We start from the raw sequence: 54,826 nt of genomic DNA, 5'->3' as shown, positions 1-54,826 counted from the left end.
AGCTCACCACGCTGATCGAGCGGGACGGCCGCGACTTCGTGGTGCGGTGGTCGCCGGAGACCGCCGAGAGCGAGCCGGACTACCGCGAGCTCGGCCGGTTTCCGACCCGGGAGCAGGCGCTCGCGTTTCTCAGCGCCGACGGCTACTGAGACCGCACTCCGCCGTCCGGCATCCCGCCGGGAGACGATCAGATCCGCCGCTTGGTGGTGTTCTGCCGCATATTGGCGCGGTCGCCCTGCTCGTCGATATTCTGCTTTTCGTCGTCGCGATGGCCCTTGGTGGTGTCGAGCTCGACCTCGGGCGTGCTGCCCGGTCCCTTCGGGCTGCGGTTCTCTTCCGGAACGGGCGGAGTTTTCTTGGTCATTGTTAGCCTCCTCGGTGGACCGCAGGAAGTCTGAGTGCCGGCAATCTAGTTCGTCGCGGCGGGCCTGGCAATCGCGCGCATACAAACGCCTTCCGATTTGGTATTCCTGCGCCTGCGCCGATTCCACCAACCAGTGCGCGGGAGAACGTCATGGCCAAGGGTCAGATGAAGAGCAACAAGGAAAAGAAGAAGCCGAAAGCCGACAAGAACCTGAAGAAGGGCGGCGTCGCCAACGTCAACCCGTTCGCCGCCTCCAAGACCCCTGCCGGCCAGGCGCCGAACAAGAAGTAGGCCGCTTGTCCGACATCGGGCTGCGCTGGACCGCGTCCGAGCTGGCGTTGGCGGCGTTGATCGTTGCTTCGCCGGGGATCGTCGCCGGCCTAGTGCTCGGCGCCGTGGCGTGACGGAGCCATCGCGCGCGGCACCGCCCTCGGCGGATTCGCCGGCGGCGCGTTGACGCTGGCGCTAGTGGCGATCTGTTTCGGCTCGCCGATCGCGCAGGCCGATGGATTGTCCGGCGCAGCCTGCAAGGCATTGACGATCTGCTGGCCCGGCCTCGCGCTCGGCGCCGCGTTGGCCGCATCGCAATTCCGCGACCGCGGAATTGTGGCGGCATGGTGCGGCGCGCCAGTCGGCGCCGTGGCCTGGCTTGGCGCCGGCTTCGTCCCCGCGTTCAAGGGCGCGCTGGGCACGCCGGCCGGCGGCTGCACGCTGACGGTGCGGATCGAGCCGGGCATCGCCAATCCGCTGCCAGCGAAATTCGCGGCGATCACCGGCGACAAGGAAGTGCCGTCGTCGAACTCGCTGATGCGCCGCGCCCGCCCGCAGGTCAGCGAATGGACCCAGAACTATCAATGATCCGCGCGGATCGACGCCGCGGCAGAATTTTCCGCCGACGCGATTGAACATTTTGCCGGTCGGCACGACCAATACCAAGGCCGTCGGGCAGATTGGCTCCGGCCGTGGTTGAGCGACCGTGCGCGGGGTGGGCCGATGAAGATTGCGCTGCTGGTGCTGCTGGGGCTGTTGCTGGGCGCGCTCGGCGGCGCCGCCACGGGCATCGGCGCCGGGATCGCGTGGTCGGAGCTGATCGAAACCGCCGGCCCACAGGATTCCAGCGGTGCGCTGGCGTTCTTCACCTTCATGCCGATCGGCGCCATGATCGGAGCGCTCAGCGGCGCGGTGCTGTTCGGCGTGATCGCGGCACGCGATGTCGAAATCCAGATCGAGCGGCAACCGGCCAGCGGCTGCGAGTAAGTACGGCGGGCGGTTCTCTGCCACAGCTTCGCCACAAATCCCCCAGTGCGAGCAGGATTTGCAATTGTGCAATGCACAAATAGTACTTGAAATTTTCTAAAATACGCTTAGTTAGCAACAAATAGCAGTTGCAGCGTTTCGGCACGGCGTCGTTTCGACGCCCTTCAGGGCCGAGTGCTGATTGGAATCCCAAATTCAGAGATCGAGACAGCATGACAGAGCACAGCCTCTGGCGTTTTTCACGTGCGTTGCATCGCGCGTTGAACGAACGCCAACTCGAAGACTTCGCGGCGCTGATCGATGATGATGTCGATTGGGCGATCTATGGGCCGATCGACATGTTCCCGTTTTTGGGCGCGCGCCGCGGCAAGGCCGAAGTACTCGAAGTCTGTGCCCAGATCTCCAACAATGTGCGCGTTCACCGCTTCGAGCGCGAATCGATCATGCTGGGCGTGGATTCGGCGGCCTCGATGATGCGCTATTCGTTGACCGCGCTCGACTCCAACAAGCCGATCAGCCTGCGGCTCGCGCTGTTCGCGCAATTCAAGGATCAGCGGCTGACCAACATGCGCATCCTGCTTGATACCTTCGATCTGGTCGAGCAGGCGCTCGGCAATCCGATCGACCTGCCGAGGCTGGCCCGCATGAAAATGGCCCCGCTCGCGCAGGGCCATTGATAGCAAGGCTGCGCTCGGTCTACCCCATGCGGTGACGGCGATAGCCGTGGTGACGCTCCATGCGATGCTGGGGATGCATCTCGCGCCGGATCATCCGGTTCATACTGTGCCGGGGCATCCGGTGCTCGCGATGAACCGCACCGTCGCGATGCATGCCGCTATCGCGGTGCATGCCGTCTCGCGCCGACGCCGGAGCGACGGCCAGGATCGCGGCGGCGGCGGCGATCGCCAAAGCTAGTTTTCTCATCATGGTCTCCTGGAAAGTTTTACGATCGCACGTCATGTGCGGACGACAATGCGCTCGCGGTCCCGACGTTCCGTCCGCCATGTCCCGCGGGCGGCGCTGATTCCGCCGAAAGACCGATTAGCCGCCGCAGATTGGCCGCGATGCGGTCAAAATGCGCGGGACTGATGGCCCTGTTACGTCGTCGTGCGGGGGACAACCGCGCTGGCACACCACGTCAACAGGGGAACAGCCGATGAACGCCACTCCATCCGAGAAGCCCGAAGCATCCGAAGTCGACGACAATCTGGCCGCCGTCTCCGAGGTCGAGGCCGGGATTCGCGATTTCGTCCGCAACGATATCGCCTATCTGCGCCGCCCGACGCCGAGCCTGCTGAACACAGCCGACACTCCGCTCGATCTCGGCGCCGAGACCACCGTCAGCAATGTCAATTCGCTGATCCAGCGGGTGGCCGGGACCTCGCTGACCGAGATCGAGAATCTGGTGTCCGAGCTCGAAGCGCTGCGCGACCTGCTGCACGCCGAAGGCCAGCGGGTACAGCGTGAGATCTCCGGCTATGCCCAGCTCAGCCAGGCAGCGATGAAGTCGACCCGGATGATCGCCGACAACGTCGCGCAGTGGAAACGCACCGCCGACGGCCTGCGCAACGGCTGACGCGACAACGATTTGCCGCCGGATTGAACGCAGGCCTGGCGGACAACGACCAATCGCAGCCATCGCAGGATGGCTGCGATTATTTTGGGGGCAGCATCGTCGTGAATATCGAGAACAACCCGCCGCTTCCGCTGCGGTCATCGCCGCCGCGGATGAGCATCATCGTACTGCGCTTTGTGGTGCTGCTGTTCGTGATGGTGACGCTGATGGCGCTGGCCTGGAATAACTAGAATCCGATCCGAAAGCCGGCACGGCCGCGCCGCGATCGGCCTGCAATCAGCGGCGTGCCGCCGACGCATGGGACGCGACCTCGAGTGAATAGGCGCCGTCGGCGTAGCCCTTGACCACCATGCCCGTGGTGATCATCACCGCCAAGGTCACGGTGGCAAACACGAAGCCCACCAGTTTCAATCCCGCTCGATCCGCCATCGTCGTTTCCCCATACCCGCCGTCAGGTCGAGCAAAGCGCCCGGAAGGTTCAAGAAATATTAACGGCATGGTCGTTGGCTCCGGCGGCGTCGATAAAAGGCTAGCAATTGATTAAAATGCCACGGGTCTGCGTGAGGTGGCTCAGGAGTCCGCCGCCCGGCGCGGGACGAAAGCCGTGGCCAGGAACGAGAACACCAGTTCGCCGCGCTGGTTGGTACCGGTGTTGCGGGCCTGCACGATGCCCCATTCCGGCCGCGAATCCGAGCCCCGCACCGACTCCACCACATTGGCGTAGCTGATGGTGTCGCCGGCCAGCACCGGCTTGATCCAGCGCAGTTCGCGGAAGCCCGGCGACGGTCCCCACACCGCGACCGGCTCACCGCGCGCGGCTTCCTCGCGCGACAGCCGCTGGCCGTCTGCCACCAACAGCTTCATGCAGACCGAGGCGACATGCCAGCCGGAGGCAGCCAGGCCGCCGAACAGCGAGTTGCGGCCGGCCTCCTCGTCGAGGTGAAACGGTTGCGGATCGAATTTTTCCGCGAACTCCTTGATCAGCTCGGCGGTGAAGGTGAACGAGCCCAGTTCGCGGCGCTGGCCGATCGCGAGGTCTTCGAAGAAACGCATCAGACCGCCTCGTTCGCCGCGATCGCGGCGCGCCGCTGTACGATGATCGGCGTTTCCATTTGACACAGCACCTGACCCGCGGCGTTGCGGACGCTGCATTTGAAGGTGACGATGCCCGTGCTGGGTCGGCTTTGCGACACCCGCTCGTCCGCCACATCGACCTCCAGCGTGAGGTTGTCTCCCGGACGCAGCGGCGCCAGCCAGCGCATCTCGGTGACACCGGGCGAGCCCAGCGACGCGGTGCGCCCGATAAAGCCGTCGAACATCATCCGCATCACGATCGCGCACAGGTGCCAGCCCGAACCGGACAGGCCCTTCAGCATCGAGGCGTTGGCCGCCTCGTCGTCGAGATGCATCGGCTGCGGATCGAATTCGCGAGCGAAAGCGATGATCTCCTCGCGGCTGACGCGGCGAGGTCCATAAGTGCCGAAATGGCCTTGGGGGAAGTCTTCGAAGTAAAGCGTCATGATGGCGATTTGCTGGCGGGAGCCCGATTGTGGCCGTTATTACAGGCAATCACAAGCCACGCCAACCGACTTCCGGGAGACCATGATGTTTGAATTTCGCGACCTTTTCCAATGGGACAGATTCATCACGCCGACGATCATCAAGACATTCTACTGGCTGGTGATTGCGCTGATGGTGCTGTTCGGGATCTCGGGGGTGTTTTCGGGCCTGGCGGCGATGGCGGTCAGCCCGTTCGGCGGATTCATTCTGGTGCTGTCCAGCCTCGCCAGCGTCGTCGTCGGCATCGTGTTCTCGCGCATCATCGCGGAATTCATCCTGATCGTGTTCCGCATCAACGAACACCTCGGCGCGATCAGGGATCAGGGGCAGTTGCGGTAGAATCAGGTCAATGGCACAAATTCGTCATTGCGAGCGAAGCGAAGCAATCCAGAGCCGCAAGTCAGGACTGGATTGCTTCGTCGCTTCGCTCCTCGCAATGACCCTTAGGTATTGAACCGGAAATGCATCACGTCGCCGTCGGCGACGACGTATTCCTTGCCTTCCAGCCGCAACTTGCCGTTGTCGCGCGCGCCGGCCTCGCCGCCGAAGGCGATATAGTCCTCATAGGCGATGGTCTCGGCGCGGATGAAACCCTTTTCGAAATCGGTGTGGATCACGGCGGCTGCCTGCGGCGCCTTGGTGCCCTTGGTGATGGTCCAGGCCCGGGTTTCCTTCGGACCAACGGTGAAATAGGTGATCAGGTGCAACAGCTCGTAGCCGGCGCGGATCAGCCGGTCGAGCCCGGCCTCCTCGAGCCCCAGCGTATCGAGAAATTCGGCGCGCTCTTCGCGCGACAGCGTGGCGATTTCAGATTCGATTTTCGCCGAGATCGCCACAGCGACAGCGCCCTCCTTCTTGGCGTGCTCCATCACCGCCTGGGAGAACGCGTTGCCTGTAGCGGCTGAGCCTTCCTCGACGTTGCAGACATAGAGCACCGGCTTCGAGGTCAGCAGACCCAGCATGCCGAAGGCGCGCTCCTCTTCGGGCTTGCGCTCGAGAAACCGCGCCGGCTTGCCTTCGCGCAGCAGCACCAGCGCGCGCTGCACCAGGTCGAGCTGCTCCTTGGCGTCCTTGTCGGCGCCCTTGGCCTTCTTGGTCAAATTGTCGACGCGCTTTTCAAGGCTGTCGAGATCGGCCAGCATCAGCTCGGTCTCGATGGTCTCGATGTCGGCCAGCGGCGCGATCTTGCCCTCGACATGGGTGATGTCGTCATCGACGAAGCAGCGCACCACATGGGCGATGGCGTCGACCTCGCGGATGGTGGCGAGAAACTGGTTGCCAAGGCCCTCGCCCTTCGACGCGCCCTTCACCAGCCCGGCGATGTCGACGAAGGTCAGTCGCGTCGGGATGATCTGCGCCGACTTGCCCGCAGCCGCCAGCTTGTCGAGCCGCGGATCCGGCACCGCGACCTCGCCGACATTGGGCTCGATGGTGCAGAACGGATAGTTCGCCGCCTGCGCCGCAGCGGTTTCGGTCAGCGCGTTGAACAGCGTCGACTTGCCGACATTCGGCAGCCCGACGATACCGCATTTGAATCCCATGATGCTCTTCCGACTATCTTCGCGCGTTCGCGGCTCGACCGAATGGAGGCCGTCATACGCGGGCTCGACCCGCCTATCCATCGTCTTCGAAGGGATGGATCGCCGGATCAAGTCCGGCGATGACGCATGTTACTTGTCGCCCTTGTCGTCCTTGTCCAAAAATCCCTTGGCCTGCATCGCCAGATGCACCTTGTTGGCGAAGGTCGAGTCGCGGCCGGCCACCAGCAGACCGGCATTGACCGCCACCGCCTCGACCAGCGCCTCGACCCAAGGCCGCTCGCTCTTGGCGAAATCGTTCAGCACGTGGCCGTGCACCAGTTCCTTGACGCCGGGATGACCGACGCCGAGCCGGACCCGGCGATAGTCGTTGCCGACATGCGCCGAAATCGACCGCAACCCGTTGTGCCCGGCGATGCCGCCGCCGACCTTCACCCGCAGCTTGGCGTCGGGCAGTTCGATCTCGTCGTGAAATACCGTGATGTCGCCGAGTTCGAGCTTGAAGAAACTCGCGGCTTCCTGCACGGCGCGTCCGGACTCGTTCATGTAGGTCAGCGGCTTCAGCAAGGTGACGCGCTCGCCGTCGAGCGAACCATCAGCGGTCTCACCCTGAAAGCGACGGCGCCATGGCGAGAAGCCATGACGCCGCGCGATCTCGTCGATGACCATGAAACCGATGTTGTGCCGGTTGCCCTGGTATTTGGCGCCAGGATTGCCGAGCCCAACAAACAGTCGCATGACGCGGCTTCCCGCGCCGGATTACTTCTTCTTGGCCGCCGGGGCCGGAGCGGCCTTGGCGCCAGCCGCGGGCGCCTTGGCGCCGGCCGCGGGCGCCTTGGCGCCGGCCGCGGGAGCCTTGGCGCCAGCCGCCGGAGCCTTCGCACCAGCAGCCGGAGCCGCCGCAGCGGCAGGGGTCGCACCCGGAGCCGCGCCGGCCGCAGCCGCCTTGGCTTCTTCGGCGTAACCCGACGGCGGCACGATGGTCACCAGCGTGAGGTCCTCGCGCGACAGCGACTTCACGCCGGTCGGCAGCACGATGGCCGACAGATGCAGCGAGCCCGCGATGTCCAGCGTGCCGATGTCGGCCTCGATGAACTGCGGAATGTTGTCGACCGAGGCTTCCAGCTCGAGCGAGTGGGTGACGACGTTGACGGTGCCGCCGCGCTTGACGCCCGGCGCGGTCTCGGCGTTCTTCAGATGCAGCGGAACGCTGACGCGGATGGTGGCGCCGACGCCGAGCCGGAGGAAATCGACATGGAGCGGGAAATCCCGCACCGGATCGAGATGGAAGTCGCGCGGGATCACGCGGTGCTTCTTGCCGTCGAGCTCGATGTCGTAAATCGTGGTGAGGAAGCGGCCGGCCAGAATGCGCGCGCGCAATTCGGTGTCGTCGACCGAGATCGCGACGGGGGGCTGGCTGTCTCCATAGATCACTCCGGGCACTCTGCCGGCGCGACGCTCTGCCCGTGCGGCCCCCTTGCCGCCTGCCAGACGAGCGGTCGCCTTCAATTCCTTGACGGTCGCCATCGTTTAAGTCCTTGTTTTCTAAAAAGTTAAAGGCCGCAACGCGGCCCGTTCCATCGTCGCAGCAAGCCTCCAGGGGTGCGGGGGCTGCAGACGTGCCGGGCTTTTAGCCCCAACGGGCGAAAATGACAAGGAAATGGCTGCAGGCAGATTGGCGACCATCTATCAGGATCTAGATTTAGGATCCTAATTCAGGATCTAGAAAATAGATCTGGACAACAGATCCCTGCCTTGGCATAGAAGATCTGCGTTGCTCTAGGGGCCAAAAACGAACGGGCCCCGCCGGTTGCAGCCGGGGAGCCCGCTTTTGTTCAACCATCGCCAGACAGCGATAAGGAGTACGTACGATGTTTAGCACGATTGAAGCTCAGAAGGAAGATTTCGCCATGGCTCGGATGATGCCGCCCCTCGACCGCGTCCGTGCGGTTATTGACTCAATCCCGGTCGTTGAGGGACAGAAGCTCCGTTCCGGCGTGCCGGTGGTTGCCGGTTACATCGCCGCAGGGCTCCTGATCCCCGACAACTACGACATTCCGACGTTCGACCCGCGCAACAATCGCGGTTATCAGCGGCCGCTTCAAGACAGCCGCGTTAACGAGTTGGCTGCCGACCTCAAGAAGAAGAGGGTCGATTTGCCGACAGCAATCCTGCTCAACCTGCGCAATCGTGAAGCGAGGCAGGCGGTTCAGGACGGAAAGCTCCGTCTGGGCTTCCTTCGCGACAGCGCGTCGACGGCCATCCTGTTCCACGTCGTTGATGGTCAGCACCGCGTCGCTGCGCTGAAGAAGTTGATGGAGGACGACCCCGACGGCGACTGGGACAAGTTCCTCATCCCGTTCATTTGCATGGTCGGCGCCACCGAGCAGGAGGAAATGGAACAATTCTATGTCGTGAACTCACGTGCGAAGTCGGTCCGCACCGACTTGGCTCTCGCGTTGCTCCGCAAGTTGACCGACAAGGACTCGAAGATGCTCGAGCGCTTGGAGGAAAAGGGCAAAGGCTGGCAAGTCGCGGCTGAGAAACTCGTCGAGGCCTTGGCCGAGAACAGCTCCGTCTGGCGCGGCCTTATCCGCCTTGCCGCGACGGAAAAGGGCGCCACCACCATGCCGTCGGCCTCCATGGTGACCTCGCTGAAGCCGTTGCTGGCCTCACCGTTCTTCGGAAGGCTTAATTTTGCGCAGCAGCAGCAGGTAATCGAGGCGTTCTGGACAGGCCTGCGCGACGTCATGCGCCCCGCTTTCGACGAGCCGCCGGGGTTCGTTATTCAAAAAGGCGTGGGCGTCATCGTCATGCACGCGATCTTGGTCGATGTTCTGGAGATCGCCCGCTCTACCGGTCGCTCGGTGATTGACGCTGCGACGTACAGCGACGTCATGGCAGAGCCCATGAAGCTCCTGCAGGGTGAAGCACAGGATGGTCAAGGCACTCCGGTGCACGGCGTCGAATTTTGGCGCACTGCCCCGCAGGGAGCCGCCGGGTCGTACAGCTCAAGCGCAGGTCGCCGCGTGCTGATCTCGAAGATCAGACAGATGCTGCCGAAGGTGGAGGTGGTGTGATGGCACGTCGCGCAGAGCCGAGCGGCGTCACGCTCAACAGCGGTGACGTAGCCGTGATCAAGGGGATGCTCGCCCGTGGGGACCGCCAGCACGATATCGCTGCGTGGTTTGGAGTGAACGGTGGCCGCATCGCCGAGATTTCGACGGGCGCCAAATTTAGTAGCACGCGCGCGGCGCCGGAAGCGGACCTGCCGCCGCGCGGGCCTTACCTAAGCGGCCGAGAGGCGCAGCAGTTAGTCTTGACGCTAATGGCAAGCGGAAGGTAGTATTTTACGCTAGCCGTTCGAGGGCACCGCCAGGATGAACCTGACGGTGCCCTCTCTCAGTCGGAGGGCTGAATAGCCTAGTGAGAATTACAGCTATCGTCCGCTGTCGGACCGCCGACGTCGGTCCCGTTTACGCGCCGAGCTTGGCTTCGAGCGCCACGATACGCGCCTTCAGCGCTTCGTTTTCCTCGCGGGCGAGCCGGGCCATTTCCTTGAATGCCTCGAATTCCTCGCGCTTGACGATGTCCAGGTCGCGCAGGATCTTTTCGGCCTGGTTACGGACCACGGTGTCGACCTCGCGCTTGACGCCCTGGGCGGCGCCGGCGGCGTCGTTCATCAGGCGCCCGATCTCGTCGAACAGCCGGTTGTTGGTCTGGGTCATGGTCGAACTCCGGTCAGGGGCAGCGGCGCCGCGGTGGCCTGACAATGGCAATCCCGCCGCACGACTTCAAGGCCGCAACGGCCTTCATCGAATCAGGCTACCAAGCTTGTCAGGTTCCGCTTTCCTTGCGATCTTCCTGTCGCCATCGCAAGGCCCCTCGAGAAGGACCGGACACACCGCATGATCGACCAGCAGATCGAGATTCCCACGCCGGACGGACGCGTCAGCACCTTTATCAGCCATCCGGAGCGCGGCGGACCGTTTCCGGTGATCATGTTCTACATGGATGCGCCGGGGATCCGCGAGGAACTACGCGACATGGCGCGGCGGCTGGCCACCAGTGGGTATTATGTGATGCTGCCCAGCATGTATTACCGCTCGAATGTGTTCGAACTCGGCCCGATCCCGATGGACGACGAAGCACCCGAGCGCAAGCGAATGTTCGAGCTGATGGCCTCGCTCACGATCCCGATGGTGATGCAGGACACCACGGCGCTGCTGGATTACGCCGCGACGCAGCCCGCCGCCAGCAAGGGCCCGGCCGGCGCGCTCGGCTATTGCATGAGTGGCCGCTATGCGGTCAGCGCCGCGGCCAATTTTCCCGACCGGTTCAAGGCCGCGGCGTCGATCTACGGCACCCATCTGATGACCGACGCCGACGACAGCCCGCACCGCACCGCCAAGAACGCCTCCGGCGAATTGTATTTCGCCTGCGCCGAGATCGACCGCTGGGCGCCGCTGGAGATGGTCGAGCCGCTGCGCGCGGCGCTCAAGGCCGACGGCGTCGACGCCGAGGTCGAGCTCTATCCCGGCGTGCACCACGGCTTCGCCTTTCCGAAACGTCCGGTCTACGACAAGGAAGCTGCCGAGCGGCACTGGGAGCGGCTGCTGGCCCTGTACCGTCGCCGGCTTTCATCGTAAGCCAGCCGGACCATGCCGCTGTTCGCCATCGCCTTCCCCGTATTCGATCCGATCGCGATTGCGATCGGCCCGATCGCGATCCGCTGGTACGCGCTGGCCTATATCGGCGGCATCGTGCTGGGTTGGATCTATGCCCGCGCGCTGCTCAAGCGCGACCGGCTGTGGGGCGGCCCCGCGCCGATCTCGCTGCCGGCGTTCGACGATTTCATCCTGTGGGTGACGCTCGGCATTATCCTCGGCGGCCGCACCGGCTACGTGCTGTTCTACAATCTCGACTTCTTCGTCGAGCATCCGTCCGAGATCTTCCAATTGTGGAAGGGCGGCATGTCGTTCCATGGCGGCTTCATCGGCTGCGTGGTGGCGGTGTTCGCGTTCTGCTGGAAGAACAAGCTGTCGACGGCCTCACTGGGCGACATCACCTGCGCGGTCGGACCGATCGGGCTGTTCCTCGGCCGCATCGCCAATTTCATCAACAGCGAATTGTGGGGGCGGCCCGCCGACCCCAGCCTGCCCTGGGCGATGGTGTTTCCCAATGGCGGACCGCTGCCGCGGCATCCCAGCCAGTTGTACGAAGCCGGCCTCGAAGGCATCGCGCTGTTTGCGATCCTGGCACTGATGATCCGTCTCGGCGCGTTGAAGCGGCGCGGCCTGATTCTCGGCAGCTTCATCGGGCTTTACGGCGTGGCGCGCATCATCGGCGAATTGTTCCGCGAGCCCGACCCGCAGCTCGGCTTCCTGTGGGGCGGCCTCACCATGGGGATGCTGCTGAGTGTGCCGATGGTGATCGCGGGACTGATCATTGTCGTGGTGGCGTGGCGGCGAGCGCCGACTGCGTGCACTTTCGATCCGGCTAACAGCCCAGCCAGCAAGGCATGACGTGACCGAGACTTCACCGCTCAAGACCGCGATCGCCAGATTGATCAAGTCTGCCGGCCCAATGCCGGTGTGGCGCTACATGCAGCTTTGCCTGACCCATCCCGAGCACGGCTATTACGTGTCGCGCGATCCGCTCGGCCGCGAGGGCGATTTCACCACCGCGCCCGAGGTCAGCCAGATGTTCGGCGAATTGCTCGGGCTGTGGGCGGCCTCGGTGTGGAAGGCGATGGATGAGCCGGCCGCGCTGCGGCTGATCGAGATCGGCCCCGGACGCGGCACCATGATGGCGGATGCGTTGCGGGCGCTGCGGGTGTTGCCGCCGCTTTACCAAAGCCTCAGCGTGCATCTGGTCGAGATCAATCCGGTGCTGCGCGACAAGCAGAAGGCGACGCTGAGCGGAGTGCGCAGCGTCCACTGGCACGACTCGCTCGACGACGTGCCGGACGGCCCCTCGATCATTCTGGCCAACGAGTATTTCGACGTGCTGCCGATCCATCAGGCGGTGAAGCGCGAGAACGGCTGGCACGAGCGCGTCGTCGAAATCGACGGCAAGGGCAACCTCGTGTTCGGCACCGCTGCCGATCCGATCCCGCGTTTCGAGGTGCTGCTGCCGCCGCTGGTGCGGATGGCGCCGCAGGGCGCGGTGTTCGAGTGGCGGCCGGACGCCGAGATCATGGCGATCGCCAGCCGGGTCCGCGACCAGGGCGGCGCCGCGCTGATCATCGACTACGGCCACACGCGCAGCGACGTCGGCGACACCTTCCAGGCGATCGCCCGCCACAGCTTCGCCGACCCCTTGAAGAATCCGGGCGAGGCCGACGTCACCGCCCATGTCGATTTCCAGGCGCTGGCGCGCGCCGCCGAGGATGTCGGCGCGCGGGTGCACGGGCCGGTGACGCAGGGTGAATTCCTCAAACGGCTCGGCATCGAGACCCGCGCGCTGACGCTGATGGCCAAGGCCACACATGAAGTCTCCGAGGACATCGCCGGCGCGCTGAAGCGGCTGACCGACAGCGGCCGCGGCGGGATGGGATCGATGTTCAAGGCGATCGGGATTTCCGATCCCCGTATCGAGACGTTGGTGGGGCTCAGCGACGAAGCCGCGCGCGCCGCCGAGGCCGGCGCCCCATGACCATCGCCTCGCCGCTGCTGGCTGCCGTTCCCGATCTGCGCCATGCGTTCTTCACCCGCGAAGGCGGCGTTTCGGAAGGGCTCTATGCCGGCCTCAATGGCGGCGTCGGCTCCAACGACGATCCCGCGCATGTGGCCGAGAACCGGCGGCGGATGGCTTCGGTGCTGGGCGTCGCGCCGGAGCGCTTTCTCACCGCCTACCAGGTGCATTCGCCCGACGTCGCGGTCGCCACCGAGCCGTGGGATGCGGCATCACGGCCGAAGGTCGACGCCATCGTGACCAAGACGCCGGGGCTGGCGATCGGCGCCACCGCCGCGGATTGCGGCCCGGTGTTACTGGTCGATCCCACCGCGCGGGTGATCGGCGCCGCGCATGCCGGCTGGAAGGGCGCGCTCACCGGCGTGCTGGAATCCACCATTGCGGCGATGGAAAAACTCGGCGCCGAACGGGGCGGCATCGTCGCCGCGATCGGGCCGCTGATCCGGCAGCCGAGCTACGAGGTCGGCGGCGAATTCGTCGCGCGATTCGTCGCGGCCGATCCGGACTACGCGCGGTTCTTCATTGCATCGACGCGCGCCGGCCATGCGATGTTCGATCTCGGCGGCTTCATCCGGATGCGGCTGGAAAACGCCGGCGTGCTGATGATCGACGACACCGGCATCGACACCTATCCGGACGAGCGGTTCTACAGCTATCGCCGCTCGGTGCATCGCAACGAGCCGGACTACGGCCGCCACGTCCACGCGATTGCGCTGGAAGGGTGACGCTGCCGCTACCGCACCTTCAGCACCACCTTGCCGCGGGCGTGGCCGGCTTCGAGATGGGCTAGCGCCTGCGGCAATTGCTCGAAATCGAAGGCGCGGTCGATCACCGGCACGATCGCGCCGGCATCGACCAGGCCCGCGATCTCGCGCAGCTGATCGCCGCTCGGTTCGGTGAAGTACCAACAATAGGAAGCGCCCGCCTGGTCGGCCGCGGCATAGACCTTGCGGCCCATCAGCCAGACCGCGATCCGCACCATCAGGCTGGAGTCCTCGCGCCGAGCAAAATCGCGATCCGGCGGGCCGCTCAGCGAGATCACCGTACCGCCGCGCTTGACGACTTTGAAGGCATCGACGGTGAATTTGCCGCCGAGGGTATCGTAGACGATGTCGTAGCCGCCGCCTTGCGCCAGATAGTCCTCGCGGTCGTAGGCAATGACGCGATCGGCGCCGAGCGAGCGAACGAAATCGGCATTCTTCGCGCTGGTCGTGGTCGAGACCTCCAGCCCGAGATGCTTGGCGTATTGGATCGCAAAGGTGCCGACGCCGCCGGAGCCGGCATGGATCAGGATGCGCTGCCCCGCCTTGGCGCCGGCCCTGGCAAAGCCTTGCAGGGTGGTCAGCCCGACCAGCGGCAGCGACGCCGCTTCGAGATGCGAAATGCTCGCCGGCCGCGCCGCGACCAGCCGCTCGTCGATCGCGATCTGCTCGGCGAAGGTGCCGATCCGCTCGCGCGAGGTGCGCAGGAATACCGCGTCGCCGGGCGCGAACCGCGTGGCCCCCAGCCCCACCGACAGGATCACACCGCTGGCGTCGAAGCCGATCGGATGCGGCAGGCGATATTTCGAAATCCGCTTCAGGTCGCCCCGGATCAGCTTGTAATCGATCGGATTGAGGCTCGCGGCGTGGATCTCGACTACGACCTGCCCGGTCGAGGCCACCGGATCGGGCAACTCCGCCAGCCGGACGCAATCGGCGACCGCGCCATAGCTCGAAAGGACAAACGCGCGCATCCGCCGGCTCCTCGCAATTGTCTGCAATGTCTCGGCAAATTGGAACGGAGCGGGAAAGCCGAAGGTCACCTTGCCACCGCCCGTCGACACCCTGCCCTAGACCTTAACGCATTTTAACGATATCGCTGCGCCGGTCCGGCCGCCATCCAGTGTGATGGCGCGAGACGTGAGATTCGGAACCTGTTGATGCCCCTGCGCGCCGTTACCGCCAACCTGTCCGCCGTGCGCCTCGCGCGCGCCGCGCTGCTGCTGGCGATGCTGGGCGGCTTGGGCGGCTCGCTCGGCGGCTGCGTCACCGACGGCCCGGCGGCATCAAGCTTCGCTTCAGCCGGCGGCGCCACCGTCGCCTTCGAATCGATCGACGGTCCGCCGCCGCAGGTATTCGACCGGATGGTCGACCTGCTCGATTCGGAAGCCAAGCTGCGCCATGTCGCGGTGGTGTCGCGCGAGTCGACGGCCGCCTATCGGGTACGCAGCTATTTGTCGGCGCAGGTCCGCGGCGGCCGCACCATCATTGCCTGGGTCTGGGACGTCTACGATCGCGACCAGCAGCGCGCGCTGCGGCTCTCCGGCGAGGAACCAACCGGCAAGCCCGGACGGGACGCCTGGGCGCAGGCCGACGACCTGGTGTTGCGGCGGATCGCGCAGGCCGGCCTCAGCGGCCTCGGCGGCATGATCAACGGCACCACACCGGGCGAACCGGCGCCGAGCGCGCCCGGACTGCGCGGCCCCACGGTCGCCAGCGCGGATGTTCCGCCGACATCAAGCGCGTTCGGCCCGGCAACCTTGAGTTTAGCTGCGCGTTAACCAGACAAACGTCGAATCGACGCGGGAAAATTGACCCAACGGGTTGCCAGCTCTGGCCCGGCCTTGGTATCACCTCGCTCGCCGGACGTGCCCGTTTTCGTGAGTCAACCGATATGCTGAACGTTGTATCCACCAAGCCGCGGGGGAAAGCGTCGATGTCGGCCAAGAACGGCTCGATCAAGCTCGTCGCCGGCAATTCCAACCCGGCGCTGGCGCAGGAAATCGCCGCCTGGCTCGAGCTTCCGCTGACCAAGGCCAGCGTCCGGCGCTTCGCCGACATGGAGATCTTCGTCGAGATCCAGGAAAACGTCCGCGGCTCCGACGTCTACATCATCCAGTCGACGTCGTTTCCGACCAACGACCATCTGATGGAACTGCTGATCATCACCGACGCGCTGCGCCGCGCCTCGGCGCGCCGCATCACCGCGGTGATCCCGTATTTCGGCTACGCCCGGCAGGATCGCAAATCCGGCTCGCGGACCCCGATCTCGGCCAAGCTGGTCGCCAATTTGATCACCCATGCGGGCGCAGACCGCGTCATGACGCTCGATCTGCACGCAACCCAGATCCAGGGCTTCTTCGACATCCCAACCGACAACCTGTTTGCCTCGCCGGTGATGGTGCGCGACATCAAGGAGAAGTTCGACCTCACCAAGGTGATGGTGGTGTCGCCCGACGTCGGCGGCGTGGTCCGCGCCCGCGGCCTCGCCAAGCGCATCAACACCCCGCTCGCCATCATCGACAAACGCCGCGAGCGCGCCGGCGAATCCGAGGTGATGAACGTGATCGGCGAGGTCGAGGGTTTTACCTGCATCCTGGTCGACGATATCGTCGATTCCGGCGGCACCCTGGTCAACGCGGCCGACGCGCTGCTCGCCAATGGCGCCAAGGACGTCTACGCCTACATCACCCATGGCGTGTTGAGCGGCGGCGCCGCGGCGCGGATCGCAGGCTCCAAGCTGAAGGAATTGGTGATCACCGACTCGATCCAGCCGACGGAAGCGGTGCGCAACGCCGGCAACATCCGAACCTTGCCGATCGGATCGCTGATCGCCGAAGCGATCAGCCGCACCGCGTCGGAAGAATCGGTGTCGAGCCTGTTCGACTGAGAATTCGCAATTCTGAATTGATCGGTCATTCCGGGGCGCTGGCAGCGCAAGCTGTGCGAGAACCCGGAATCTTGCGGCAAGCAGATGCTCAAGATGTGCGCGTGGCGAGATTCCGGGTTCGCTCGGCCTGCGGCCTCGCGCCCCGGAATGACTGACGATAATGGGCACGCCATCGCGACCGCGAGATGGCTCACACGATCCCCGCCGCCACCTGGCCGCGCAGACGCTCCAGGCTGAGCAGCGTATCGGCGCAAGCGTTGGCGACCTCGGCGCCCTTGGCGGCGAAATCGGCCGCAAAGGATTCGGATTGCGCGGCGGTCGCATCAAAATGCTGCGGCGTCAGCACTGCCGAGAACACCGGCACCTCGGTGCGCAACTGCACCTCCATCAGCGCCTTGATCACGGTCTCGGCGACAAAGCCCTGCATGCCGCCGTCGACCACCATGCCGGCGGCGACGATCGCGGTATAGCGCCTGGTCTTGGCCAGGATCTGGACGTGCAGCGGGATCTCGAACGAGCCCGGCACCTCGAACAGGTCGATCTGCGAAGCCACGATGCCGCGCGGTTCGATCTCGCGCAGGAACGCCAGCCGGCATTGCGCGACGATGGCGCGATGCCAGGACGACTGCACGAAGGCGACGCGCTGCGGCCGGGCGAAGCGCGGACGCTCCACGGCGACGGGCGGCGCGGCCTCGGCGGGATCGATCACGGTGTCGGTCATCGGCTTGCTCTTCTCCGGAGTGGGGTGGTTGGAGGCTACCAGCCAGCGGCCACGAATCAAAGGTTAACGGCGCCGGCCGGAGTCGGCACCGACTCGGCATGGCTGCAATTCACACGCCGGACTCGGCCCGCGCGAATCCGATTCCGTTTTGTTCAGCCGATCTTGCGATCAGCTGTGGACGGGCCGCGCTTTGCTTGTGGATGGGCGCGCCCTGCGGTTGCGCGGATTCGGCAAATCACATCATTTCAGTGTCGCAAGCCTAGGGCTCGCCCGAGGTCTGCGATCCGCAGCGACGCGCAGAAGTGTGGCGCGTGTCGGCATGCCGCGTGCGTATCAACAACATTCAAACGCAAGGTCGATTCGGCATGTCCATGCTCGAAGGCATCATCGATTCCCGGAACAATCCGCTCGCGGTGGTGGAAGACATTGCCGCATCGAACAACTGGTCGTTCGAACGCAGCGGCGAGGACGAGATCACCATCGTCTCCAAGGGCGACTGGACCGACTATCAACTGTCCTTCACCTGGATGAACGAGATCGAGGCGCTGCATCTGGCCTGCGCCTTCGACATGAAGATTCCGACCGCGCGCCGTCCCGAGGTGCAGCGGCTGATCGCTGCGATCAACGAGCAGATGTGGGTCGGCCATTTCGATATCTGGACCCACACCGGCATGGTGATGTACCGCCAGGCGCTGGTGCTGCCAGACGGGCTGACCGCCACTAGCGCGCAATGCGAGACCATGTTGGTCAGTGCGATCCACGGCTGCGAGCGTTACTACCCGGCGTTCCAGTTCGTGGTGTGGGCCGGCAAGTCGGCCGCCGAGGCGATGAGCGCTGCGATGTTCGACACCGCTGGCGAGGCGTAACCTCGCAGCCAAGCGTTGGGCGATGCGCGGCTAGCATAGATGCCGTCATGGCCGGGCTTGACCCGGCCATCCGTCCTCCTGCAAATCGTCGTCCATTCTCGTGAGGACGTCCGATGATCACCAAGCCAGCCGTGCACCCGCTCGCTAAACTCTCCGGCACCATCGTTCTGGCCGGCGCCGGCAAGATGGGCGGCGCGCTGCTGACCGGCTGGCTGGCGCAGGGGCTCGACGCCGGCGACGTCGTGGTGATCGATCCGCAGCCGTCCGACGAGATCCGCGCCTTCACCGCGCGCGGCATCCGGATCAATTCCTCCGCAGACGATGTCGGCTCGGTCGCGACGCTGGTGCTCGCGGTCAAGCCGCAGATGTTCCGCGACGCCGGCCCGGCGCTGCGGGCCTATGTCGGACCAAATACGCTGGTGGTGTCGATCATGGCCGGCACGCCGATCGCCACGCTCGCCGAGGTCTGCGGCGGCCATGTGGTGCGGGCGATGCCAAACACCCCGGCCGCGATCGGCCGCGGCATCACCGTCGCGGTGGCGGCACGCGACGTCAGCGCCGTGCAGCGCGACACCGCCGATGCGCTGCTGCGCGCCACCGGGGCGGTCGAGTGGGTCGACGACGAGGCGCTGATGGACGCGGTCACCGCGGTGTCGGGCTCCGGCCCGGCCTATGTGTTCCTGCTCGCCGAGGAACTGGCCCGCGCCGGCGTCGAAGCCGGATTGCCGGCGGAACTGGCGACCAAGCTGGCGCGCCACACCGTCGCCGGCTCCGGCGAGTTGCTGCATCGCTCCGACCTGGACTCCGCGACGCTGCGCCAGAACGTCACCTCGCCCGGCGGCACCACCGCCGCGGCACTCGCCGTGCTGATGGCTGCAGATGGATTCCAGTCGCTGCTGACCCGCGCGGTGGCGGCGGCGACCAAGCGGTCGAGTGAATTAGCGAAGTAGTTCAAGAGTCGTTCGTCGGTCCGCGCGATGAGCACGAACGCTCACCCCAACACGACGGTCATCGCCCGGCTTGACCGGGCGACCCAGTATTCCAGAGCTTCAATGTGAATCGCTGGCAATCTGGAATACTGGGTCCCCGCTTTCGCGGGGACGACAATGGAGGATGGGGCAACGCTGAACGCAGGCTACACCGGCACCCGCACTGTCGCCCGCAATCCGCCCATCGGGCTGTCGCCGAGCGTGATGTCGCCGCCATGCGAGCGGGCGATGGCGCGGGCGATGGCGAGGCCAAGGCCGGTGCCGCCCTCGTCCTGATTGCGGGCGTCGTCGAGCCGCAGAAACGGCTTGAATACTTCCTCGCGCATCTCCTGCGGAATCCCAGGGCCATCGTCATCGACCGTCACGCTCAGATAGCGGTGATCGCGATGCCCGGTGATGGCGATGGAGTTAGCGTGCCGCGCCGCGTTCGACACCAGATTGGCGAGGCAGCGCTTGAACGCCGCCGGCTTCACCGTCACCACCGGCTGGCCGTGGAACGTCACCGTGGCGGCGTGGCCGTGGCGCTCGGCGTCACAGCGCAACTCCTCCAGCGCCGCCGCCATGTCGGTCGGCTGCGCTTGCTCACCGCTGTCGCCGCGGGCGAACGCCAGGTAGGCTTCCAGCATCGCCGCCATCTCATCGACGTCCTTGCGCATGCCGTCGGCTTCCGGACTGTCGCCGATCAGCGCCAGCTCCAGCTTGAAGCGGGTCAGGATGGTGCGCAGATCGTGGCTGACGCCGGCCAGCATCGCGGTGCGCTGCTCGATCGAGCGTTCGACGCGGGACTTCATCTCGATGAAGGCATAGGCGGCGCGGCGTACTTCTCGCGCGCCGCGCGGCCGAAAGTTCGGCACGTCGCGGCCCTTGCCGAAACTTTCGGCGGCGTCCGCCAGCCGCAGGATCGGCCGGATCTGGTTGCGCAGGAACAGCACCGCGACGATCAGCAGGATCGCCGAGGTGCCGACCATCCAGAACAGGAAGATCTCCGAATTCGACGCATAGGCGGCGCTGCGCTGAGCGAAGATCCGCATCACCGCGTCGTCGAGCTGGATCCGGATCTCCACCAGATTGGAGCGGCCGACGGTGTCGATCCAGAACGGCTTGGCGATCTGCCGGCTGATCTGCCTGGAGATCGACTGGTCCAGCAGCGAGAAGAACGGCTTCGGCCCCGGCGGCGGCATGTCGCCCGGGCTGAGGAAATCCACCACCAGGCCGAGCCGATCCTGGGCGATCCGGCGCAGCAGGGCGCGATCCTTGTCCTGCGGATAACCCTTGTAGACGTCGATCAGCGCGGCGATGTCCTGCACCACTGCCGCCGACAGCCGCCGCGTCACCGTGTTCCAGTGCCGCTCCATGAACACGAAGGCGACCACCGATTGCAGCAGCACCATCGGCACGATCATGATCAAGAGCGCGCGGGCGTACAGCCCCTTCGGCATCACGGCGTTGAAGCGCTGCCCCAGCCAGCCATTGGCCGCGGAGACCCGCCGCCACGCGGAGCGGATCAACGTCAGGCCGGCGTTGAGAGTGCTCATCGCGACTAAGGCGTCGCGACGAGGCGATAGCCGATGCCGCGCACCGCCTGCAGGAACAACGGATTGGCGGGATCGTGCTCGATCTTGCGGCGCAGCCGGTTGATCTGGACGTCGACCGCGCGCTCGTTGGCGCCGCCGCCGCCGCCGGTCAGCGCCCCGCGCGGCACCGTCTCGCCGGGCGCCGTCGCCAGCACCCGCAGCATGTCGCGTTCGCGGTCGGTGAGATGAATGATCTCCTCGCCCTGGCGCAACTCGCCGCGCTCCAGATGATAGACGTAAGGCCCGAACGCGATCGACTCCAGCTTGGGTGCCGGCGCCGGCGCCGTACGCTTCAGAATATTGGCGATCCGCAGCAAGAGTTCGCGCGGCTCGAACGGCTTGGCGACGTAGTCGTCGGCGCCGATCTGCAGGCCCTCGATCCGCGCCTCGGCCTCGTGGCGCGCGGTCAGCATCACGATCGGCACCGTCGATGCGGTGCGGATCGCGCGAGCGAGATCGAAGCCGGACTCGCCCGGCATCATCACGTCGAGGATCAACAGATCGAAATTCAACCCGTTGAGCTTAGCGCGGGCATCACGCGCATCCTTGGCGGTGGTGACGCGATAACCCTCGCCGGCGAGAAACCGCGACAGCAGATCCCTGATCCGGCGATCGTCATCGACCAGCAACAGATGCGGCGCATCGTCGGCCGGTTGCGGCGGCTTTTTCGCCGTTGCTGCAAATTGCGTCACCGTCGATCCTTCGCGCTTGCACCGTCGGCCTGCAGGATGATCTCGAGCACCTTGTCCGGATCGTCGCGATCGATCATGCCGCGCAGAAACCGTCCGACTGCTTCGGCTTCGCCCGGCGCGAACCCGGCCAGCGCGCGATTGATGCGGTCGGTCTGCAGACCCGCGAGCTTGGCCACTAGCGCCTCGCCCTTGGCGGTGGCGAAAAGAAGGCGCTGCCGGCGATCGCTGTCGCCGGCCTTCTGCACGATATAGGCCTCGTCCAGCAACTGCTTCAGCACCCGGCCGAGCGACTGCTTGGTGATGCGCAGCACGTCGAGCAAGTCGGCGACCTTCAGCCCCGGATAGCGGTGGACGAAGTGGATCACCCTGTGATGCGCGCGGCCGAACCCGAACGCCTCCAGCACATGGTCGGCGTCGCCGACAAAGTCCCGATAAGCGAAAAACAACAGCTCGATGATGTCCCAGCGCGGCGTCGCGGCGCCGGGTTCGGCCGGTGGTTCCGCCGCGGCCGCCAACGGCCCGGACGATCGATCTTTGAAGTTTATGTCAGTCATATTGACATATCTGGTCTTTATGTTACAAAACCACCGGTCCAGACGAAATATTCGACCATTTCGCTTGCGACCCTGGCCTGACCGGCCCGATAAAGATGCCATGCGGCGGCCCGCGTGCGACTATTTCGGGCGACCTCGCCAAACATACCGGACTTCGCGCGTTCCGCAAAAGCCCGTCTCCCGACCTGATCGGGAATTGAACTGAATGCCGGCTGGCAACGGCCCGGACTTGAATGTAACCAAACGGCCACCGCGCGGGGCGCGGCGCCCGCCGATCCAGGAGATTAAGTCCATGGGAGTTTCGTTCGACAAGGTCGACGGCTCGATCTGGCTGACATTTGAAAACCAGCCTGCGCCAAATCCCGTTCCCGAGAAGGATCGCGCAGCACGGCTGGTGGACCCGGGCTTCGGCCGGATTTTCACCGATCACATGGCGATCGTCCGTTACGATCAAGCCAAGGGCTGGCATGACGCACGCGTCGAATCCCGCGCGAATTTCCCGCTCGATCCGGCCACCGCGGTGCTGCACTATGCGCAGGAGATTTTCGAGGGCCTGAAGGCCTACCAGCGCGACGACGGCGGCGTGAATCTGTTCCGCCCCGACGCCAATGCGCGGCGGTTCCGCAATTCGGCCGAGCGCATGGCGATGGCGCCGCTGCCCGAGGCCGTGTTCATCGAAGCGGTCGAGCAACTGGTGCGGATCGACCGCGACTGGATTCCGGGCGGCGAAGGCAGCCTGTATCTGCGGCCGTTCATGATCGCCAGCGAGATCTTCCTCGGCGTCAAGCCTTCGGCGAACTACATCTTCGCGGTGATCGCCTCGCCGGTCGGGTCCTATTTCAAGGGTGGACCGGCGCCGGTGTCGATCTGGGTGTCGGAGAACTACACCCGCGCCGCGGTCGGCGGCACCGGCGCGGTCAAATGCGGCGGCAACTACGCCGCCTCGTTGCGCGCGCAGGCCGAGGCGATCGATCACGGCTGCGATCAGGTGGTGTTCCTCGATGCGCTGGAGCGCCGCTACATCGAGGAGCTCGGCGGCATGAACGTGTTCTTCGCGTTCGACGACGGCTCATTGCTGACGCCGCCGCTCGGCACCATCCTGCCCGGCATCACCCGCGATTCCATCATCGCGCTGGCCAGGGATGCCGGCACCACCGTGCGCGAAGAGCCCTACACGATCCAGCAGTGGCGAACTGATGCCGCCAGCGGCAAGTTGAAAGAGGCGTTCGCCTGCGGCACCGCGGCGGTGATTTCGCCGATCGGCAAGGTGTGTTCGGCGAGCGGCGATTTTCTCATCAACGGCGGCGTCGCCGGCCCGGTCGCGATGGGACTGCGCAAGCAACTGGTCGATATCCAGTACGGCCGCGCGCCCGATCCGCATGGCTGGATCAGAACAGTGTTCTGATCCGCGGCGGTTCCGGCGTCATTCCGGGGCGCGAGCAGCGAAAGCTGCGAGCGAACCCGGAATCTCGCTCCACACGACAGGCTACAGCCTGTCGCAAGATTCCGGGTTCGCTCGCCCGAGACGGGCTCGCGCCCCGGAATGACGGCCTCTCTTGGTAACTGGCGCATCGATCCAACTTGAAGCGCCCTCACCTTCTCCCGAACAGCTTCTCGATATCGGCCAGCGTCAGTTCGACATAGGTCGGGCGACCGTGGTTGCACTGGCCGGAATTCGGCGTCGCTTCCATCTCGCGCAGCAGCGCGTTCATTTCCTCGGGCTTCAGAATCCGGCCGGCGCGGACCGAACCGTGGCACGCCATGGTGGCGGCGACATGCATCAGCCGGCGTTCCAGCGGCAACGCCTCGTCCCATTCCGCCATGTGCTCGGCGAGATCGCGCAATAGCGCAGCAGCGTTGATCTTGCCCAGCAGCGATGGCGTCTCGCGCACCGCAACCGCGCCGGGGCCGAAGGATTCCACGACGAGGCCGAATTTAGCCAGTTCGTCGGCGCGCGACGTCAGCTGCTCCACCGTCGCCTCGTCGAGTTCGACGATCTCGGGGATCAGCAGGATCTGCCGCTGCACGCCGTTCTGCGCCAGCGACGCCTTCAGCTTTTCATAGACGATGCGCTCATGCGCGGCGTGCTGATCGACCACGATCAGTCCGTCGCGGGTCTGCGACACGATATAGGTCTCGTGGATCTGCGTGCGCGCCGCGCCGAGCGGGCGGTCGAGCAGATCGGCCGATGCTTCCTGCGGCCGCACATCGGCGCTGGGGGCGCCGACGTCGAAGCCGGCCTGCGTGCGTTCGGCGAAACCGGTCGCGACCTGATACGCCGCAGCCCCGCCGACCGGATAGGACGGCGAGGCGCGCCAGTCCCAGTTGGCGCGCGGCGTGAACGCCGGACGAAACGCCGAGATGGTCGCGCCGCCGGCGTTGGCCGCGGTGCGCTGGCCTTCGCGCGCCAGCCCCTCCTTCAGCGCGTGCACGATCAGCGCCCGGACCAGCCCGGCATTGCGAAACCTCACCTCGGTCTTGGCCGGATGCACATTGGCATCGACCTCGCGGCTGTCGAGCGTGACGAACAGCGCCACCACCGGATGGCGGTCGCGCGGCAGGTAGTCGGAGTAAGCCGCCCGCACCGCGCCGATGATCAGCTTGTCGCGCACCGGACGGCCGTTGACGAACAGATATTGCCCGAGCGCATTGGCGCGGGTCAGCGACGGCGCGGCGGCAAAGCCTTCCACCACCACGCCTTCGCGCTCGGCGCGGACTTCGATCGCGCAGGCGCGAAAATCAGCGCCGAGAATATCGCCGAGCCTAGTCAGCCGTCCCGCAGCACCGGGCAGCGCAGCAGCCCAGGTCACCGGTGCGCGCTCCTCACCAGCCAATGAGAAGGCCACATCGGGCCGCGCCATCGCCAGCCGCCGCACCACTTCGCGGATCGCCTCGGCCTCGGTGCGGTCGGTCTTGAGGAATTTCAGCCGCGCCGGGGTGGCGTAGAACAGATCGCTGACCTCGACGCGGGTGCCCTGGCTGAGCGCCGCAGGCTGAATTGCCGATTTGTCGCCGCCCTCGACACCCATGGTCCAGGCATGTGGCTCGCCGGCGTGCCGCGTGGTGATCGAGAGCCGCGCCACCGACCCGATCGACGGCAGCGCCTCGCCGCGAAAGCCGAGCGTCTTGATCTGCAACAGATCCTCGTCGTCGAGCTTCGAGGTGGCATGGCGATCGACCGAAAGCGCCAGATCGGCGCGGGTCATGCCGGAGCCGTCATCGGTGATGCCGATCCGCCGCCTTCCGCCGCCATCGGTGAAAATGTCGATCCGGCTGGCGCCGGCGTCGATCGCGTTCTCCACCAGTTCCTTGACCACGCTGGCCGGCCGCTCCACCACCTCGCCGGCGGCGATACGGTTGACGATGGTCTCTGGCAGCTGGCGAACGGGCATCGGCGACTCGGGATGAATGACAGCGCCAATCTAGGGGCTTTAGTCTGCTGGCGGGAGAGCGTCAGTCGTCGAATCCACCGGCGCCGCGCTTGGCCTTGACGTCGCTGCGGCGCTTCTTGCCTTCGAGCCGGCGTTTTTTCGAGCCCAGCGTCGGCTTGGTGGCGCGGCGCGGCACCGGGCGTACCATCGCTTCGCGCAACAATTCTAGCAATCGGTCGATCGCGTCGGCGCGGTTGCGCTCCTGGGTGCGGAAGCGCTGGGCGTGGATCACGATCACGCCGTCCTTGGTCATGCGCTGGCCGGCCAGCCGCGCCAGGCGAATCTCCGCATCCGGCGGCAAGACGATCCGCCTGGTGTCGAAGCGCAGCTGGGCGGCGGTCGAGAGCTTATTGACGTTCTGCCCGCCCGGCCCGGAGGCGCGCACGAAACTGATCTCGATGTCTTTGTCTTCGTCGATGAAGAGATCGCGGGCAATCCGCAGCATGGGGCACCGGGGCGGGGGTTCGGCCGGATCTGTAGCACATCCTTCGCGAGGCGCGGCAAGGCGGCGACCGTATGAAGCAGTCATTCCGGGGCGCGAGCCCGTTGGGCGAGCGAACCCGGAATCCTGCGGCAAGGCAGAGCGCTTAAGCGAGATTCCGGGTTCGCTCGCAGCGAAGCTGCTCGCGCCCCGGAATGACGGCGGAGAGTCAGTTCTTCTGGATGCTAATTCGCCGCGGGCGGTTTCGCCGCCGCCGGCTGCGCCACGGCCTGCGGGGCGCGGCCGACCACCACGGTCAACAGGCCATCGGACCACAGCCGCCTGGCGGCGCGTTTGGCATCGTCCAGCGTCACCGCATCGACGATGCCGTTGCGTTTCTCGATGTAGTCGATCGGCAGCCGGTCGTTCTGGTATTGCAGCAGCGCTTGCGCCAGGTTCGACGAGGTGTCCAGCGACAGCATCTGCGAGCCCTTCAGGTACGACTTGGCTTCGTCGAGCTCCTGCTGGGTCGGGCCCTCGTCGGCGATCCGCTTCACTTCCGCGTTGACCGCATCGACGGTCTCCACGGCGCGGTCGGCGCGGGTGCCGGTATTGCCGATGACCACCGCGGAATGCTCCATCCACAGCAGCGACTCGTAGACCGAATAGGCCAGCCCGCGCTTCTCGCGAACTTCGTGATACAGCCGCGACGACAGCGACCCACCGCCGAGAATGTGATTGACCACATAGCCGGCCATGAAGTCCGGATCATTGCGCTTGAAGCCGGGGCCGCCGAACGTCACCACGGTCTGCGGCACATCGAGCGGAATGAAGAATTGCTGCGGCGGCTTCGCCGCGATGACCTCGGCAACCGGCGTGAGCTTGGCCTTGGCCGGCAGACCGCCGAAGGTCTGGTCGAGCAATTTGCCGAGCGTCGCGGCATCGACGTCGCCGACCACGGCGATCTTCAGCGTATCCTTCGCCAGCACGCGGCCGACATAGTTTTTCATATCCGCAAGATCGATCCTCGGGATGCTTTCCAGCGCGCCGGTGGCCGGCCTGCCATAGGGATGATCGCCGAACGCGGCTTCAAGAAACTTGCGGTTGGCAATCGATGCCGGGGTGGAGGATTCGCGGCGCAGCGTCGACATGATCTGAGCGCGGATCCGCTCGATGTCGACGGCTTCGAAGCGCGGCTCGGTCAGCGCGCCGCGCAACAGGCCGAACGCTTCGTCGCGGTTTTCCGTCAGCATCCGCAGCGAACCGCGGAAGTAATCCCGCGTCACGCTGAACGACAATTCGATGGCGCGGCGATCGAGCCGCTCGTGGAACGTCGCCGAATTCAGGTCGCCCGAGCCCTCGTCGAGCAGATTGGCCACCATGTGGCCGACGCCCGGTCTGTCGGCGGGGTCCTGGCTGGCGCCGCCGTCGAACGAATATTGCATCGCGATCAGCGGCACGGTGGCGTCCTGCACGAACCAGGCCTCGATGCCGCCCGGGCTGACCAGACGCTGGATCTTCGCCGCGGCGAAGGATGGCACCGGCAGCAGCGCCGCCAGCGCGACGCTCAAAGCCAGCGCGATCCGCCGGACGTCACGCAGTTCGAGACTCACGAACGCTTCTCCTCGCGCTTCGGCGGCGGACCCTTGATCAGATAGCCGGTGACCGATCGATTCTTGTCGAGCCATTCCTGCGCGACGGCGCGAACCTGATCGGAGGTGACGGCGCGAATCCGGTCGGGCCAGCTGCGAAGGTCCGCGACGCTAAGTCCGGTGGTGAGCGCCGCGCCATACCAGCGCGCCAGAGTCGCCTGACTGTCCTGGGCGTAAATCGCTTCCGCGATCAGCTGGGTCTTGACCCGCTCCAGATCCTCGGCGCGAACCGCGTTGCGTGCAACATCGGCGATGACGTTGTCGATCACCTGCTCGACCGCGGCGAATTCGACGCCGGGCTTCGGCGACACCGAAATCAGGAACTGGGTGTCGTCGAGCGACGTCCCTTGATACGATGCGCCGGCGCTGACCGCGAGCGGCTTGTCGATCACCAGCGCCTTGTAGAGATAGGAATTGGCGCCGCTGCCCATCAGCTGCGCCAGCACTTCCAGCGCCGGGCTCTCACCCTTCGCCGCGGTGGTGGCGGACGGAACGAGATAGTAGCGCCGCACGCCGGTCTGCTCGACCCGCGGATCGGCCAGCGTCACGGTGCGGGGACCGGCCGGGGTCGGCTCCTGTGGCCGTATCCGCTGCGGCGGAATCAAAGGCTGCGGCGGCACCGCGCCGTAGAAGCGTTCGACCGCGGGACGGATGTCATCGGCCTCGACATCGCCGGCGATCACCAGCGTCGCATTGTTCGGCGCGTAGAACCGCCGGTAGAACGCGAGCGCGTCCTCGCGGTCGAGTTTTTCGATCTCCTGATGCCAGCCGATCACCGGCCGGCCATAAGGATGATTGAGGTACAGCGCCGCCATGATCTGCTCGGTCAGCCGGGCATCCGGATTGTTGGCGACCCGCATGTTGAACTCCTCGAGCACGACGTCGCGCTCGGGCAGCACGTTCTCGTCCTTGAGCACCAGCCCGGTCATGCGGTCGGCTTCCAGCTCCATCATCTTGTCGAGATGCTCGCGCGTCACGCGCTGGTAGTAGCCGGTGTAGTCGGTCGAGGTGAAGGCGTTCTCGTTGCCGCCGATCTTCAGCACGGTCTGCGAGAACTCGCCGGCCGGGTGCTTGGCGGTGCCCTTGAACATCAGATGTTCGAGAAAATGCGCCAGCCCCGACTTGCCCGGGGTCTCATCGGCGGAGCCGACCTTGTACCAGATCATCTGCGTCACCACCGGGGTGCGGTGATCCGGGATCACCACCACCTTCAGCCCGTTGGCCAGCGAGAAAGTTGCCGGCGGCGCCGAGGTCACGGTCTGAGCCATTGCCACGCGCGGCAGCAAAGCAGTCGCGAGGCACAGCGCCAAAGCCGCGATCAACCGAGCGGGACGTTGCGGGGGATTGGTGTGGCGAACCACGGCGGACAGTACAGGCAGAACGCCGACGGATGAGGCGCTCAATTGCCGGTCTCTTTGCCCGTCATGATGTCGAAGCGCTTGTTGTTCAGCGATTCCTTGGGCCCGGTGCCGTAGGCATAATTCGGCGACGGGGTCTGATAGCCGGACGGCGGCTGGACCAGCGTTTCCCGCGTCGGCTCACCGGTGAACGGCGCGGTCTCGGCCTTGTTGCCACCGAACATGGTGCTGAACAGGCCGCCATTGTAGCCGAGTTGCGACGGGCTCAGCACCGGGCTGGTGGCGCTGTTGCCCGGGGTCAGGGATTCGGTCGGCGTCGAGCCCGGCTTGGTCTTGCCGACGGCAAGTTCGCTCGGCGTCAGCGGGCGGGCGCCTTCAAGTCCGGTAACCTTTTTCTTGTTGAGTTCGCGCTGACGCTTGCGCTCGGCGACGTCCGGGTCCACCGGCCAGTTCGGCGGTGTATTCGCCGCGCTCTTGCCGGCTTCAGGCGGCGGCAATTCGAGCTTCGGCGGCACCACCAGCGGAGACCGTTCGCGGTAGGTAATGCCGCGATTCTCCATATTGGTTCCGCCAATCCCGCTCATGATGTTCTTGATGATCTTTTCCTCGAAGGTGGAATCGTCTTCTTCGGGGTCTTCGGCCCAGGCCACCCCCGACGCCATCACCAGACCGACGCCGGCCATCACGGCGGCGAGACGCAGCCCGCGCATCAACATCTTGGCTGAAGGATACAAAACCCAAGCAGCGGTTTCAGTCTCGCGCATCGCTTTGATCCTGTTCAAATCTCTGCCAGGCCGCAGGTATCGGGCAGCGCCGGGCCGACCCGATCGTATCAGCCGGGATCAGGGCGCTTTTGCGGCGGGGTAGCCTACGAAAGAGTCATACAACAGCGCCGCCACTCCGACAACGATGGCCACGTCGGCAAGGTTAAAGACGTACCAATTGAAGGTCTTGCCACCGATCTGGAGGTGAAACAGGGCGAAATCGACCACCGCGCCATAGGCGAGACGGTCGATGGCGTTGCCGATCGCGCCGCCGATGATCAGTCCGAGCCCGACCGTCGCGGTCCTGGTGTGCGATCGCGCCATCCAGATCGCCAGCGCGACCACCGCAACCGCCTTGACCGCGAGCATGATCGCCTGCCCGGTCGGCCCCTGGTCGGCAAACCAGCCGTAGCTGATGCCGGTATTCAAGGTCAGCACCAGATCGAAGAACGGCGCCACGGCGAGCGCGCCGCGGCGGCCGATCTCGAACACGAACAGCAGCCAGAGTTTCGACGCCTGGTCGAGGATCAGCACAGCGGTGGCGGCGATCAGGCCGAGGCGGAGATGGGGGCTCATGGCGCTAAACATCCGAAGCGGCCGAACGGCGCGTCAACACAACGAGGCGTCGTCCCCGCGAAGGCGGGGACCCATACGCCGTAGCGGTTCAGTTCAGGCAAGGCGTCAGTCATGGGGCTTCACCAACAAACCTGGGCGCCAGGGGTTATGGGTCCCCGCCTTCGCGGGGACGACGAGAGTTCCTAGGCCGCCACCCCCAGCGCCTTCCATTCGCGCAGCGCCTTCGCGTCGCGCGGCGAGACGTCGGGATAGTCCGGGTCGGCGCCGATGTCGGAGGCGATCTTCCACGACCGCGCGCACTTGGTACCCACGGCGCGCTCCACCACCACGGCGACGTCGGCCAGTTCAGGGAGCCGGAAGGCATCCGCCGGCGGCGTGTCGTTGCCGCGCAGCAGGGTGACCATGGCGTTCGAGGTGATGCAGATCTCGGCCCAGTCGACCTCGTACAGCCCTTCCATGATCTGCTCGGGCAGATAGATCATCGGCGAGGCTTCCAGCGAGGAGCCGATCCGCTTGCCCGCGCGCTCAACCTCCAGCGCGCCGGTGACGACCTTGCGGATCGCCCGGATCACCCGCCACTTGGTCTCCAGCGCATCGTCTTTGAACTGATCGAGCCCGAGCGGGAACAGCGTCAGATGCACGCTCGGCTCGGCGTCGGGCCGGTACAGCTGCCACGCCTCCTCGGCGGTGAACGACAGCACCGGCGCCAGCCATTTCAGGATCGCATCGCAGATGATGTCGATCGCGGTCAGCGCCGCCTTGCGGGCCAGCGACGACGGCGGATCGCAATACAGCGTGTCCTTGCGGATATCGAAGTAGAACGCCGACAGCTCGGTATTCATGAACGCCGACAGCGACGACACCACGGTCTTGTAGTCGAACTCGGCGTAAGCGGTGCGCACGATGGCGCCCTGCTCGGCCAGCTGATGCAGCATCAAGCGCTCCAGCTCCGGCATCTGCGCGAACGGCACCGCGTCCTCGCGCTTGAAGTGATGCAGCGTGCCCAGCATCCATCGCATCGAGTTACGAAGCTTGCGATAGGTCTCCACCGTGTTCTTGAGGATTTCGGGGCCGATGCGCTGGTCGTCAGCGTAGTCGGTAGCGCAGACCCACAGCCGCAGGATGTCGGCGCCGGAGGACGCAATCACCTTCTGCGGCTCGACGGTGTTGCCGAGCGATTTCGACATCTTGCGGCCGCTCTCGTCGAGCGTGAAGCCGTGGGTCAGCACCACGTCGTAGGGCGCGCGGCCGCGGGTGCCGCAGCTTTCCAGCAGCGAGGAATGAAACCAGCCGCGATGCTGATCGCTGCCTTCGAGATACATCACGGTGTCGGCGCCGCCATCGACCTTGCGCCGGATGCCGGCGAGGCCGGGGAAATGAACCGGGTCTTCCAGCACGAAGGCGTGGGTGGAGCCGGAATCGAACCAGACGTCGCAGATGTCGTCGACCTTCTTCCATTCCTCGTTGCCGCGCGAGCCGAGGAACCTCTCGCGCGCGCCGTCCTCGTACCAGGCGTCGGCGCCTTCGCTCTCGAACGCATCGGCGATCCGCTTGTTGACGGCGTCATCGACCAGAATTTCGGCGGAGCCGTCGCCCTTCTCACGCACGAACACCGCGATCGGCACGCCCCAGGCGCGCTGCCGTGAGATCACCCAGTCGGGCCGGCCGGCGATCATGCCGGTGATGCGGTTCTGCCCGGCGGGCGGCACCCATTGGGTGACGGAGATCGCGGCCAGCGCGCGGGCGCGCAGCGTATCGCCTTCCTTCACCTCTCCCCTCCGGGGAGAGGTCGACCCCGCAGGGGTCGGGTGAGGGGGCGCGCCGGAATCTTGAATTTGTAACCCCTCACCCGGCGCGCTGCGCGCGCCGACCTCTCCCAATGGGAGAGGTGAAGGATCCGCGATGTCCTTGTCCATCGCGATGAACCATTGCGGCGTGTTGCGATAGATCACCGGCTTCTTCGAGCGCCAGGAATGCGGGTACTGATGCTTCAACCGCGAGCGCGCCAGCAGCATGCCGGCATCGATCAAGGCCTTGATCACCGCCTCGTTGGCGTCGCCCTTCTCGCCCTTATCGTTGATCACGCGCTTGCCGACGAAACCTGGCGCCTGCTCGGTGAATGCGCCGTTTTCATCGACGGTGTAGGGAATCGTGGAGGAGATGCCGCGCGCCTCGAGAGCGCGTGCATTCTGCATCCAGATATCAAAGTCCTCCCGGCCGTGACCCGGCGCGGTGTGGACGAAGCCGGTGCCGGTGGAGTCGTCGACATGCTCGCCGTCGAGCAGGGGGACTTTGAAATCGTATCCTAGCGCTCTAAGAGGATGAGCACAGACAATCCTAGAAAGTTCTTCGGCTGATACATCTCGCTCAGTCCAAAGACCTTCAATTCTCGCAGGCGTCATAATATCCGTTCTTAGCCGTTTGGCCAAAATGAACCTATCTCCGGGCTTTGCCCAACTACTTACCCCGGGCTGCGGTTGAGTTACGGTGCAGAGTTCATATTCAATTTTCGAAGAGTAACTGATCGCGCGATTTCCAGGCAGCGTCCAAGGCGTGGTCGTCCAGATTAGTATCGAGGCTCCATCCAGATCGCCGACTTGATTGTCACTCCCCGAATTGGCGCTCCTGCCAAGCTGCGTCTGAACTGTCGGATCAAAGCTGGTTATTGGAAACTTCACCCAAACCGTATCCGAGGTGTAATCCTCGTACTCCACCTCGGCTTCGGCCAGCGCAGTCTTTTCGACCACGCTCCACATCACCGGCTTGGAGCCGCGATACAGCGTGCCGTTGGCGGCGAATTTCATCAGCTCGCGGGCGATCTGGGCTTCGGCGAAATAGTCCATCGTGGCGTAGGGATGCGCCCAGTCGCCGACGATGCCGAGCCGCTTGAACTCGTCGCGCTGCACGTTCAGCCACTTCGTCGCATAGGCTCGGCACTCCTTGCGGAACGCCACCATCGCGGCGCTATCCTTGAAGTTCGGCTTCGGCTTGCCCTTGGAGCGGTAGTTCTCCTCCTCGATCTTCCATTCGATCGGCAGGCCATGGCAATCCCAGCCCGGCACGTAGTTGGAATCGAAGCCCAGCATCTGCTGGCTCTTGGTCACCACGTCCTTGAGGATCTTGTTCAGCGCGTGGCCGATATGGATGTTGCCGTTGGCGTAGGGCGGGCCGTCATGCAGCACGAATTTGGCGCGGCCTTTCGCGCTCTGCCGCAGCTGGCCGTAGAGGTCGATTTCCTCCCAGCGCTTCAGCATCTCGGGCTCGCGCTGCGGCAGCCCGGCGCGCATCGGAAACTCGGTCTGCGGCAGGAACAGGGTCTTGGAATAATCGTTGCCGGCCTTGCTGTCAGCCTTGGCGGCGTCGGTCTTCTCGGGTGTTTCGGACATGGAGTCTCTGGGTCAAGAGGCGCGGAACGCGATCGATCGCGATGAAACTGAAACGGTCCCGGTCTTGCGCCGAACGGTAAGCTCAGGCGGAAGCCGGGACGCTAATGCTGATGCTGGTGCGCCGCGCAGACATGAGCCCTCAATAGCAGGCAGTCGCCGGATCGCAAAGCCCCACCGCGCCGGCGGCCGTCATCCTTATGACGTTTCCGATTGCGCTTCCGGGACGCGGCACCAAGACCGCCGTCATTCCGGGGCGCGAGCCCGAAGGGCGAGTGAGCCCGGAATCTTGCGGCGAGGGAGACGCTGCGTGTTGCTGCGAGATTCCGGGTTCGCTCGCAGCTGACGCTGCTCGCGCCCCGGAATGACGGCATCCCTGGTTTGGTCACCCGACCTTGCCCAGCACCGGGAACGCGCCGTGGTCGGCGGCCAAAGCGGCGCGGGCGCGGGCGCTGTCGTCGTCCATCTGGCGCACCAGCGCCTCGGCGCTTTCGAACTTCTCCTCGTCGCGGATGTGGGCGATGAAGGCGACGTCGAGCTTTTCGCCGTAGAGATCGGCCTTGAAGTCGAACAGGAATACTTCCAGCAGCGGCGCGCCGTTGTCGAAGGTCGGGCGGCGGCCGAAATTGGCGACGCCGTCGAAATGCTTGCCGGCACGGCCGACCCGCACCGCATAGATGCCGTGCTTCAGCCCGCAGGTCTGGTGCAGCCGGAAATTGGCGGTGGGATAGCCGAGTTCGCGGCCGCGCTTCTCGCCATGGATCACCTCGCCGGTGATGAACCACGGCCCGCCCAGCATCTCGGTGGCGGCGGCGATGTGGCCGGCGGTCAGCGCGGCGCGGATTGCGCTGGAGGACACCGGGTGGTCGCCGAAATCGATATGCGGCTGGACGTCGACTTCGATGCCGAGCGCCGGCGCCTCGCCGACCAGCATGCTCGGCGAGCCGCCCCTGCCCTTGCCGAAATGAAAATCATAACCGATCGCAATGCCCTGGACGCCGAGCCGCTCGATCAGTTCCTGGCGAATGAAATCATGCGCCGTGGTGGCGGCGCGCGCGGCGTCGAACGTCAGTATCACGGCACCGTCTAGGCCGGTCCCGGCCAGCAGCCGCAGCTTGCCGGCCTCGTCGGTGAGCCGGAACTGCGGCGTGTTGGGGCTGAAAAAGCTGCGCGGATGCGGCTCGAACGTCACCGCGAAGGCCGGAGCGCGGCGGATCCGCGCCATCTCCTTGCAGGCCGCGATCACCGCGCGGTGGCCGAGATGGACGCCGTCGAAATTGCCCATCGCCACCACCGCTCCCTTCGGGATCGCGGACGCGGGGGTGGTGTCGCGGATAACGGCAAAGCCAGTCATTGTCGGATTCAATCGGTCATTCTGAGGTGGGAGCGGAACCGTGACGCGGAGCCGCGATCGAAGTCAAGACGGCGCCTCCGGTACCCGAATGTCGCCACCGCGACATTCCCGCCCCCCGCAAGCTCCAACCACGCCCTCAGAGCAAGAGCCGGGCCGACAGCGCTATCCGCCGCGCATCGGCGGCATCACCACGGAATCGCGCCGGCAGGCGCGGCGGTCGATCTCCTCGCAGGCGCGGAATTGGAGGTCCTTGCTGAGGCAGATCCGCACCTCGCTGAGCCTATTGCGATCGCAGGTCACCGCGATCGCCGAACTGCTCAGGCCCGGATTGGCCTTGATGAAGGCCTCCTCGAGGTCGGCCGGCGCGATGGTCTTTTCCTGCTGCAGGTCGAGATAATCCGGCGGGATCTTCACTGCGGCGCGCGCCTTGCGCACGGTCTCGAAATAGGCCCGCTGGTCGAGCCCCGAGCAGGTGCCGTGCTTGTCCCATTCGTTGAAGATCAGCCCCGGCGCCGGCATCAGGTCGAGCATCGAGGTCATGATGTCGCGACTAAGCCGTGGCGACGGCCGCTGGCAATAATCAGGAAAGCCTCGTTCGTATTGCGGCCACAGCCCATGCACGACGAATGCATAGGGCCGCCCGCACTGGATCTGCTGCGACCGGCCGCTGTTGCCGCGTTCGTGCGCCTGCTCGCAATAGGATGGCGACCACGACAGCGACAGCACGTAGAAATCGAACTCGCCCGGCGCGTTCTGCCGGCGATCCTGCGCCGACGCGCTGCCCGGCCCGGCCAGCGCCATCGCCGCGATCAGCAGCGCCAGCGCAATCAGCTTGCGGCCGATGAAATCAGACATGATAAGGCGCCCCCGCTGCCCATTGTACGGATAACCTAACGGGCAATCCAGAACATTTCAAGAACACGACTGGTGCACGATAGTTGAATGCGAACCGCATGACATCGCATCGCGCGACGTCAGCCGATCAGGGCTTGGCGGCCTTGCAGCTCGGATTGTAGGCCCAGTCGCGGTCCAGCCCGACGACGCAGAATTCGACGCCGTTGCCGAAGCTGGCGAACCCGCCATCCTCGATGATCGAGTAATGCACCACGCGGGGCTTACCGTCGCTCAGCATCGCATCGGCGGTGCAATAGCGCCGTGGGATGTTGTCCGACTGCCAGGGCCGGAACGCGACCTCGTGAACCTGGGCAAAGCCGGTGATGCGGAGCTCGGAATTCCAGAAACTGCCCTCTTTCTCCGCGAACTGGTCGGTAATCGACCATAGCGCCGACTCGCAGGCGGGAAGATTACCGTCATAGCGCGGGCCGGACAGCCAGAAATTCCGCTCCAGCGGGTTGGCGGCCTGGGCCGCCGGTGCCAACGCCAGCAGCGTCGCCACCGCGGCCATCGCGACCGCGCCAGTGGAGATCTTCAAATCGGGAGCAAAGCGCATGGGCCATCCGCCAATTATTCTCTGCGCCGACGGTGCCGCGAAGCCCGCGCGAGGTCAAGTGCAGCGCGGCAACACCGGCCGACAACCCGGCGCCGAGCCCGCCGCCGTTCTTTTCATCGCAGCCGATGCGCTCTAGAGTTGAGGCAACCATGATGGAGATTCCGATGCGAACGATCCGGGCCGCGGGCCTTACCGTGATTTGCGCTTTGCTGGTCCATGGCGCGGCGCGCGCCGATACCGTGCCGGCCTTCAAGGGCAACGATACCGGCGGCATCATCTCCACCAATCTGATCGGCCAGCTCGATATCCGGGCGATGGCGGTCGAACATTGCGCGCGCTACGGCAAGGTGGTGAAGCTGCTGGGCGTGCAGGCCAGCTACGGCGGTTACGTCTCCTTCGCGTGCCGCTGGGTGCCGTACGGCGCCAACGAGCGACCGCTGCGCGCAGCCTACTGAGCAGCGCCACTCCGGCGATCAGACTTCCCGCACCTTGCTCCAGTCCGGCCGGATCGGGCCGGCGATGCCGTCGAAGGCGCCTTCGACCAGTTCGATCACCAGCAGGCGGCTGTAGTCCACCGGCCCCGGCATGGTGACGCGGCCGGGCGGAATCAGTTTGAACCCGACCCGGCGGTAATACGCCTCGTCGCCGACCAGCACGATCAGCCGATGGCCCTTGGCCTTGGCGTCACCGAGCGCACGGTCGAGCAGCGCGCGGCCGACGCCACGCGAACGGAACGGCGGCTCGACGGTCAGCGGCCCCAACAGCAAGGCCGGCGTGGTGCCGATCAGGATTGGCAATTGCCGCACCGAGCCGACCAGCAGCGTGCCGATCCGCGCCGTGAATGACAGGTCGAGCAGATGGTCGACGTATTCGCGAAGCCGGTAGGCGCTGAGCACAAATCGGCCGGGCCCGAAGGTGCGCTCGTGCAGGCGCTCGATCACCTGGGCGTCGTTCGGCGTCTCCGCCCGGATGGTGAGGGAAAGATCGGTCATGGCGAGGCGCGGAATAGCATCGCAGCCGGGCGCGGTCCATCGTCGCGGCGGTACCGAACTAACGCCTGCATTAACGCCATGTCGCCGACGGCGCGGCGCCGCCGAGCACTTCGGCGATCCGCCGCCTTGTGCCTGGCGTGGTATCCGGCGGCAATTCGCTGAGGCCGAAGAAACCGCTGGCGATGATCTCGCGATTGGGCTCCGGCGCGCGGTCCTGGCGGAACTCGCGGACCACATAGACGGCGACGTGGTCGCGCGGCGAGACGTGGCTGTTGAGGAAGATGCCGTGCAACACCGGCTCGCCGGTGAGTTCGATCCGGCCCTCTTCCATCAATTCGCGGCGCAAGGCGTCGCCGAAGGATTCGCCGACCTCAACGCCGCCGCCGGGCAGATGCCAGCCCGAAACATAGCTATGCTTGATCAGGAACACCCGGTCGGTCCGGTCCAGCACCACGCCGCGGGCGCCGAGCGTCATGCCGCGGGCGAACCGCCAGTACAGATGAAACACCCGCCGCAGGGCCGGCTCCAATCTGAGCCGCAGGTTCTGGATCGTCGACAAGGCGGAATCCTCGGCATGGCGGGCAACGCCAATGGCGGCTTGCGCCCGGGCATTCACCTTGCCAAAACATCGCTGCCTTTCACAGGCAGGATCTGCCTGAGGCATAGATACGACGCCGTCATTGCGAGCCGAGGCCGGCGCGAAGGCGCCGGCCGACAGCGAAGCAATCCAGGGCCGCTGGCGCTGCTCTGGATTGCTTCGTCGCTTCGCTCCTCGCAATGACGGTGCTCGACCGAGGGTTTTGGCAATGGCCGTGCGAATGAATCTGCGATGACGACTTTCACACTGGCGCATCTGTCGGACCCGCATCTGCCGCCGCTGCCGGCAGCAAGCTGGCGTGAGCTCGCCGGCAAGCGCGTGCTCGGGTACCTGAACTGGACCAGAAATCGCCACACGATCCACCGCCGCGACGTGCTCGACGCCTTGGTGGCGGACATTCAGGCGCGGCAGCCCAACCACATCGCGGTGACCGGCGACCTCATCAACATCGCGCTGCAAGCCGAGTTCGCGCCGGCGCGAGCCTGGCTGGACAGCATCGGGCCGCCGGATCGCGTCAGCCTGGTGCCCGGCAATCACGATGCGTACGTCCGCGAAACCCAGCACTGTATTGCCCAGACGTGGGGCGACTATCTGCGCGGCGACGACGCCGCAGCCGCGGTGACGTTCCCCTATGTTCGCCGCAGGGGACCGGTGACGCTGATCGGGGTCTCAACCGCGGTGCCGACCGCACCATTCATGGCGACCGGCTGGCTCGGCCAGGCGCAGCGCGATGCGCTGGAGCACCTGCTGGCGGGGCTGGCGAACGGGCCTTCGTTTCGCGTGCTGCTGATTCACCATCCGTTGCGCTCGAAGTCGCAGCACAAGCGGCTGACCGATGCGGCGGAACTGCTCGCGCTGTTGCAGCGCCACGGCGTCGATCTGGTGCTGCACGGCCACGACCATGTGCATTCGACGATCTGGATCGATGGACCTCGGCGGCAAATTCCGGTGGTCGGCGTGCCGTCGGCCTCGGCGTTCGCCGACGGTCATCGTCCGTCGGCGGCCTACAATCTGTTTACGATCGCGAGCGACGGCGACGGCTGGCGCTGCGAGCACCGGATTCGCGGATTCGGCGATGGCACGGAGATTGTCGATCTGGGCCGCACCGAACTGGCGCCAAGCCACGCGAGAGGTTGAATCGATCCCCTGCAACATCGGCAGCGCGTACCCTCGCCCCGCTTGCGGGGAGAGGTGAGGGAGTCATGCAAGGAGAAGTGAGGAAGTCACAGATTCCGCAGGCTGGCGAACAAAGCGAGGCCGAATAGCGCCAGCGCGCCGGCGAGGAAACCGAGCGCGAAGGTCCACAACCTGCTGCGGGCTGGTTTGACGGGTTGCTCCGGCTCAGGCGGCGGCGCGGTCGCGACCAGCGCGCGTTCGCGCTCGATCAGGCGGCGCGCCACATAGTCGGTCACCGCATCGACCAGCTTGGCGGCCTCGTGGGATTCCGCCAGCACGATGCGGCCGTAGCTGCTGTCCTGGACGAAGCGATAGATCCGCTTGTCGCGGCCCATCATCACATGGGCGACGACGTCGATCCACAGCCGCGGCGGCTCGCCCTGGCTGATGCCGCGATCGAACAATTCGACGCCGGCCGGGATCTGGGCGAACAGCGGGTCGAGCGCTTCATTGAGGATTTCGAGACGGGCGATTTCGGCGTCGCGCAGGTCGACCACGACGCCGGTGCGGTCGGCAGCCTCGATCCGGGCCTTCCGCAACGCGTCGCGCAGCCGCATCGGCCTTACTTCGCCAGCCGAACCATTCCCGGTAGTATACGCGTCCGACATTCTGGCTGCCTTTCCCGAGTTAAGGCCTCGGCAGCGATTAACCTATCAGTAACCCTGTTCGGCGCAAAGGCCCTTTGCTCTCAAGTGGTTGCCCGGAAACAGGGCAGCCCTGCGGCATTCTGACACCAGCAACACCACGCAACAACGGCCCCACCCGGATCATCGGGTGAGGCCGCTGCGCCCTTGGACGCTTCTTGAAATCCAGCCGATCAGGCGGTCGCGCGATTCGGCTCTTCGACGATGGAGAACCGCACACCTGCGCGATGCCGGTTCTCCTCGGAGACGACCTTCCAGGCCTCTTCGGCCTCCTTGCGCGTCTTGAACGGGCCCTGCACCTGGGCCGATCCTTCAACGAGCTTGTGGAAGTTCATCGAGCCGAACTCGCCGCCAATCACCCAGAAATTGCTGCCGTTCGCCATCTTGGTCTCCTGTTGTTACCGTTATCCGAACTGGTTCATCGTGTTGTGGGCGCCACCGGCCTTCAGAGCGGCCTCGCCGGCGAAGTATTCCTTGTGATCGTCGCCGATATTCGAGCCGGCCATGTCCTGATGCTTGACGCAGGCGATGCCCTGACGGATCTCCTGGCGCTGCACGTTCTTAACATAGCCCAGCATGCCCTGCTCGCCGAAATACTCCCGCGCGAGATTGTCCGTCGAAAGCGCTGCCGTGTGGTAGGTCGGCAATGTGATCAGATGATGGAAGATGCCGGCGCGCTTGGCGGAATCGGCCTGGAAGGTCCGAATCAGCTCGTCGGCTTCGAGCGCCAGCGGGGTCTGGTCGTACTCCGCCTTCATCAGTTCGGCGCGGTTGTACTGGCTGACATCCTTACCGGCCTTCTTCATCTCGTCGTAAACCTGCCAACGGAAGTTCAGCGTCCAGTTGAACGACGGCGAGTTGTTGTAGGCCAGCTTCGCGTTCGGGATCACCTCGCGAATCCGATCGACCATCGAGGCGATCTGCTCGATATTCGGCTTCTCGGTCTCGATCCACAACAGGTCGGCGCCGTTCTGCAGCGAGGTGATGCTGTCGAGCACGCAGCGATCCGCACCAGTGCCTTCGCGGAACTGATACAGGTTGCTGGGCAGACGCTTCGGGCGCAGCAGCTTGCCGTTGCGGCTGATGATGACGTCGCCGTTGCCGACCTTCGTCGCGTCGACCTCTTCGCAATCCAGGAAGCTGTTGTACTGGTCACCGAGGTCGCCGGGCGCGTGGCTGACGGCGATCTGCTGCGTCAGTCCTGCGCCGAGCGAGTCGGTACGGGTAACGATGATGCCGTCTTCGACGCCGAGTTCGAGGAAGGCGTGGCGGCAGGCGCGGATCTTCGCCAGGAAGACCTCGTGTGGCACCGTCACCTTGCCGTCCTGATGGCCACACTGCTTTTCGTCGGACACCTGGTTCTCGATCTGCAGCGCGCAGGCGCCCGCCTCGATCATCTTCTTGGCCAGCAGATAGGTCGCCTCGGCATTGCCGAAGCCGGCGTCGATGTCGGCGATCACCGGCACGACGTGGGTCTGGAAATTGTCGATCTTTTCGATCAGCGCGGTTTCCTTGGCCTTGTCGCCGGCCTTGCGGGCGGCGTCGAGATCGCGGAAAATCGTGTTGAGCTCGCGGGCGTCGGCCTGACGCAGGAAGGTGTAGAGCTCTTCGATCAGCGCCGGCACCGAAGTCTTCTCGTGCATCGACTGGTCGGGAAGCGGTCCGAACTGCGAGCGCAGCGCCGCAATCATCCAGCCGGAGAGATACAGATAGGTGCGATCGGTGGTGCCGAAATGCTTCTTCACCGAAATCAGCTTCTGCTGGGCGATGAAGCCGTGCCAGCAGCCGAGCGACTGGGTATATTTCGTGCTGTCGGCGTCATAGGCCGCCATGTCGGCGCGCATCAGCGCGGCGGTGTAGCGCGCGATGTCGAGGCCGGTCTTGAAGCGGTTCTGCAAGCGCATCCGGGCCACGGCTTCGGCCTTCACACCATTCCAGGTATCCTTGCCCTTGAGGAGAGCTGCGGCCGCTTCGATTTGGCTCTGATAGGAGGCCGGCCCCTGGATGGCCTGATCGTTGATCCCACGTGGCTGGAAGTTCATGTCCATGATCCCTTCGGTGACGACAAATCCGCATCGCCAATCGTCAGCGCGACAGACGTGACATTGCGTTGCGAAACGTGGCGGTACCTAAACGCTAGTTGGACAATATCGTACAGCCCTGTTGCGAACGAATGGTGATGTCATGTAACATCAATACATGTCATAAATGTAATTTTGTAACTTTTGTCACAATTCGATAGCGAGGCAAGATGGCCGGTGACTCTGGAAAGAAGCTTTTCGTCGGGCCGCGGTTCCGTCGAATCCGCCAGCAGCTCGGCCTGTCGCAGACCCAGATCGCTGAGGGGCTGGGGATTTCGCCGAGCTATATCAACCTGATAGAGCGCAACCAGCGTCCCGTCACGGCGCAGATCTTGCTCCGGCTGGCGGAGACCTATGACCTCGACCTACGAGATCTGGCGACCGCCGACGAGGACCGCTTCTTCGCCGAGCTGAACGAGATCTTCTCCGACCCACTGTTCCGCCAGATCGACCTGCCGAAGCAGGAATTGCGCGATCTGGCCGAATTATGCCCCGGTGTGACACACTCGTTACAACGGCTGTACGCCGCCTATACCGAGGCCCGCCGCGGCGAGACCATGGTGGCGGCGCAAATGGCCGACCGCGACGAGGGCACGCGGTTCGAGGCCAACCCGATCGAGCGGGTCCGCGACCTGATCGAGGCCAACCGCAACTATTTTCCGGAACTCGAACAGGCCGCGGAGGCCCTGCGCGACGAGATCAACGTCGCCTCGCAGGACCTGTTCGTGGCACTCGGAGACCGCCTGCGGGAAAAACATGCGATCGTCACCCGGATCATGCCGGTCGACGTGATGCGCGAGACGCTGCGACGGTTCGACCGCCACCGCCGGCAATTGCTGATCTCCGAGCTGATCGACGCCCCGGGCCGCGCCTTCCAGATCGCATTCCAGATCGGCATCACCGAATATGGCAGCGTGTTCGACACCATCGTCAACCGCGCCGGCGCGCTCGACGAGACCTCGCGGCGGCTGTACCGCATTACGCTGGCCAACTATTTCGCCGCCGCGATCATGATGCCCTACGCCGCGTTCCACGCCGCCGCGGAGGCGCTCAACTACGACGTCCATGTGCTGGCGCAGCGCTTCAACGCCGGCTTCGAGCAGGTCTGCCACCGCCTGACCACCTTGCAGCGGCCGAACGCGCGCGGCGTGCCGTTCTTTCTGTTGCGGGTCGACAATGCCGGCAACGTCTCCAAGCGGTTTTCCTCCGGCACCTTCCCGTTCTCGAAATTCGGCGGCACCTGCCCGCTGTGGAACGTGCATTCGACCTTCGACACGCCGGACCGGCTGCTGAAACAGGTGATCGAACTGCCCGACGGCAGCCGCTACTTCTCGATCGCCCAGATGGTGCGCCGCCCGGTAGCGCCGCATCCGCAGCCGCAGCCGCGCTTTGCGATCGGACTGGGCTGCGAAATCCGCCACGCCGCCAAGCTGATCTATGCGGCCGGCATGGATCTGGACAAGGCCGAAGGCACCCCGATCGGCGTGAACTGCCGGCTGTGCGAACGCGAACACTGCAGCCAGCGCGCCGAGCCGCCGATCACGCGGAAGCTGATTTTGGATGAGAATACACGGCGGGCGTCGAGCTTCGCTTTCAGTAATGCGCGGGAGCTTTAGCTGGTGAGGTCCTCAGGCTGCCGATCGCGCCTGAGCCAGCCGTAGACCAGACTGAGTGTGATGCAGTAGGAACTGAGCATCACCAGCATCATCAAAGCGGGCCAGCCGCCCTGCCCGGCATCGCGCGCGAACACGCCCTTGCCTATCGCAGGAAACAGCACCAGCCCGGTCAGCAGCCAGGCAAAGCCGCTGACCGCGAGGCCCTTGCGCAGCGCCGTCCGGCCCGGAATCCACCGATAGGCCCAGGCGAAGATCGAACTCCAGATCAGGGCGCCGCTGATCAGCGGCAACAGCGCCTGCAGCGCCGACGGCAACGACGTACCGACGCCGTGAAGCAACTCCCGCTGCATGTCGTCGTAAGGCTGGAAGTCCGGCAGCACACCGAGCGCCTTGCGCGCCGCGCGTAACGCCAGCTGCGCGACCGTGCCGCAAAGCCCCGCGATCAGGGCGTCCCGCAACGTTCTGGCAACGGCCGTCGGCGTCATCATGTTCTCGCGGTGTCGAATGCGCAGGATAGGCACGTGCATCTTGAAAGGCCAAATATGCCGGAGGAATGCGCGCCCCTTCAGCAGGTCGGAGTTTGGCGGAAGGTGTGAGATTTGCACCGACAACAATCCAGGTCGTCACGGCCGGGCTTGACCCGGCAATCCATCCCAACAACAGTCGCGTACATTTTGGAGATGGATGGCCGGGCCTTCGCCTCGCCGAAGGGGCTTCGGCCCCGCAGGCGGGTCGAGCCCGGCCATGACGTCATGGGGAGACCGGTATGCTGCGGCACATTTCAACGCTTCGCCAAAAAGTCGTGCTGATCGCGACCGCAATCGCGCTGGCGATGTCGGCATCGCCGTCCCTGGCCCAATCCGGCGCCTCGTGCCATGGCGGCATGAGCTTCGATCGCTTTCTCGCCGACCTCAAGCAGAAGGCGGTCGCCGCTGGGGTGTCGCAGCGCGCGATCGCGGAGGCTTCGCCCGGGCTGGTGTACGACCAGGGCATCGTCAACCGCGACCGCGGCCAGCGAGTGTTCGGCCAGGTGTTCACCGAATTTTCCAAGCGGATGGCCGCGAACTACCGGATGCAGCAAGGGCAGGCCCACATCAAGAGATACGGCGCGGCGTTCGCGCGCGCCGAAAAGGAATACGGCGTGCCGCCGGAGGTGATCGCGGCGTTCTGGGGGTTGGAGAGCGACTTCGGCGCCAACATGGGCAATCTGCCGACGCTGCGCTCGCTGGTGTCGCTGGCCTATGATTGCCGCCGCTCCGAGATGTTCCAGAACGAGACCATCGCGGCGCTGAAGATCATCGACCGCGGCGACCTCGCCCCGGCCGAGATGATCGGCTCGTGGGCCGGCGAACTCGGCCAGACACAGTTCCTGCCGACGCATTATTTCAACTACGCGGTGGATTACGACGGCGACGGCCACCGCAACATGCTGCGCAGCGCGCCCGATGTGATCGGCTCGACCGCCAACTACATCGCCAACGGGTTGAAATGGCGGCGCGGCGAGCCGTGGCTGCAGGAAGTCCGTGCGCCGCAGAACCTGCCTTGGGATCAGGCCGACCTCACCGTCAAGCATCCGCGTTCGAAATGGGCGCAATGGGGCGTGACCTATCCGGATGGCAGGCCGTTGCCGAACGACGATCTGCCGTCGTCCTTGCTGCTGCCGATGGGGCGGCACGGGCCGGCATTCCTGGCCTATCCGAACTTCGCCGCCTATACCGAATGGAATAACTCGCTGATCTACTCCACCACCGCCGGGTATCTCGCCACCAGGATTGGGGGCGCGCCGCCGATGCGGCAGCCGTCGGCGCCGGTCGTGCAATTGTCATTCAACCAGATCCGTGAGTTGCAGCAATTGCTGGTGCGGGCCGGCTACAATGTCGGCAAGATCGACGGCGTGCTCGGTCAGCTCAGCCGGACCGCGGTGAAAGAGATGCAGCTGAAGCACGGACTGCCAGCGGATTCCTGGCCGACCGTCGAATTGCTGACGAAGATGGGCGGTCGCGCGGTCGCGGCACCCGCGACGGCTCCGGCGGACGTCGCCCCCGCTGCGCGTACCGCGCCCGTTGGACGCGCGACCCCGCCTGCCGCAAAACGCGCCACAAGACCACCGGCCCCCGCGCCGCAATAGCCGAATATTTCTTTCCGCGAAGCCGTTTTCAGTTTCACGGACTTGCTCTAGGGTGCGCCGCAATAACACCCTGGAGGAAAAACCGTGCGTCATTTCTCTATCATTGCCGCCGCAGCCTTTGCGCTGACCACCGTCGCCGCGCATGCGGACGATCTGAAGATCGCGCTGATCTACGGCAAGACCGGGCCGCTCGAGGCCTACGCCAAGCAGACCGAGACCGGGCTGCAGATGGGATTTGAATACGCCACCAAGGGCACCATGATGGTCGACGGTCGCAAGATCGTGCTGATCACCAAGGACGATCAGAGCAAACCCGATCTGTCGAAGGCCGCGCTCGCCGAAGCCTATCAGGACGACAAGGTCGACATCGCGATCGGCTCGACCTCCTCCGCCGCCGCACTCGCGGATCTCCCCGTCGCCGAAGAGAACAAGAAGATCCTGATCGTCGAGCCCGCGGTCGCCGACCAGATCACCGGCGAAAAGTGGAATCGCTACATCTTCCGCACCGGCCGTAATTCCTCGCAGGACGCGATCTCGAACGCGGTGGCGATCGGCAAGCCCGGCGTCACCGTCGCCACGCTGGCGCAGGACTACGCTTTCGGCCGCGACGGCGTCGCCGCGTTCAAGGAAGCGCTGGCCAAGACCGGCGCCACGCTGGCCGCCGAGGAATATGTCCCGACAACCACCACCGACTTCACAGCAGTCGGGCAACGGCTGTTCGACGCGCTGAAGGACAAGCCCGGCCGCAAGATCATCTGGATCATCTGGGCCGGCGCCGGCAATCCGCCGAGCAAACTGCAGGACATGGACCCGAAGCGCTACGGCATCGAGCTGTCCACTGGCGGCAACATTCTTCCGGCGCTGGCGGCCTACAAGGCCATGCCAGGCATGGAGGGCGCGGCCTATTACTACTACGACATCCCGAAGAACCCGGTGAACGATTGGCTGGTCACCGAGCACAAGAAGCGCTTCAATGCGCCGCCGGATTTTTTCACCGCGGGCGGTTTCGCCGCGGCGATGGCGGCGGTTACCGCGGTGCAGAAGGCGAAGTCCACCGACACCGAGAAGCTGATCACCGCGATGGAAGGCATGGAGTTCGACACCCCGAAGGGCAAGATGGTGTTCCGCAAGGAAGATCATCAGGCGCTGCAGAGCATGTATCACTTCAAGGTCAAGGTCGATCCGGATCTGGCCTGGGCGGTGCTGGAGCCGGTGCGCGAATTGAAGATCGAGGACATGGACATCCCGATCCGCAACAAGCGGTAAGACTCTTGCTCTAGATCGAGGCGTGCCCTGAGTCCGCCGCAATCATAAACTGTCACCACCCGCGAAAGCGGGTGGCCCAGTATTCCAGAGCGTAAGAGATGGAATCGCGACGCTGCGGCGTACTGGATCCTCCGCTTTCGCGGAGGATGACGTTGTTTGCGGAGCGCGAGCGGTGCACAACATGCAAAGTCCCCGATGACCACGCTCGAAACCCAGAATCTCACCATTCGCTTCGGCGGCCACGTCGCCGTCAATGCGGTGAGCTGTGCGTTCCGGCCGGGTGAACTGACCGCGATCGTCGGACCCAACGGTGCCGGCAAGACCACCTATTTCAATCTGATCTCCGGACAACTGCGCCCGAGCGAGGGAAGCGTGCTGTTCGACGGCCAGGACATCACCAATCTGTCCGCGCCGCTGCGCACCCGCGCCGGGCTCGGCCGCGCCTTCCAGCTCACCAATCTGTTTCCGAATCTCAGCGTCGAGGAAAACGTCCGGCTCGCGGTGCAGGCGCACAGCGGCACGCAATACGACATGCTGCGGCCATGGCGGACCCGGCGCGACCTGATCGAGCGCGCCGACGCCATCCTGGACAGCGTCGCGCTCGGGGCTCGCCGCGACGTCGCCGCCACCGCGCTGTCGCATGGCGACCAGCGCAAGCTCGAAGTCGCGCTGATGATGGCGCTGCAGCCGAAGGTCTACATGTTCGACGAACCGACCGCCGGCATGAGCGTCGACGAGGTGCCGGTGGTGCTCGATCTGATCGCGCGGTTGAAGAATGACGCCAGCAAGATCATCCTCTTGGTCGAGCACAAGATGGACGTGGTGCGTTCGCTCGCCGATCGGATCATCGTACTGCACAACGGCCAGTTGGTCGCCGACGGCAAGCCCGCCGAGGTGATCGCCTCGCCGATCGTGCAGGAGGCCTATCTGGGCATCGCGCCGGGAAAGAACGCCGCATGACCGACCTGCTGAAGCTGAGCGGCGTGCACACCAATATCGGGCGCTATCACATTTTGCAGGGCGTCAATTTCGCCGTCGCCGAGGGCAAGACCACGATGCTGCTCGGGCGCAACGGTGCCGGCAAGACTACGACGCTGCGCACCATCATGGGACTGTGGCCGCCGTCGCGCGGACAGATCGCGCTCGCCGGACAACGGATCGAGCAGATGGCGACGCCGGACATCGCCCAGCTCGGCGTCGGCTACGTGCCGGAAAGTATGGCTGTGTTTGCCGATCTGACGGTGAAGGAAAATCTGATCCTGGCGGCGCGCGACGGGCCGCTCGACACCGCGCGGCTGGAATGGATCTTCGGCTTCTTCCCGGCGCTGCGCAAATTCTGGCTGTCGCGCGCCGGGCTGCTGTCGGGCGGACAGAAGCAGATGCTGTCGATCGCGCGGGCCATCGTCGAGCCGCGCAAGCTGCTCTTGATCGACGAGCCGACCAAGGGGCTGGCGCCGGCGATCATCGGCTCGCTGATCGAATGCTTCGCCGAGATCAAGCGCCGCGGCGCCACCATCCTGCTGGTCGAACAGAATTTCCACGTCGCCCAGATGATCGGCGACGCCGTGCTGGTGATGGACAACGGCATGATCGTGCATCGCGGCGAGATGGCGGCGCTGGCCGACGACACCCCGATGCAGGAACGGCTGCTCGGATTGAGCCTGGAGGCGCATCAGTGACTGACCTCGCCGCGACCGACGCGCTGCCGAAACCGCCGCGTGACCTGCTGCCGGTGTTCCTGCCGGCGATCCTCGCCGTCGCGATGCTGCCGCTGGTCGGCTCCGGCAGTTCCTGGGTGACGCTGACGGTGGCGAGCCTGGCGATGGGGATGATGATCTTCATCATGGCCTCCGGGCTGACGCTGGTTTTCGGCCTGATGGACGTGCTGAATTTCGGTCACGGCGCCTTCATCGCGGTCGGCGCCTATGTGGCGACCCTGGTGCTGCTGCCGCTGGCGGGCTGGGTGCAGGCGGATTCGCTGTGGCTCAATCTGGCGGTGCTGGCGCCGGCAGCGCTGGCGGCGATGGCGGTGTCGGGCGCGCTCGGCCTCGTCGTCGAGCGGGTGCTGATCCTGCCGGTCTATGGCCAGCATCTGAAGCAGATCCTGATGACTACCGGCGGACTCATCGTGGCCGAACAGGCGCTGTACGCGCTGTGGGGGCCGCAGATCATTCCGCTGCCGCTGCCGACCTCGCTGCGCGGCTCGTTCATCATCGGCGACATCGCGATCGCCAAATATCGGCTGCTGGCGATGCTGGTCGGCCTGGTAGTGTTCGCCGGCATCCAGCTGGTGCTGGCCCGCACCAAAATCGGCCTGTTGATCCGCGCCGGGGTGGAGAACCGCGAGATGGTCGAAGCGCTCGGTTATCACATCAAACGGCTGTTTCTCGGCGTGTTCATGGTCGGCTCCGGACTGGCGGGCCTCGGCGGCATCATGTGGGCGCTGTATCGCGAGCAGGTCCACGCCTCGATGGGCAACGACCTCACCGTGCTGGTGTTCATCGTCGTCATCATCGGCGGGCTCGGCTCGATCGGCGGCTGCTTCATCGGCGCGCTCTTGGTGGCGATGGTCGCCAATTACGGCGGCTTCCTGGTCCCAAAACTGGCGCTGGTCTCCAACATCCTCTTGATGGTCGCGATCCTGATGTGGCGGCCGCGCGGGCTCTATGCGGTGACAAGTCGATGATAATCCTGTCGGGCGATCCGCCGCGCAGCCGGGCGCTGAGTATCCTGCTGATCGCGATCATCGTGGCGCTTGCCGCGGTGCCGTTCTTGTTCCCCGGCGCCAAGGCGATGAACGTCGCCAGCAAGATCTGCATCTTTGCCGCCCTGGTGGCCTCCTACGACCTGCTGCTCGGCTACACCGGCACGGTGTCGTTCGCCCACACGATGTTCTACGGCATCGGCAGCTATGCGATCGCGATCGCGCTGTACGGCATGGGCCCGAGCTGGGCCGCGATCGCGGTCGGAATCGCCGTCGGCTTGCCGCTGGCGGCGCTGCTGGCGCTCGGGATCGGGCTGTTCTCGCTGCGGGTCGAGGCGATCTTCTTTGCGATGATCACGCTGGCAGTGGCGTCGGCGTTCCTGGTGCTGGCGTCGCAGCTATCCTGGCTGACCGGCGGCGAGGACGGCCGCAGTTTCCAATTGCCGGAGCTGCTGCGGCCCGGCACCGTGTTCGTGAAGGACTTTTTCGGCGTCAGCATCAACGGCCGCACCCTGACCTACTACATCGTGTTCTTCGCCTCCGCGGCGATGATCCTCGGGCTGCTGCGGGTGGTGAATTCGCCGTTCGGACGGGTGTTGCAGGCGGTGCGTGAAAATCGCTTCCGCGCCGAGGCGCTCGGCTATCGCACCGTCTTCCATCTCACTTACGCCAATTGCCTCGCCGCCGTGGTGGCCGCCTCCGCCGGGGTGTTGAACGCGATGTGGCTGCGCTATGCCGGGCCCGACACGTCGCTTTCCTTCGCGATCATGCTCGACATCCTGCTGATGGTGGTGATCGGCGGCATGGGCACGATGTACGGCGCGGTAATCGGCGCCGCCGTATTCATCCTGGCGCAGAATTATCTGCAGGCGCTGATGGGCGTCGCCTCCAACGCCGCCGCCGAAGCCGGGCTGCCGCTGCTGCCGGGGCTGCTGCATCCGGACCGCTGGCTGCTATGGCTCGGCCTGTTGTTCGTCGCCAGCGTGTATTTCTTTCCGACCGGCATCGTCGGCCGGCTGCGCGGCGTCACGCGTCCGAAATCCTGATCGGCAATCCTGCCCTTCAACAGAAAGACCACCTCATGTCGCTCTATCAATCCGCTGTCCCTGCCTATTTGCAGATCCTCAACAGCCTGTCAGGCATCCTGAGCAAGGCCGAAGCCCACGCCGCCGCCAAGAAGATCGATCCCGCGGTGCTGCTCGGCGCGCGGCTGTATCCCGACATGCTGCCGCTCAGCCGGCAGATCCAGCTGGTCTGCGATTTCGCCGCCAAGGGCACCGCGCGGATCGCCGGCACCGAGGTGCCGTCGACACCCGACACCGAGAAGACCTTCGCCGAATTGCAGCAGCGCCTCGCCAACACCATCGCCTATGTGAAGGGATTCACGCCGGCGCAGTTCGAGGGCGCCGAGACCCGCGAGATCACCATCCCGGTCGGCCCCGACAAGACCATGACCATGAAGGCGCCGGAATTCCTCAGCCATTTCAGCCTGCCGAACTTCTATTTTCACGCCGCCACCGCGCACGGCATCCTGCGCCACAACGGCGTCGAAATCGGCAAACGGGATTTCATGGGCGTGAACTGAGTCAAAGGCGCGCGAAATTGACCTTTCGCGCGCCTTTTCTCAGCATCGCCATGCTGAATTTCTCCGGCTGGCGACCGGGGCATTCCAAAAAATCATGCAGCCGCATCTATTTTCGGCAGCCGCATTGCCTTTCGCATCCGTCGTCCCCAGTTCCACGGGATCGACAATTTGTGGGACCGCACCAATGAGCGACACCAAACTCTTCGAGCCGTACAAACTCGGCCCGATCACCCTGTCCAACCGCACCGTGATGGCACCGCTGACACGCAACCGGGCGTTGGCCGGTTTCGTACCCAATCCACTGGCGACCGAATATTACGGCCAGCGCGCCACCGCCGGCTTGCTGATCACCGAGGCCAGCCAGGTCTCGCAGCAGGGCCAGGGCTATCAGGACACCCCCGGGATCTACTCCAAGGAGCAGGTCGCCGGCTGGCGCAAGGTCACCGACGAGGTGCACAAGCGCGGCGGCAAGATCTTCATCCAGCTCTGGCATGTCGGCCGCATCTCCCACGTCGATCTGCAGCCCAATCATGGCGCGCCGGTCGCGCCCTCGGCGATCCGCGCCAAGACCAAGACCTTCGTCGGCGGCACCTTCGCCGACGTCTCCGAGCCCCGCGCGCTGGAGCTCTCCGAGCTTCCCGGCATCATCGAGAGCTTCCGGCAGGCCGCCGCCAACGCGATCGAAGCCGGCTTCGACGGCGTCGAGATTCACGGCGCCAACGGCTATCTGCTCGACCAGTTCGCCAGGGAAAGCAGCAACAAGCGCACCGATGCCTACGGCGGGTCGATCGAGAACCGCGCCCGGCTGATGCTCGAAGTTGCCGCCGCGGTGGCCAAGCAGATCGGCCCGGAGAAAACCGGGATCCGGATTTCGCCGGTGACCCCGGCCAACGACGTCTCCGACTCACATCCGCAAGCGTTGTTCGACTACATTGTCGATCATCTCAGCGCGCTGAAGCTGGTCTACATCCACGTCATCGAAGGCTCCACCGGCGGCCCGCGCGACAATCTGCCGTTCGACTATGCGAGCCTGCGCAAGCGCTTCCACGGCACCTACATCGCCAATAACGGCTACGACCTGGCGCTCGCCAACAAGGTGCTGGCGGCCAACGACGCCGACCTGATCGCATTCGGCAAGGCGTTCATCGCCAATCCGGATCTGGTCGAGCGCTTCAAGCGCGGCGCGGCGCTGAACGAGCCCGACAAGGCCACCTTCTACGGCGGCGGCGCCAAGGGCTACACCGACTATCCGACGCTGGAATCGGCGCAGGCGGCGCAGTAAACGACGACGCGCACCGGACTCTCGTTCGTCATTGCGAGCGAAGCGAAGCAATCCAGGCTGCAAGCAACGACTGGATTGCTTCGTTGCTACGCTCCTCGCAATGACGCGGACGTGCTCTGCACACATAAAAAAGGCCGGGATCGCTCCCGGCCTTTCGCGTTATTGCTGCTGCGCTTCGCTTAGTTCAACGAAGCGCGCTTCGGGGGCGAAGCCGGCCACGACTTGATCAAAGTGTCGTAGTCGATGGTTTCGCCCTTCGGCTTCTCGTTGGCGAGTTTGCGCTGCGGCGCGATGTTGCCGTCCTTGGCCGATTTGGCGAACCAAAACTCGGCGGTTTCCTTCTTGTTCAGCTTCGGTCCGCAGGCGCCCTGCACGCCCGATTTCTCGAGACGTTCCAGCACCGAGTCCTGCGCAGCGGCAAGCGAATCCATCGCAGCTTGCGGAGTCTTGGCACCGGACGCCGCATCGCCGATGTTCTGCCACCACAATTGCGCCAGCTTCGGATAGTCCGGCACGTTGTTGCCGGTCGGGGTCCACTGCACGCGCGCCGGCGAGCGGTAGAACTCGATCAGCCCGCCGAGCTTCGGCGCGCGCTCGGTGAAGGACTTGTCCCAGATATCGGACTCACGGATGAAGGTGAGACCGACATGGCTCTTCTTCAGGCTCACGGTCTTGGAGACGATGAACTGCAGATAGAGCCAGGCCGCCTTGCGGCGATCGACCGGCGTCGATTTCAGCAAGGTCGCGGAGCCGACGTCCTGATAGCCGAGCTTCATGCCTTCCTTCCAGTAGGAGCCATGCGGCGACGGCGCCATCCGCCACTTCGGCGTGCCGTCGTCGTTCATCACCGCCAGACCGGGCTTCACCATGTCGGCCGTGAAGGCGGTGTACCAGAACACTTGCTGGGCAATGTTGCCCTGCGCCGGCACCGGACCGGATTCCGAGAAGGTCATGCCTTGCGCCTGCGGCGGGGCATATTTCTTCATCCAGTCGAGATATTTGACGATCGAATAGACCGCCGCCGGACCGTTGACGTCGCCGCCACGTTCGACCGACGAGCCGACCGGACGGCAGCCTTCCATGCGGATGCCCCATTCATCGACCGGCAGACCGTTCGGAATGCCCTTGTCGCCGTTGCCGGCCATCGACAGCCAGGCGTCGGTGAAGCGCCAGCCGAGCGAGGGATCCTTCTTGCCGTAATCCATGTGGCCATAGACCCGGACGCCGTTGATCTCCTTGATGTCGTTAGTGAAGAACTCGGCGATGTCTTCATAAGCCGACCAGTTCACCGGGACGCCGAGGTCGTAGCCGTATTTGGCCTTGAACTTGGACTTGTAGTCAGGATTTGAGAACCAATCGTACCGGAACCAGTACAGGTTGGCGAACTGCTGGTCCGGCAGTTGATACAGATGGCCGTTCGGTGCCGTGGTGAACGACTTACCGATGAAGTCGTTGACGTCGAGCATCGGATCGGTGACGTCTTTGCCTTCCTTCGCCATCCAGTCCGTCAGATCGACGGCCTGGCCGTAGCGAAAGTGGGTGCCGATGAAATCGGAATCGTTGATCCAGCCGTCATAGACGTTCTTGCCGGATTGCATCTGGGTCTGGATCTTCTCGACGACGTCACCTTCCTGGATGATGTCGTGCTTGACCTTGATGCCGGTAATTTCCTCGAAGGCTTTGGCGAGCGTCTTCGATTCATACTCATGCGTGGTCAAGGTCTCGGAGGTCACGTTAATCTCCATGCCCTTGAAAGGCTGGGCGGCCTTGATGAACCACTGCATTTCCTTCATCTGGTCGTCCTTGGACAATGTCGAGGGCTGAAACTCGGCATCGATCCATTTCTTGGCGGCCGCTTCGTCGGCGAACGCCGGCGCAGCGAGCGTCGCGGATGCCGCAATCAGCGTCGCAGCACTCGCCATTGTCAGAAACCGCGTCCTGGTCGATCGACTACTTGGTCCTTTGGCAGATCGCATATCGCTTCCTCCGTTGCATCATGTGCATCTTCAGCTCCGGGTTGATCCCGGATCTGCTCTTCTTCGCCGATCAGACCGTGCGAAAAATCGCAACGGCCGAAACCAGCGAAATGGCGGTGGCGAGCCAAAGACTCGACACTTCGATACCCTCTCCGACCGGCAGCGTCGCCAACGTCTCGGCGCCCACCAGCGCGATCCACGCCAGGTGAATCACGGCGGCCAGGATCAGCGACAGAAACAGGCGGTCGCCGCGAGTCGTCGGGATTCGGAGAATTCCGACGCGTTCGGCTTCCGGATAGGCGATCGCAAGCCAAGTCATGGCACCGAGCGTCAAAGCCAGCAGGCCAAAGA

General features: G+C 64.9%; 61 protein-coding genes (1 of these 61 cut by a window edge). 30 read left to right on the top strand and 31 right to left on the bottom strand.

The window, feature by feature from the left end:
• Window positions 1–149, top strand: the 3' portion of a protein-coding gene (locus HXX15_RS17655) for a hypothetical protein (RefSeq protein ID WP_296517673.1). Its footprint begins 130 nt before the window's first position; only the last 149 of its 279 coding nucleotides appear in the window; the start codon falls outside the window, past its left edge; it ends in the stop codon at window positions 147–149.
• A 38-nt stretch (window positions 150–187) separates the two neighbouring features.
• Here HXX15_RS17655 and HXX15_RS17650 read toward each other — a convergent pair whose 3' ends face one another.
• Entirely contained in the window at window positions 188–364 is a 177-nt protein-coding gene (locus HXX15_RS17650; RefSeq protein WP_296517672.1) for a hypothetical protein, read from the bottom strand.
• A gap of 150 nt (window positions 365–514) precedes the next feature.
• On the opposite strand from HXX15_RS17650, the gene HXX15_RS17645 reads away from it, so the two are divergent.
• The 7 genes from HXX15_RS17645 (at window position 515) to HXX15_RS17615 (ending at window position 3,427) form a co-directional block, all read left to right on the top strand.
• Window positions 515–655 carry a hypothetical protein gene (locus HXX15_RS17645; RefSeq protein ID WP_296517671.1) on the top strand — a complete coding sequence of 47 codons (141 nt, stop codon included), beginning with the start codon at window positions 515–517 and terminating at the stop codon, window positions 653–655.
• Window positions 656–817: 162 nt separating this feature from the next.
• Entirely contained in the window at window positions 818–1,222 is a 405-nt protein-coding gene (locus HXX15_RS17640) for a hypothetical protein (protein WP_296517670.1), read from the top strand.
• A 135-nt stretch (window positions 1,223–1,357) separates the two neighbouring features.
• Entirely contained in the window at window positions 1,358–1,621 is a 264-nt protein-coding gene (locus HXX15_RS17635) for a hypothetical protein (protein WP_296517669.1), read from the top strand.
• A gap of 212 nt (window positions 1,622–1,833) precedes the next feature.
• Window positions 1,834–2,298 (top strand): nuclear transport factor 2 family protein, encoded by a 465-nt coding sequence (locus tag HXX15_RS17630; protein WP_296517901.1) that lies wholly within the window; start codon window positions 1,834–1,836, stop codon window positions 2,296–2,298.
• Window positions 2,299–2,344: 46 nt separating this feature from the next.
• A complete protein-coding gene (locus HXX15_RS17625) occupies window positions 2,345–2,536 on the top strand; it encodes a hypothetical protein (protein WP_296517668.1) in 192 nt (63 codons plus the stop codon).
• A gap of 241 nt (window positions 2,537–2,777) precedes the next feature.
• Window positions 2,778–3,197, top strand: coding sequence for a hypothetical protein (locus tag HXX15_RS17620; RefSeq protein WP_296517667.1), 420 nt, complete (start codon window positions 2,778–2,780; stop codon window positions 3,195–3,197).
• 101 nt (window positions 3,198–3,298) lie between these two features.
• Window positions 3,299–3,427: a hypothetical protein gene (locus HXX15_RS17615; RefSeq protein WP_296517666.1), complete on the top strand. Its 129-nt coding sequence runs from the start codon at window positions 3,299–3,301 to the stop codon at window positions 3,425–3,427.
• A 46-nt stretch (window positions 3,428–3,473) separates the two neighbouring features.
• On the opposite strand, the gene HXX15_RS17610 is transcribed toward HXX15_RS17615, so the two are convergent.
• The 3 genes from HXX15_RS17610 to HXX15_RS17600 all read right to left on the bottom strand — a co-directional run bounded on the left by HXX15_RS17610 (window position 3,474) and on the right by HXX15_RS17600 (window position 4,717).
• Window positions 3,474–3,626, bottom strand: a complete 153-nt coding sequence (locus HXX15_RS17610) for a hypothetical protein (RefSeq protein ID WP_296517665.1) — start codon at window positions 3,624–3,626, stop codon at window positions 3,474–3,476.
• A gap of 141 nt (window positions 3,627–3,767) precedes the next feature.
• The gene (locus HXX15_RS17605) at window positions 3,768–4,250 is read right to left on the bottom strand and encodes a MaoC family dehydratase (protein WP_296517664.1); all 483 of its coding nucleotides are present in this window, start codon (window positions 4,248–4,250) and stop codon (window positions 3,768–3,770) included.
• Window positions 4,250–4,717, bottom strand: coding sequence for a MaoC family dehydratase (locus HXX15_RS17600; protein ID WP_296517663.1), 468 nt, complete (start codon window positions 4,715–4,717; stop codon window positions 4,250–4,252). The genes HXX15_RS17605 and HXX15_RS17600 overlap by 1 nt, the downstream gene beginning before the upstream one ends.
• Before the next feature lie 85 nt (window positions 4,718–4,802).
• On the opposite strand from HXX15_RS17600, the gene HXX15_RS17595 reads away from it, so the two are divergent.
• Entirely contained in the window at window positions 4,803–5,096 is a 294-nt protein-coding gene (locus tag HXX15_RS17595) for a DUF4282 domain-containing protein (protein ID WP_296517662.1), read from the top strand.
• 104 nt (window positions 5,097–5,200) lie between these two features.
• Here HXX15_RS17595 and ychF read toward each other — a convergent pair whose 3' ends face one another.
• From ychF to HXX15_RS17580, 3 genes are all read right to left on the bottom strand, one after another.
• On the bottom strand, window positions 5,201–6,298 hold the full coding sequence (gene ychF / locus HXX15_RS17590; RefSeq protein ID WP_296517661.1) for a redox-regulated ATPase YchF: 1,098 nt from the start codon (window positions 6,296–6,298) through the stop codon (window positions 5,201–5,203).
• 129 nt (window positions 6,299–6,427) lie between these two features.
• Window positions 6,428–7,033 carry an aminoacyl-tRNA hydrolase gene (pth, locus tag HXX15_RS17585; RefSeq protein WP_296517660.1) on the bottom strand — a complete coding sequence of 202 codons (606 nt, stop codon included), beginning with the start codon at window positions 7,031–7,033 and terminating at the stop codon, window positions 6,428–6,430.
• Between the two features lie 21 nt (window positions 7,034–7,054).
• Window positions 7,055–7,822 carry a 50S ribosomal protein L25/general stress protein Ctc gene (locus HXX15_RS17580; protein WP_296517659.1) on the bottom strand — a complete coding sequence of 256 codons (768 nt, stop codon included), beginning with the start codon at window positions 7,820–7,822 and terminating at the stop codon, window positions 7,055–7,057.
• A gap of 344 nt (window positions 7,823–8,166) precedes the next feature.
• Between HXX15_RS17580 and HXX15_RS17575 the strand changes: the two genes are divergently transcribed.
• A complete protein-coding gene (locus HXX15_RS17575) occupies window positions 8,167–9,375 on the top strand; it encodes a DGQHR domain-containing protein (RefSeq protein WP_296517658.1) in 1,209 nt (402 codons plus the stop codon).
• 396 nt (window positions 9,376–9,771) lie between these two features.
• Here HXX15_RS17575 and HXX15_RS17570 read toward each other — a convergent pair whose 3' ends face one another.
• On the bottom strand, window positions 9,772–10,023 hold the full coding sequence (locus HXX15_RS17570; protein ID WP_296517657.1) for an accessory factor UbiK family protein: 252 nt from the start codon (window positions 10,021–10,023) through the stop codon (window positions 9,772–9,774).
• Window positions 10,024–10,203: 180 nt separating this feature from the next.
• On the opposite strand from HXX15_RS17570, the gene HXX15_RS17565 reads away from it, so the two are divergent.
• The 4 genes from HXX15_RS17565 to pgeF are packed head-to-tail and all read left to right on the top strand — an operon-like array spanning window position 10,204 to window position 13,716.
• The gene (locus HXX15_RS17565; RefSeq protein ID WP_296517656.1) at window positions 10,204–10,944 is read left to right on the top strand and encodes a dienelactone hydrolase family protein; all 741 of its coding nucleotides are present in this window, start codon (window positions 10,204–10,206) and stop codon (window positions 10,942–10,944) included.
• Window positions 10,945–10,956: 12 nt separating this feature from the next.
• Entirely contained in the window at window positions 10,957–11,820 is an 864-nt protein-coding gene (lgt, locus tag HXX15_RS17560) for a prolipoprotein diacylglyceryl transferase (RefSeq protein ID WP_296517655.1), read from the top strand.
• 1 nt (window position 11,821) lies between these two features.
• Window positions 11,822–12,952, top strand: coding sequence for a class I SAM-dependent methyltransferase (locus tag HXX15_RS17555; protein WP_296517654.1), 1,131 nt, complete (start codon window positions 11,822–11,824; stop codon window positions 12,950–12,952).
• The gene (gene pgeF / locus HXX15_RS17550; protein ID WP_296517653.1) at window positions 12,949–13,716 is read left to right on the top strand and encodes a peptidoglycan editing factor PgeF; all 768 of its coding nucleotides are present in this window, start codon (window positions 12,949–12,951) and stop codon (window positions 13,714–13,716) included. The genes HXX15_RS17555 and pgeF overlap by 4 nt, the downstream gene beginning before the upstream one ends.
• Before the next feature lie 8 nt (window positions 13,717–13,724).
• On the opposite strand, the gene HXX15_RS17545 is transcribed toward pgeF, so the two are convergent.
• Window positions 13,725–14,726, bottom strand: a complete 1,002-nt coding sequence (locus HXX15_RS17545; protein WP_296517652.1) for an NADP-dependent oxidoreductase — start codon at window positions 14,724–14,726, stop codon at window positions 13,725–13,727.
• Between the two features lie 186 nt (window positions 14,727–14,912).
• On the opposite strand from HXX15_RS17545, the gene HXX15_RS17540 reads away from it, so the two are divergent.
• Complete coding sequence (locus HXX15_RS17540) at window positions 14,913–15,533, top strand: hypothetical protein (protein WP_296517651.1); 621 nt, start codon at window positions 14,913–14,915, stop codon at window positions 15,531–15,533.
• A 155-nt stretch (window positions 15,534–15,688) separates the two neighbouring features.
• Window positions 15,689–16,642 (top strand): ribose-phosphate pyrophosphokinase, encoded by a 954-nt coding sequence (locus tag HXX15_RS17535; protein ID WP_296517650.1) that lies wholly within the window; start codon window positions 15,689–15,691, stop codon window positions 16,640–16,642.
• A gap of 190 nt (window positions 16,643–16,832) precedes the next feature.
• Here HXX15_RS17535 and HXX15_RS17530 read toward each other — a convergent pair whose 3' ends face one another.
• Window positions 16,833–17,363 (bottom strand): 6,7-dimethyl-8-ribityllumazine synthase, encoded by a 531-nt coding sequence (locus HXX15_RS17530; protein WP_296517649.1) that lies wholly within the window; start codon window positions 17,361–17,363, stop codon window positions 16,833–16,835.
• Between the two features lie 365 nt (window positions 17,364–17,728).
• On the opposite strand from HXX15_RS17530, the gene HXX15_RS17525 reads away from it, so the two are divergent.
• Both HXX15_RS17525 and proC read left to right on the top strand, forming a co-directional pair.
• Window positions 17,729–18,229, top strand: coding sequence for a YbjN domain-containing protein (locus HXX15_RS17525; protein ID WP_296517648.1), 501 nt, complete (start codon window positions 17,729–17,731; stop codon window positions 18,227–18,229).
• A gap of 113 nt (window positions 18,230–18,342) precedes the next feature.
• On the top strand, window positions 18,343–19,179 hold the full coding sequence (proC, locus tag HXX15_RS17520; RefSeq protein WP_296517647.1) for a pyrroline-5-carboxylate reductase: 837 nt from the start codon (window positions 18,343–18,345) through the stop codon (window positions 19,177–19,179).
• Window positions 19,180–19,364: 185 nt separating this feature from the next.
• On the opposite strand, the gene HXX15_RS17515 is transcribed toward proC, so the two are convergent.
• From HXX15_RS17515 to HXX15_RS17505, 3 genes are read right to left on the bottom strand one after another with little or no spacing between them, the layout of a single operon-like run.
• Window positions 19,365–20,753 carry an ATP-binding protein gene (locus tag HXX15_RS17515; protein WP_296517646.1) on the bottom strand — a complete coding sequence of 463 codons (1,389 nt, stop codon included), beginning with the start codon at window positions 20,751–20,753 and terminating at the stop codon, window positions 19,365–19,367.
• A 5-nt stretch (window positions 20,754–20,758) separates the two neighbouring features.
• Entirely contained in the window at window positions 20,759–21,484 is a 726-nt protein-coding gene (locus HXX15_RS17510) for a response regulator transcription factor (RefSeq protein ID WP_296517645.1), read from the bottom strand.
• Window positions 21,481–22,038, bottom strand: coding sequence for a MarR family transcriptional regulator (locus tag HXX15_RS17505; RefSeq protein ID WP_296517644.1), 558 nt, complete (start codon window positions 22,036–22,038; stop codon window positions 21,481–21,483). Before HXX15_RS17505 ends, HXX15_RS17510 begins: the two co-directional genes overlap by 4 nt.
• A 292-nt stretch (window positions 22,039–22,330) precedes the next feature.
• On the opposite strand from HXX15_RS17505, the gene HXX15_RS17500 reads away from it, so the two are divergent.
• Complete coding sequence (locus HXX15_RS17500) at window positions 22,331–23,443, top strand: branched-chain amino acid aminotransferase (protein WP_296517643.1); 1,113 nt, start codon at window positions 22,331–22,333, stop codon at window positions 23,441–23,443.
• A 187-nt stretch (window positions 23,444–23,630) separates the two neighbouring features.
• On the opposite strand, the gene mutL is transcribed toward HXX15_RS17500, so the two are convergent.
• The 10 genes from mutL to HXX15_RS17450 all read right to left on the bottom strand — a co-directional run bounded on the left by mutL (window position 23,631) and on the right by HXX15_RS17450 (window position 36,427).
• Complete coding sequence (mutL, locus tag HXX15_RS17495) at window positions 23,631–25,430, bottom strand: DNA mismatch repair endonuclease MutL (protein ID WP_296517642.1); 1,800 nt, start codon at window positions 25,428–25,430, stop codon at window positions 23,631–23,633.
• 61 nt (window positions 25,431–25,491) lie between these two features.
• Window positions 25,492–25,914, bottom strand: coding sequence for an alternative ribosome rescue aminoacyl-tRNA hydrolase ArfB (gene arfB / locus HXX15_RS17490; RefSeq protein ID WP_296517641.1), 423 nt, complete (start codon window positions 25,912–25,914; stop codon window positions 25,492–25,494).
• A gap of 221 nt (window positions 25,915–26,135) precedes the next feature.
• Window positions 26,136–27,503 (bottom strand): pitrilysin family protein, encoded by a 1,368-nt coding sequence (locus tag HXX15_RS17485; protein ID WP_296517640.1) that lies wholly within the window; start codon window positions 27,501–27,503, stop codon window positions 26,136–26,138.
• Window positions 27,500–28,864, bottom strand: coding sequence for a pitrilysin family protein (locus tag HXX15_RS17480; RefSeq protein ID WP_296517900.1), 1,365 nt, complete (start codon window positions 28,862–28,864; stop codon window positions 27,500–27,502). The genes HXX15_RS17485 and HXX15_RS17480 overlap by 4 nt, the downstream gene beginning before the upstream one ends.
• A 77-nt stretch (window positions 28,865–28,941) precedes the next feature.
• On the bottom strand, window positions 28,942–29,664 hold the full coding sequence (locus HXX15_RS17475) for a hypothetical protein (protein ID WP_296517639.1): 723 nt from the start codon (window positions 29,662–29,664) through the stop codon (window positions 28,942–28,944).
• A 78-nt stretch (window positions 29,665–29,742) separates the two neighbouring features.
• Entirely contained in the window at window positions 29,743–30,240 is a 498-nt protein-coding gene (gene lspA / locus HXX15_RS17470; RefSeq protein ID WP_296517638.1) for a signal peptidase II, read from the bottom strand.
• A gap of 182 nt (window positions 30,241–30,422) precedes the next feature.
• Window positions 30,423–33,626, bottom strand: a complete 3,204-nt coding sequence (ileS, locus tag HXX15_RS17465) for an isoleucine--tRNA ligase (RefSeq protein ID WP_296517637.1) — start codon at window positions 33,624–33,626, stop codon at window positions 30,423–30,425.
• 382 nt (window positions 33,627–34,008) lie between these two features.
• Complete coding sequence (locus HXX15_RS17460) at window positions 34,009–34,977, bottom strand: bifunctional riboflavin kinase/FAD synthetase (RefSeq protein ID WP_296517636.1); 969 nt, start codon at window positions 34,975–34,977, stop codon at window positions 34,009–34,011.
• 162 nt (window positions 34,978–35,139) lie between these two features.
• Window positions 35,140–35,832 (bottom strand): ribonuclease T2, encoded by a 693-nt coding sequence (locus HXX15_RS17455; RefSeq protein ID WP_296517635.1) that lies wholly within the window; start codon window positions 35,830–35,832, stop codon window positions 35,140–35,142.
• Between the two features lie 127 nt (window positions 35,833–35,959).
• On the bottom strand, window positions 35,960–36,427 hold the full coding sequence (locus tag HXX15_RS17450; protein WP_296517634.1) for a hypothetical protein: 468 nt from the start codon (window positions 36,425–36,427) through the stop codon (window positions 35,960–35,962).
• Window positions 36,428–36,591: 164 nt separating this feature from the next.
• Between HXX15_RS17450 and HXX15_RS17445 the strand changes: the two genes are divergently transcribed.
• Window positions 36,592–36,882, top strand: a complete 291-nt coding sequence (locus tag HXX15_RS17445) for a hypothetical protein (RefSeq protein WP_296517633.1) — start codon at window positions 36,592–36,594, stop codon at window positions 36,880–36,882.
• Window positions 36,883–36,900: 18 nt separating this feature from the next.
• On the opposite strand, the gene HXX15_RS17440 is transcribed toward HXX15_RS17445, so the two are convergent.
• On the bottom strand, window positions 36,901–37,419 hold the full coding sequence (locus tag HXX15_RS17440; RefSeq protein WP_296517632.1) for an N-acetyltransferase: 519 nt from the start codon (window positions 37,417–37,419) through the stop codon (window positions 36,901–36,903).
• 70 nt (window positions 37,420–37,489) lie between these two features.
• The gene (locus HXX15_RS17435; RefSeq protein ID WP_296517631.1) at window positions 37,490–37,978 is read right to left on the bottom strand and encodes an NUDIX domain-containing protein; all 489 of its coding nucleotides are present in this window, start codon (window positions 37,976–37,978) and stop codon (window positions 37,490–37,492) included.
• A 270-nt stretch (window positions 37,979–38,248) separates the two neighbouring features.
• On the opposite strand from HXX15_RS17435, the gene HXX15_RS17430 reads away from it, so the two are divergent.
• Window positions 38,249–39,154 carry a metallophosphoesterase gene (locus HXX15_RS17430; RefSeq protein ID WP_296517630.1) on the top strand — a complete coding sequence of 302 codons (906 nt, stop codon included), beginning with the start codon at window positions 38,249–38,251 and terminating at the stop codon, window positions 39,152–39,154.
• 86 nt (window positions 39,155–39,240) lie between these two features.
• Here HXX15_RS17430 and HXX15_RS17425 read toward each other — a convergent pair whose 3' ends face one another.
• From HXX15_RS17425 to HXX15_RS17415, 3 genes are all read right to left on the bottom strand, one after another.
• The gene (locus HXX15_RS17425; protein WP_296517629.1) at window positions 39,241–39,801 is read right to left on the bottom strand and encodes a hypothetical protein; all 561 of its coding nucleotides are present in this window, start codon (window positions 39,799–39,801) and stop codon (window positions 39,241–39,243) included.
• Between the two features lie 209 nt (window positions 39,802–40,010).
• Window positions 40,011–40,220 carry a hypothetical protein gene (locus HXX15_RS17420; RefSeq protein ID WP_296517628.1) on the bottom strand — a complete coding sequence of 70 codons (210 nt, stop codon included), beginning with the start codon at window positions 40,218–40,220 and terminating at the stop codon, window positions 40,011–40,013.
• Between the two features lie 21 nt (window positions 40,221–40,241).
• Window positions 40,242–41,879, bottom strand: coding sequence for an isocitrate lyase (locus tag HXX15_RS17415; protein WP_296517627.1), 1,638 nt, complete (start codon window positions 41,877–41,879; stop codon window positions 40,242–40,244).
• Between the two features lie 209 nt (window positions 41,880–42,088).
• Between HXX15_RS17415 and HXX15_RS17410 the strand changes: the two genes are divergently transcribed.
• Complete coding sequence (locus HXX15_RS17410) at window positions 42,089–43,534, top strand: short-chain fatty acyl-CoA regulator family protein (RefSeq protein WP_296517626.1); 1,446 nt, start codon at window positions 42,089–42,091, stop codon at window positions 43,532–43,534.
• On the opposite strand, the gene HXX15_RS17405 is transcribed toward HXX15_RS17410, so the two are convergent.
• Window positions 43,531–44,019 carry a DUF6789 family protein gene (locus tag HXX15_RS17405; protein WP_296517625.1) on the bottom strand — a complete coding sequence of 163 codons (489 nt, stop codon included), beginning with the start codon at window positions 44,017–44,019 and terminating at the stop codon, window positions 43,531–43,533. The two genes, HXX15_RS17410 and HXX15_RS17405, sit on opposite strands and share 4 nt — an antisense overlap.
• Window positions 44,020–44,300: 281 nt before the next feature.
• On the opposite strand from HXX15_RS17405, the gene HXX15_RS17400 reads away from it, so the two are divergent.
• The 8 genes from HXX15_RS17400 (at window position 44,301) to HXX15_RS17365 (ending at window position 52,499) form a co-directional block, all read left to right on the top strand.
• Window positions 44,301–45,662, top strand: a complete 1,362-nt coding sequence (locus HXX15_RS17400) for a lytic murein transglycosylase (protein ID WP_296517624.1) — start codon at window positions 44,301–44,303, stop codon at window positions 45,660–45,662.
• A gap of 84 nt (window positions 45,663–45,746) precedes the next feature.
• A complete protein-coding gene (locus HXX15_RS17395; protein WP_296517623.1) occupies window positions 45,747–46,928 on the top strand; it encodes a substrate-binding domain-containing protein in 1,182 nt (393 codons plus the stop codon).
• Window positions 46,929–47,123: 195 nt separating this feature from the next.
• On the top strand, window positions 47,124–47,888 hold the full coding sequence (locus HXX15_RS17390; protein WP_296517622.1) for an ABC transporter ATP-binding protein: 765 nt from the start codon (window positions 47,124–47,126) through the stop codon (window positions 47,886–47,888).
• The gene (locus tag HXX15_RS17385) at window positions 47,885–48,607 is read left to right on the top strand and encodes an ABC transporter ATP-binding protein (protein ID WP_296517621.1); all 723 of its coding nucleotides are present in this window, start codon (window positions 47,885–47,887) and stop codon (window positions 48,605–48,607) included. The genes HXX15_RS17390 and HXX15_RS17385 overlap by 4 nt, the downstream gene beginning before the upstream one ends.
• Window positions 48,604–49,614 (top strand): branched-chain amino acid ABC transporter permease, encoded by a 1,011-nt coding sequence (locus HXX15_RS17380; RefSeq protein ID WP_296517620.1) that lies wholly within the window; start codon window positions 48,604–48,606, stop codon window positions 49,612–49,614. The genes HXX15_RS17385 and HXX15_RS17380 overlap by 4 nt, the downstream gene beginning before the upstream one ends.
• Window positions 49,611–50,678, top strand: a complete 1,068-nt coding sequence (locus HXX15_RS17375) for a branched-chain amino acid ABC transporter permease (RefSeq protein ID WP_296517619.1) — start codon at window positions 49,611–49,613, stop codon at window positions 50,676–50,678. Before HXX15_RS17380 ends, HXX15_RS17375 begins: the two co-directional genes overlap by 4 nt.
• A 35-nt stretch (window positions 50,679–50,713) precedes the next feature.
• Entirely contained in the window at window positions 50,714–51,217 is a 504-nt protein-coding gene (locus tag HXX15_RS17370) for a DUF1993 family protein (RefSeq protein ID WP_296517618.1), read from the top strand.
• Between the two features lie 184 nt (window positions 51,218–51,401).
• A complete protein-coding gene (locus HXX15_RS17365; protein WP_296517617.1) occupies window positions 51,402–52,499 on the top strand; it encodes an alkene reductase in 1,098 nt (365 codons plus the stop codon).
• Window positions 52,500–52,678: 179 nt separating this feature from the next.
• On the opposite strand, the gene HXX15_RS17360 is transcribed toward HXX15_RS17365, so the two are convergent.
• Both HXX15_RS17360 and HXX15_RS17355 read right to left on the bottom strand, forming a co-directional pair.
• Window positions 52,679–54,421, bottom strand: a complete 1,743-nt coding sequence (locus HXX15_RS17360) for an ABC transporter substrate-binding protein (RefSeq protein ID WP_296517616.1) — start codon at window positions 54,419–54,421, stop codon at window positions 52,679–52,681.
• A 124-nt stretch (window positions 54,422–54,545) separates the two neighbouring features.
• Entirely contained in the window at window positions 54,546–54,818 is a 273-nt protein-coding gene (locus HXX15_RS17355) for a DUF2160 family membrane protein (RefSeq protein ID WP_296517899.1), read from the bottom strand.
• Between the last annotated feature and the right edge of the window lie 8 nt (window positions 54,819–54,826).

This window comes from Rhodopseudomonas sp. (genome assembly GCF_013377015.1).
Lineage (GTDB): Bacteria > Pseudomonadota > Alphaproteobacteria > Rhizobiales > Xanthobacteraceae > JARJEH01.
The sequence above is the reverse complement of the archived record's forward strand: the minus strand, read 5'-3'. Positions and strand labels throughout refer to the sequence as shown.

Coding starts and splice junctions, on each gene's coding strand:
- HXX15_RS17505 (WP_296517644.1), bottom strand. CDS start 22,038: ATGACTGACATAAACTTCAAAGATCGATCGTCCGGGCCGTTGGCGGCC.
- HXX15_RS17390 (WP_296517622.1), top strand. CDS start 47,124: ATGACCACGCTCGAAACCCAGAATCTCACCATTCGCTTCGGCGGCCAC.
- proC (WP_296517647.1), top strand. CDS start 18,343: ATGATCACCAAGCCAGCCGTGCACCCGCTCGCTAAACTCTCCGGCACC.
- HXX15_RS17565 (WP_296517656.1), top strand. CDS start 10,204: ATGATCGACCAGCAGATCGAGATTCCCACGCCGGACGGACGCGTCAGC.
- HXX15_RS17500 (WP_296517643.1), top strand. CDS start 22,331: ATGGGAGTTTCGTTCGACAAGGTCGACGGCTCGATCTGGCTGACATTT.
- HXX15_RS17385 (WP_296517621.1), top strand. CDS start 47,885: ATGACCGACCTGCTGAAGCTGAGCGGCGTGCACACCAATATCGGGCGC.
- HXX15_RS17610 (WP_296517665.1), bottom strand. CDS start 3,626: ATGGCGGATCGAGCGGGATTGAAACTGGTGGGCTTCGTGTTTGCCACC.
- HXX15_RS17425 (WP_296517629.1), bottom strand. CDS start 39,801: ATGTCGGACGCGTATACTACCGGGAATGGTTCGGCTGGCGAAGTAAGG.
- ileS (WP_296517637.1), bottom strand. CDS start 33,626: ATGTCCGAAACACCCGAGAAGACCGACGCCGCCAAGGCTGACAGCAAG.
- HXX15_RS17455 (WP_296517635.1), bottom strand. CDS start 35,832: ATGTCTGATTTCATCGGCCGCAAGCTGATTGCGCTGGCGCTGCTGATC.
- HXX15_RS17400 (WP_296517624.1), top strand. CDS start 44,301: ATGCTGCGGCACATTTCAACGCTTCGCCAAAAAGTCGTGCTGATCGCG.
- ychF (WP_296517661.1), bottom strand. CDS start 6,298: ATGGGATTCAAATGCGGTATCGTCGGGCTGCCGAATGTCGGCAAGTCG.
- pth (WP_296517660.1), bottom strand. CDS start 7,033: ATGCGACTGTTTGTTGGGCTCGGCAATCCTGGCGCCAAATACCAGGGC.
- HXX15_RS17540 (WP_296517651.1), top strand. CDS start 14,913: ATGCCCCTGCGCGCCGTTACCGCCAACCTGTCCGCCGTGCGCCTCGCG.
- HXX15_RS17415 (WP_296517627.1), bottom strand. CDS start 41,879: ATGAACTTCCAGCCACGTGGGATCAACGATCAGGCCATCCAGGGGCCG.
- HXX15_RS17595 (WP_296517662.1), top strand. CDS start 4,803: ATGTTTGAATTTCGCGACCTTTTCCAATGGGACAGATTCATCACGCCG.
- lgt (WP_296517655.1), top strand. CDS start 10,957: ATGCCGCTGTTCGCCATCGCCTTCCCCGTATTCGATCCGATCGCGATT.
- HXX15_RS17645 (WP_296517671.1), top strand. CDS start 515: ATGGCCAAGGGTCAGATGAAGAGCAACAAGGAAAAGAAGAAGCCGAAA.
- HXX15_RS17450 (WP_296517634.1), bottom strand. CDS start 36,427: ATGCGCTTTGCTCCCGATTTGAAGATCTCCACTGGCGCGGTCGCGATG.
- HXX15_RS17365 (WP_296517617.1), top strand. CDS start 51,402: ATGAGCGACACCAAACTCTTCGAGCCGTACAAACTCGGCCCGATCACC.
- HXX15_RS17545 (WP_296517652.1), bottom strand. CDS start 14,726: ATGCGCGCGTTTGTCCTTTCGAGCTATGGCGCGGTCGCCGATTGCGTC.
- HXX15_RS17405 (WP_296517625.1), bottom strand. CDS start 44,019: ATGACGCCGACGGCCGTTGCCAGAACGTTGCGGGACGCCCTGATCGCG.
- HXX15_RS17440 (WP_296517632.1), bottom strand. CDS start 37,419: ATGACCGATCTTTCCCTCACCATCCGGGCGGAGACGCCGAACGACGCC.
- HXX15_RS17530 (WP_296517649.1), bottom strand. CDS start 17,363: ATGACCGACACCGTGATCGATCCCGCCGAGGCCGCGCCGCCCGTCGCC.
- HXX15_RS17475 (WP_296517639.1), bottom strand. CDS start 29,664: ATGCGCGAGACTGAAACCGCTGCTTGGGTTTTGTATCCTTCAGCCAAG.
- HXX15_RS17605 (WP_296517664.1), bottom strand. CDS start 4,250: ATGCGTTTCTTCGAAGACCTCGCGATCGGCCAGCGCCGCGAACTGGGC.
- mutL (WP_296517642.1), bottom strand. CDS start 25,430: ATGCCCGTTCGCCAGCTGCCAGAGACCATCGTCAACCGTATCGCCGCC.
- HXX15_RS17410 (WP_296517626.1), top strand. CDS start 42,089: ATGGCCGGTGACTCTGGAAAGAAGCTTTTCGTCGGGCCGCGGTTCCGT.
- HXX15_RS17535 (WP_296517650.1), top strand. CDS start 15,689: ATGTCGGCCAAGAACGGCTCGATCAAGCTCGTCGCCGGCAATTCCAAC.
- HXX15_RS17580 (WP_296517659.1), bottom strand. CDS start 7,822: ATGGCGACCGTCAAGGAATTGAAGGCGACCGCTCGTCTGGCAGGCGGC.
- pgeF (WP_296517653.1), top strand. CDS start 12,949: ATGACCATCGCCTCGCCGCTGCTGGCTGCCGTTCCCGATCTGCGCCAT.
- HXX15_RS17600 (WP_296517663.1), bottom strand. CDS start 4,717: ATGACGCTTTACTTCGAAGACTTCCCCCAAGGCCATTTCGGCACTTAT.
- HXX15_RS17370 (WP_296517618.1), top strand. CDS start 50,714: ATGTCGCTCTATCAATCCGCTGTCCCTGCCTATTTGCAGATCCTCAAC.
- HXX15_RS17515 (WP_296517646.1), bottom strand. CDS start 20,753: ATGAGCACTCTCAACGCCGGCCTGACGTTGATCCGCTCCGCGTGGCGG.
- HXX15_RS17375 (WP_296517619.1), top strand. CDS start 49,611: ATGATAATCCTGTCGGGCGATCCGCCGCGCAGCCGGGCGCTGAGTATC.
- arfB (WP_296517641.1), bottom strand. CDS start 25,914: ATGCTGCGGATTGCCCGCGATCTCTTCATCGACGAAGACAAAGACATC.
- lspA (WP_296517638.1), bottom strand. CDS start 30,240: ATGAGCCCCCATCTCCGCCTCGGCCTGATCGCCGCCACCGCTGTGCTG.
- HXX15_RS17525 (WP_296517648.1), top strand. CDS start 17,729: ATGTCCATGCTCGAAGGCATCATCGATTCCCGGAACAATCCGCTCGCG.
- HXX15_RS17620 (WP_296517667.1), top strand. CDS start 2,778: ATGAACGCCACTCCATCCGAGAAGCCCGAAGCATCCGAAGTCGACGAC.
- HXX15_RS17360 (WP_296517616.1), bottom strand. CDS start 54,421: ATGGCGAGTGCTGCGACGCTGATTGCGGCATCCGCGACGCTCGCTGCG.
- HXX15_RS17570 (WP_296517657.1), bottom strand. CDS start 10,023: ATGACCCAGACCAACAACCGGCTGTTCGACGAGATCGGGCGCCTGATG.
- HXX15_RS17575 (WP_296517658.1), top strand. CDS start 8,167: ATGTTTAGCACGATTGAAGCTCAGAAGGAAGATTTCGCCATGGCTCGG.
- HXX15_RS17420 (WP_296517628.1), bottom strand. CDS start 40,220: ATGGCGAACGGCAGCAATTTCTGGGTGATTGGCGGCGAGTTCGGCTCG.
- HXX15_RS17635 (WP_296517669.1), top strand. CDS start 1,358: ATGAAGATTGCGCTGCTGGTGCTGCTGGGGCTGTTGCTGGGCGCGCTC.
- HXX15_RS17460 (WP_296517636.1), bottom strand. CDS start 34,977: ATGACTGGCTTTGCCGTTATCCGCGACACCACCCCCGCGTCCGCGATC.
- HXX15_RS17445 (WP_296517633.1), top strand. CDS start 36,592: ATGCGAACGATCCGGGCCGCGGGCCTTACCGTGATTTGCGCTTTGCTG.
- HXX15_RS17430 (WP_296517630.1), top strand. CDS start 38,249: ATGACGACTTTCACACTGGCGCATCTGTCGGACCCGCATCTGCCGCCG.
- HXX15_RS17630 (WP_296517901.1), top strand. CDS start 1,834: ATGACAGAGCACAGCCTCTGGCGTTTTTCACGTGCGTTGCATCGCGCG.
- HXX15_RS17650 (WP_296517672.1), bottom strand. CDS start 364: ATGACCAAGAAAACTCCGCCCGTTCCGGAAGAGAACCGCAGCCCGAAG.